The organism is Candidatus Niyogibacteria bacterium CG10_big_fil_rev_8_21_14_0_10_46_36, assembly GCA_002772995.1.
Classification (GTDB): domain Bacteria; phylum Patescibacteriota; class Minisyncoccia; order 1-14-0-10-42-19; family 1-14-0-10-42-19; genus 1-14-0-10-46-36.
Genome location: PFCO01000003.1, coordinates 74,253 through 129,148 on the forward strand (window position 1 = coordinate 74,253; position 54,896 = coordinate 129,148).

Here is a 54,896-nt window from a genome sequence, read left to right on the forward strand (position 1 = left end):
GTTCGGCAACAGACAGTGTATTAGTAAATGTAGAGTCACAGATATTGCCGACGGTTGTTATTTCCGCCGCGCCATCCTCTATCATGGAGGGGAATAGCTCGGTGCTTACCTGGTCATCCAATAATGCAACTTCATGTTCAGCAACAAACGGATGGAGCGGTTCTAAATCACTCTCCGGAAGCCAAACGGTGTTTCCTACAAACACAACGACGTACACTATCACCTGTTCAAACAACGCAGGACAGGCATCTGACAGCGTAACGGTATTCGTAACCGAACCACAATCATTGCCGACGGTATCTATTTCAGCAAATCCAAACCAGGTAGCTGAAGGAAACCCAAGCGTACTTACCTGGACATCGTCTAATGCAACGACTTGTAACGCATCAGGCGCGTCAGGCTGGAACGGCTCACGAAACACTTTCGGAAGCCAAGTTGTCTCACTTTTTCACACAACGACGTACACTATCACCTGTTCAAACAACGCAGGACAGGCATCTGACAGCGTAACGGTAACGGTCACTTCAGTGGGTCCGACCGCCGACATTAAGGCAAATGGCAACGATTCATCAATTACTATTTCCGAGAATAGCTCAGCAACGATCAATTGGACATCTTCAAACGCTGCAAGCTGCTCTGTATCTCCAAACGGGTGGTTTGGCACTTCAGGCTCACAATCAACAGGCAACCTTTCAAACCAGCAAACATACACGCTCACTTGTACGGGAGTAACTGGCGGCGTAGCAACAGACAGTGTAACAGTAAATGTGCAGAGAAATCTTCCTACGGTTTCTATTTCAGCAAACCCGGGGGTTATCAACCAAGGAAACAGCTCGGTGCTTACCTGGTCATCCAATAATGCAACCTCATGTTCAGCAACAAACGGATGGAGCGGTTCTAAATCACTCTCCGGAAGCCAAACGGTGTTTCCTACAAACACAACGACGTACACTATCACCTGTTACAATAATTCCGGTCAAGTATCCGATAGCGTGATTGTATCAGTGCAGACTATAACGCCCACCGTAGACATTACTGCAGCCCCTATAACTATCAATCGTGGAGAAAGCACAGTTCTTGTATGGAGTTCGGCAAATGCAGATTACTGCAGTGCATCAAACGGATGGTCAGGGAGCAAATCAAAATCCGGCTCAGAGCTTGTATCGCCATCGTTTGAAACAACGTACACCGTTACTTGCACAAAAGACGGGAAGTCAGCGACTGATTCAGTAACCGTATTCGTGGATAATACACAGCCCCCGATTACCGGCACCTTCAATGTAGCGTGTTCCGTAAGCAGCCCAACAATAACCATAGGGAACACTGTAACATTTGTTGCAGGGTACGCGGGAGGCGTTGCGCCGGTAACATTCCAATGGACCGGTGATGTAACCGGATTCACCCAAAGCAGAAGCGTAACATTTGGAACGACCGGAACAAAATTTGCAACAGTTACCGCAACTGACGGACAAGGACGCAGCAATACTGCAAATTGTTCCGTGCAGGTAGTCCCGGTAACCGTTGTAAGCACTCCACCGACACAGCCTCCGACTGTTATTACTACGACAACCAATACACAGCCAACATCATGTTGCTGCTGCGGAGGTGTACCTACACAGATCCAATATGACTCGAGCGGCAACCCGATAAACATCGCGACAGCCGGACAAAACCGCACCCTCCTTGCATCACTATTCACTACCCAAACCGGAGAGCCATCCACATTCCTCTATCTGCTTCTCTTCCTTTTGCTCGTTCTCGTAATTATCGCGATTATCCGCTATCTCCTTACCGACATAAGAACTAAGGAGCGTTATGGATACGGCTACGCGGAACAGCCGATGTATTATCCATATCCGCAGCCGCAGGAAAGAGGGCGCAGCTATCAAGGAGCAAAGCGCCAAGAACAGCGGCACAGCACCTATGAAGAGCAATTTGAGCCAAGCAATACGACTACAGCATACAACCCAGATGAACGGTTTGAACCAAAGCGTAGCCGCTCTCAGTACGACGAAAACGAACGATTTGAACCGAAACGAAGCAATTACAGCAACGCCCGAAATTCGTACGACTCTCGTTCATAAGCAACAAAAAACAACCCCGTCCGACGCGGGGTTGTTTTTTTACTTATACGTTAGCGCATTCTTCTGTCCAGCACTTCCCTGAATTTCTTTATATCGTCTTCGGACAAATTCAGTTTGTGTCTGTTTTTTTCTATGTGTTTTAGTGTCTGTTCCGCCTCGCGCTGAGTTATCTTCCCCTCATCTTTATCCCCCAAAAAAGCGGACTCCAGGATATTCCGTTTCTGTTGATCCAGTCCCTTGCTATATAAATCCTTGCCGACATGTTCTTCAAATTCTTTGCTGCTTATTCTTTTCATACATGTTTCGGACGATTAATGATAATACTCCCATCATTATACCAATATGAAAAACCAATAGTAAAACCTCCCGAATAGGGAGGTTTTGTGTTTACATCAATTTTGAGGCAAGCTCTGCAAGACGCGACCGCTCGCCTTTTTGTAGGGCGACATGGCCAAAAATATCCTGCCCCTGCCATCGTGCAACGGTATACGCAAGGCCGTTTGAAATAGGATCAAGATGCGGGTCGTCTATCTGGCTCACATCTCCGGCAAGAACAACTTTTGTGCCCTCTCCCATTCTGGTAATAACCGTTTTTACTTCTTGCGGCGTGAGGTTCTGCACATCGTCAATAATAACGAATTTACGATTAAAGCTCCGTCCGCGCAAGAATGTGATGGGAGAAATTTCTATCCGCTCGCTTTTCAAAAGCATACTCAACCCCGCATTGGAGATGTCCTTGTCCTTGCTTCCGTTTTTCTTGAATACTGCCGACAGCTCTTTATCAGAACGCAATATCAAAGAAAGATTATCAAAGATAGGCTGTTTCCATGGTTCAAATTTTTCATCAACTGTCCCCGGTAACGCCCCGAGCGATCTCCCAATTTCAATGTTTGGACGAAAAACCAATATCTGATCGTACAGGTCTCCTTTTACCTGTATAGCGCCCGCGAGTAAACTGATTAGGGTTTTGCCCGTGCCGGCATCGCCCGCTAATGTCACCAGATGCACTTCCGGCGCTGTAAGGAGGTGGTAGGCAAAAGCCTGTTCCTCATTGATGGGATGGATTGATGCAAATTCTCTGCGCTTATCTTTCGGAGGAATTTGGGGCTTATCTACTCTATGAAACTTGCCATTCAAAAACCGCGCAAGCGCAAACCGCTCCGTATCGCGCAGCATAAAGCGACAGCATTCATTTGGGTAATATTCGCTTCCATACAACTCCTTCCATTCGTCAACAACTATATTAAAATCCCTTAATAGCTTATCGAGAAACGCCCCATCTTCTATCTGAACTTCTTTCGGATGCTTATACAGATCGGCAATAGAAGAAATAATCTTGTCACTTTTATAGTCTTCGGCGGCAATACCGCATGCCCTTGCCTTAATGCGCAAATTTGTATCTTTGCTCACCAATATGACCGTATCGCCGGCATGCTCCTCCTGGACATACTTTGCGCACAAAATAATACGCAAATCATTGTTGCTCTCCATGCTTTTTGCGGCTTCTGCCTCTTTGGATGTACGGAACTCAATCCGCAATCTCCGGTCATGTTCCATCTTTTCTAGAAGCTTAGACGCTTTTCGCGAGTTAACTCCTCGGTATCCTTGCTCGTGCTTGAACCGGTCCAATTCGTCAACCACCCATGTAGGAATAACAATATCATGCCCATGCTCACTAAAATGTTCCAAGGCCTTGTGATCGTGAATCAACACGCTCGTGTCCAGCACAAATCTCTTATTCTGCTTCTGCTCCACGGCTAAGAGCCTCCTTTTAATGAACGAAATATACCCTTATTGTGCATGATTCTTTCAAAAAAACAAGCAATAAAAAAACCGCACCACGTACGCGGAACGGTTTCTTGTTTTTTTATTGGTGTTTCAGTTCTCGTGCAATGACTTTCTTTTGCATTTCCGAACTGCCCTCATAAATAGTCGTGCTGAATGTCTCAAATACGCGTAAAAATATCCGTATATCCTTTGTCACCGCCATGCCGCCAAGATATCTGGCTGCACGCGTCGCAACAGCATACGCAGACTCCGTTGCCTGCAATTTTGCCGCAGATGCGATTGGCGTGATCGCTATATTTCCCTCATCGCGTATTGTAGACGCACTAAGAACAGTAAACCATGCCGAAAGGAGTGACGCGTGCCATTCAGCAAAATGAAATTGAACGGATTGGTTATCCCATATAGACTTGCCGAACTGACGCCTATCTTTGGTGTATACGAGCGCTTCATCAAATATTCTTCCCGCAATGCCTAGCGCCTGAGCTCCGATATTTATCCGTCCGCCATCAAGCGTGGCCATTGCTATCTTAAATCCCTTATTCTCCTCACCCAAAAGAGCGCTTTCGGGCAGAACAACATTATCGCACACTATCTCGCAAAAATCAGAACATGCAAGAATGTGTTTCTCTATTTTGTTGACCGTAACGCCCACTATATCAGCAAAGCCAGGCGTATGGCTCTCAATAATGAATGCTGAGATATCATGCCTCCCAGAGCCGGTGCGCGCAAATAAAACACCCACGGAAGCATTGTACGCATTCGTAATGAAAATCTTAGAACCGTTCAGCACCCATCCGCGTTTTTGTTTGGTTGCACGCATCCTGAGCGATGCCGCATCCGAGCCTGCCTCAGCTTCCGTCAAACCAAAACATCCGAGCTTTTCTCCGCTTGCAAGAAGAGGCAAAATATTCTTTTTTTGAATCTCATTCCCCGCATACATAATAGGAAACGCAGCAAGAGAACTGTTTGCGGTCCAGATCAGATGGAGCCCTCCGGATACATAGGCAATCTTGCGCGCGATAAGCGACGCTATCTTGCTGTTGAAGCCGCTCCCACCGTATGCTTCAGGTATCGTGACGCCAAAAAGCCCGATCTTCGCCATGATAGATACAAGCGCATGAGGAAACTCTGCGCGCTCTTCAAAGCCAGCGATAACAGGCATGGCCTCATCCCGTAAAAAAGCATCTACAGTATCAGAAATATTTTTTGCTTCGGAGTCAAACATGACGTGGTCATACCATTCCATCAACACATACCTCCATATGTAAATTGTCAAAATCAACTCACAGTACCACAAATATACAAAAAAGAAAAGCGCTCCACTTTACGGGAGCGCCTTAGATAACACACAAAGGAAACATTAATATTTAAAAATCTGACTTACTGAAAACAAGATAAGCGCTACTATCATACCTGCTATCGCGCAGCGAATAACCGTTCCGTCTTCCATCTTATATATCGGCCGTATTATTTTTTTAAGCACAATGTTCCTCCTTTTTTTCTTAACATTGTAGGGCAATTTTTCTATTGACGCAAACCGTATCCTTTTCGGAAAAGATAATATACAAGCACCGTAAGACCCGCCATAAGTCCAATAATAATAACAGCTCCAATAATAGCGTGGGACTCCCGAACGCCTATCATGGAATAACGGATGCCATCGATAAAATAGAAGAACGGATTAAACCGCACGACATGCTGCATAAGTGGTGGCAGCATAGAAATGGAGTTAAATACACCCCCTAAAAAACTCAGGGGCATAATGACAAATATATTCAGAATGTTGAGGTGTTCAAAATTATCGGCCCACAATGCAACTATAAGTCCCACCAAAGAAAATACGACAGAAACAGCTAATACATAAAAAATAAAAAGCCCTGCATGAGATATGTTTGCCGCATGAAAGAATATAGCAATAATAAATATGCCAAGCCCCACGATAACCCCCCGGAATATACCGCTTACTACATACCCGATAATCATTTCGGCATGCGAAAAAGGAGCTGCAAGTATCTCTTCAATGCTTCGGGTAAAACGCTGGATATAGAGCGTAAATGCAGTCTGTGAAAATGCGGAAGAGATAACATTCATCATTAAAATACCCGGCAACACAAACTCAATATAGGATATGCCCCCTATTACACTGATGCGCTGCCCGACAATAAAGCCGAAAATAAAAATATACAAAAGCGCGGATATCCACGGTGTCAAAAAAGCCTGCATCGCAACGCGAAAAAACCGGTCAGTCTCGCGCCGTATCAGCATATACACACCCATCCAATTTACCTTCATACTACTTTGCATGATTGCCTGTTATTTCAAAATATTTTTCTTCTAATGTCTTGCCTCCGTCAAGAAAATCCTCCTTGTCTCCCAGCGCAACCATTTTCCCGCCGTAAATAATGCCTATGCGGCTGCATAGCTTTTCCACCTCCTCCAGATAATGCGATGTCAGTAAAATAGTTTTTCCGGCCCGATTAAGATCGCGCAGATATCGCCAAATATCGTGCCGCAATTCTACATCCACTCCTGCGGTGGGCTCATCTAAAATAATCAACTTTGGGTCGTGCACCAGTGCGCGACCCATCATCACTCGGCGCTTCAGCCCCCCTGAAAGCATCCGAAATTGTTTTTCTGCGTGTTCCTGAAGCTCAAATGTGTGGATGATGTGCGTAACCCGTTTTTTACGCTCATCTCCCCTCATTCCGTAATAGCCCGCCATGTAATCAAAAACATCTTTTACCTTCATAAAAAGGTCTATGGTAAATTCTTGCGGAGAAAGGCCTATCTGCAAACGCGCATCACGATATTGTTTTTTTACATCAAATCCGAATACTGCGATATCGCCCTCAGAAAAATTACTCACCCCGGTAATACACTGGATAGTCGTTGTTTTGCCTGCGCCATTCGGACCTAAAAAACCGAAAAACTCGCCTTCTTTTATAGAAAACGAAACGTCGTCCACCGCAAGCGTTTTGCCATACCCCTTGCGTAAATGATTTATAGATAATGCATCTTGTGTCATGGGTTTTTCTTTTCGTATATCCGCTTCCACCAATAGTGCCCCTGCCACCAGCCGAATACGATGCCGGCTACAAATAGAACGCCAGCGCCGATATGGTGTATCAAGAACCAAATCTCCCAGGAAAATCCCAGGCTAAAGCGCGGGAAGTCCCGAAGAAGAAGCGAGATGTACCACATCTCAACTCCCGCGTGTATCAGCAACTGAAGGAGACATCCGAGAACAACAAAAGATACAACATACAAGACCCGTTTTATTTGCATTCCTTGTATCATAGATAATTAAAAACGGCTCGCATAGAGCCGCTTTTAAACAAGAATCAACTACGCCTGCGCTTGCGGGGCATTTCCCTTCCCCATGCAATGCCTGCAATCTTTCTTGTGGGTGACAAGAAGATATACCGCTGCAAGACCGACTAATATGTAAATAATTTTTGAAATAATTACATCAGACCCCCCGAAGATAGTCCCTATCTCCCAATCGAAAATTGCAAACACGAGCCAGTTAAGTCCCCCCACAACAAGAAGGATGAATGAGATTTTATGCAACATGCTATTCGAAATATTGTCCCCGACCTTTTCTTATACTGCTGAATAAAAAATTAATTAATGGCGAGCATTTCTACCGTAAAAATAAGCGTGGAGTTAGGCGGTATCGCACCCGGGATGCCCCGCTCGCCGTATGCCAGCTCCGGCGGTATAACAAGTTTCCGCACCTCACCCACTTTCATACCTTCAACGCCCGCATCCCAGCCGGGGATAACTTCTCTCGCACCTAAAATAAACTTGAACGGCGTCCCTCTGTCTACGCTTGAATCAAACTTTGTGTCGTTTTCAAGCCAGCCGGTGTAGTGTACCGTTACCACATCGCCTTTCTCCGCACCAATTCCGGTGCCCTCTTTAATAATTGCAAATTGCATAGAAACTTCACGAGCTCCGTCTTCAGCAGATGTGTCGGGAGTCGTTTGTTGATTATTACTGGTATCTGTTACCCCGTTGGACGAATCGGGATTGTCTGCCTGCTGTGGCCCGCGCAACATGTACCATCCAAATGCAACGACGCACGCCGCAACAAGCACCGCAATAAAAATTTTCATAGTGTATTATATTCGTCGAATGATAAGATACAAGCCGAGCACAATGAACAATCCCGGCCAAAAAGAGACGCTAAACGATATCCATCCCATCTCCCGGGCAAGAAAAAAGAGCCCGAGCAAGAGAAAGAATATCCCCCACGAAAGACTGCCGCCCCGGCAACACCAACCGCTGCAGACTTCTCCGTCGTTATGTCGGTGATGAAATATCATAGTCATATGATAATGCGAGAGCGCACTTTCTGGCAAGGATAGACATTAAACAACTGGCCATGTGATATTACATACAACATCACACAAAAACTCTGTTCAAGAGTGATTTTTTATTGTATACTAAAAACCATATCTGTTCTTTGCAAAGGAGATTCTAATGAGAATCGGAGACAATATAACATTCGAAAAAAAAGCGGAATTTAGCCGGGAGCTCACGCAAAACGTAGAAGACTATTTCAAAAGAACGGGAGAGAAAAAGAGGGATCATCCGCTCATGTTCCTGAAAGCGGCATTCATGCTTGCATGGTTCGGAGGCGCGTATTATTTACTCGTTTTTACGACACATACATGGATAGAAGCAATTCTATATACCCTTCTTCTTTCGTTTGCGGCCATAGGAATAGGATTCAATGTCCAGCATGACGCAAACCACGGAGCGCTCTCAAGCCGAAAATGGGTTAATTATATCTTTGGCTATACACTTGATATTATCGGCGGCAGCTCATTCTTTTGGAGAAAGAGCCACAATATAGCCCATCATACATATACCAACATTCAGGGAGAAGATGACGATATTGATTTTGGCATACTTGCCCGCATGGCTCCGGATCAGCCACGACGTCGGATGCATGCGTACCAGCATATCTATCTCTGGTTTTTATATGGATTGATATTTTTTAGATGGCATTTTGACTTTAAGGCATTTAAAAGAAGTTTGTTGCCGTCTTCAAACGGAACGCACATCAATCTTATGGACCGAGTTATGTTTTGGGCAGGCAAGATAATATTTTGGAATCTTGCGTTCATTATTCCAATGCTGTATCACTCATGGTGGACTGTGCTCGCCTGCTATGCGTTCGGCATATTCAGTATAGGATTTGTAGCGGCAATTATTTTTTCGCTCGCACACTCTATGAATGAAACGGAGCACCCGCTTCCTAACCCCGAAACACTGCGCATACCAAGCGAATGGATGGTCCACCAGCTCAAAACAACAGTTAATTTCTCGCCCAACAATCCGTTTTTAACATTTTATCTCGGAGGATTAAACTACCAGGTAGAGCATCATCTGTTCCATCGGATAAGCCACATTCATTACCCGCGTATCGCGCCCATCGTAGAAAAGACATGCAAAAAATTCGGTATTCGCTACCGCGTGAATAAAACATTCTGGAGCGCAATACACTCTCATTACCTATTCTTAAAACGAATGGGACAATCTCGGCATATGACATCGCATTAATGAACACATACCCGCATATTTATGCGGGTTTTCTATTGTGTACAAAAGCCTGGGATGATGTATAATGGGCTAATTGCTGGACTTAACGAGTATGCCGGCACATACGACCTACTCTACAAGTTTGCTTACAGGTCATAATTATTAATCAAATCATACATTACAGTGGCTTACGAAGACGACAAGCGCCCTATGGAGCGCAAAATGTATCAAGGCAACTGGAAATGTTCAAACTGCGGAGGCGACATCAAGGAGCTCCCGTTTGAACCGGACCCTGCGCGCATGGACAAACTCCAGTGCAGAGACTGCTACCGGCAGAACCGTCCACCACGACGCCGATACTAAACAGACAAAAAAACCCGCGTAACGCGGGTTTTTTTGTTTCTTCCAAAATACTTGCAAGGCATAAAGTCATATTGCATAATATGAACCATGCCAAAAAAACAAGCGGTACGAAAATCAAAATACTCCCTTTCTGTAAAACGAAGCAAGACGGGTCTCGGTCTTTTTACTAATGATTACATCAAGCGAGGGTCTTTTATTATTGAATACTTCGGTCCCATTATTACCAATGAGGAAGCGGATAAAAATAACGGCAGATATCTTTTTGAGTTAAATTCGCGCTGGACAGTGGATGGCATATCGCGTAAAAATATCGCACGATACATCAATCACTCCTGCCGGCCGAATTGCGAAGCGGATGTTGTGCGGAGACATATTTTTATCTACGCAAAGCGGAACATTAAGCCTGGAGAGGAGCTTTCGTATGACTATGGAAGAAGTTATTTTAATGATTATATAAAACCCTATGGGTGTAAGTGCCCCAAATGCCTAGAAAAAAAGGCGCCGTATTCCCGTCACCACCATATCAAGACCCACCGCTCCTATAAAAAATCCGCTTAACCGAAGCAATATCCCCATAACCTTATCAAACGCAACTTTTAATTTCTTGGAAAACAGCTCCCTCAGCATCATGAGAACGAAAATACAGATGTAATTAATGAACAATATCAAAAAAAGCACGGAGAAGCCCTCCATTGCGTTAAATTCAGACCCTATCAGTATGCTTACGGAAATCGTGCCTGCTCCCACAAAAAATGGGAGCGCTATTTCTGAGGCAAGGTCATCAAGGCTCTCTTTCATGCCTAATAGCGCCAACCGCCCCTGCACCACAAACAAAAACGCTTGCGCAAAGATAATAATTCCTCCAAATATTCTGAAGGATTCAAAATGTATCCTAAAAATATCCTCAAATAAGAATGTGCCGGTAAGTGAAAATATATAAAATATCAAAAATGAGATAAGCGACGCTTTCGCGAGCACAATTAAGAAATCTTTCCGCGAGAGCGCGGACATGACCGGCTGTAAATACAAAAAAAGCGCGAACGGATTGAGAAGCGCAAGAAAAGCAAGAATATAGGCACTGGAAGACGAAAACATGGAAGGTATTATAAATCTCGGAGATACCCCCAATTGTGGAGCTTATCGCTATCCTCAAACCACCTATCCGCAATGTCTTTACGGTAATACATATTCGGCATCATGATATTTTTTATCCGGTTATACGCCTGCACCTTTGCCTGCTTCATGGTTTGACCAATACCAACCACTATCAGAACAACCCCCGATGTTCCGGTGATAACCCATTCCCCATTCACCTCTTTTACATCTTCTATATGAATGCCATCGCGCTGCGGTTTTTTAAAAAAGATAACCGCGTCTTTTGAATTTATTTCGAATGTTTTGATATCCCGATAGAATGGAAACGGCGGAACAACCAGACGAACGCCTACCTGAAAGCCGCTCCGGGTACGGAGTTTTACTTGTTCGCCCGCGGCAAGCTGATATAAAAATTCTCCAATCGGATTGAGGATGCCTTCTTGCTGGATGCTTATCGTGGGATACCCGAAGCGTGCCGTAAACTCCAGCGGGTAAATGCCATTCGCATTCACGATACAATTAAGGTCCATGTAGCCGACATATCCCTCTTCGGCAAGCCTGCTTTCCATTTTTTTAAGCGTACTGTTGAATATCTTGTTTGGAGCGCTCCAAAACATGCTTGTTCCCATCTCTCCTGTTGAGGGCCCTATATCTCCAGGAAAAAGTTTTTTGTGCTCAAAATTGACATTAATGGGATATATAAATTCTTTACCGTTAAAAAAGGCGCCCACCCCAACCTCAACGCCAACCACCCGCTTTTGCAGCAAAAACAGTTTTATTTTTTTGGACAACGATTTTTTATACGCCTCAAGAAGCTGGACGACATCCCGCCCGTCATCTTCTTCACCGACAAACAGAAGCTGTTTGATATTTTGTGCATCCAAACTTGATTTGATGACATAGCGTCCTGGGTTTGTTTTTACATAATTGACTGCTTCGTCAAAGGAAGAAAAGCTTTGGTAGGGCAAAATAGGAACGCCTGCTTTTTTGAGTTCTTCCTGTCCGAATGAACGATCATCTTCAAGCATGTCGGTATAGGCCGTACCCCCAACCACCAGCTTGCCGTCTTTCCGGAGCTTTTGAGCCTTTTTACCCATCCCCAGCACATCATCAAAGACAACAACATCTGCCCATTCTACATCCTTCTGCCAGTCGTCCGTTTTTGGAATAAATCCATCACCAATATCCTGGTCGGGAGTAGACTCAATATAATAGCGGGCATCATGCCCCTCCCTGATTACCTGCCAGGCAATATCAGTGATAAGGCCATCTATGGATACGAAAAGGAATTTTTTCTTGACAATACCATTCATATATGTATCGTACACCGTCTGGGAAAAATAAAATATGTGAATAACCGGATAAACACAAAAAAACCGCCGGTTCGTGGCCGGCGGTATCATTATTAATGCAATTGTGCGCTTGGTGAGTGTCTATTCCCCTCAATAACATCATAGATACTCATCCCGGCATCAAGCATTTCTTCGTATAGGTCAAAGAATTTCTTAAGCAACCAGAGCGCAATGCCGATGGGAACCGTGACAGCATATTCCCCCTTCTTTCTTTTTTCTTTGCATTTCTCTATAAGCTCGGGGATGCCCTCTTTGTCGCTCCCCACCATGCCCACCAAAAAATCAACGACGTTAACTAGCATGCTGTATGATTCCACTCCCTCGTCTGCGTCCATGGCAGCAGTTTGGTACATCGCATCTAACATCATCACATCTATCAGAACTTCTGAGCGGCTGCTCATAGGTGCCTCCTCTATATTAATATGCTCATGTGGAATATGGTAGCATTTTTTTACTCTTTTGTCAATAAATAAAACGGCGCATAAAAGCGCCGTCTTTGTATTAGAGTATAAATTCTCCTTTTCTTATGACCTGCACAGCTCTGTCGGAATGGGTAATTGCAAAAACATCTGTGTGTTCGTCGGATATCATAATGTCCTGATGTATAAGGCTCGCATTTAATCCCGCCGCTTTCAGTTCTTCTGGAGCCATGCTATCGTATCCCGTAAAACAAAAAGCAAATCCGTTTCCTAGGGCTATGTGGCACGCCGCCTGCTCATCAAAAAGCGTTTCTTTGAATACAATTCCGCTTTGAAAAACCGGGGAATCAATCCCCACAATGGCGAGTTCGTTGATTCTTCGCGCGCCCTTGTCCGTATCAATAAGCGACTGGAAAATGGAATCCCCCTTTGTGGCAGAAAAAGATACAAGGACGCCGTTTTTGAATACCATCTCAAGCCCCTCTACCAGCTGATTATTCACCATAACGGGTTTGGTTGCCCGCACATATCCGTTTGCCTTCTTGCGGTCCGGCGATGTGAATATTTCTTCACTCGGAATATTTGGCTGAAATGTAGCGTTTCGTTTGCTGATTTGAGCGCCTCCGGTGAATATTGATAAAGGCGAAAGTCCTATTTCCAGATCGGTTCCCGGTCCCTGATAATGAAACCGGTCTATCTTCATTTCGTTCAGTATATTCACGCGGCGCTTCAGTTCCGCATCCAGCTTCCACAGACGATTAACGCCGTCAGAGTGTGAAGCGCGGGTAATGGAAAAAATATCATCCCAAAGCCGCATTTCTGCTTCTTCTGAAGACATATGAGGATATATCTGTTTTGCCCATTGCGGCGTTGCTGCGGCAACAATGCACCAATGCATCGCCGCTTCTCCGATACCTTTCTCATGCAAGCTATGCCTTGATTGTTTTACTTGCCTTTGCATCATGCTAATATGGCCCGCGTCAGCTCCATAAAACAATTCTGGAAATTCGCTCCCCCTGATAGAAAGCATTGCCCCCCGTCTCTGCACGAGCTCATCATAGCGGGCTTTTATGTATGGCGGTAGAAACGCTATATCATTTTCGGAAGAATGCCGCAAGCGCACATCCGTAATGACGGGATCCGACTCCATATACGCCGAAAAAGAAACATCAACATACCGCGCTCCTTTCTTATACGCTTTTTTTGCCACAAGTGCGGCAAAATTTCTATGTATCGGCTCCGTCATAATGAAAAGCAACTGCCCCTTTTGAATATTCAACCCATATGAAACAGTGATGTCCGCATAGTTTTCTAGCTTTTCTTGAAATGTCAACGTGGCCTCCTGGGTATATTTTTTTTAAAAAGTACTTTGGGAATATAACATATTTTTAGGCGCGTGTCCACCTCTTATTATGAGCGATATTCTTATTACTCCTTACACATAAAAACAACATAACATAAAACGCTAGCCATAAGGCTAGCGTTTTATTGAGACATGTTCTCGCATCAGCTTTTTATCATTCGCAACACAAAAAGCACCCGGATGGGTGCTTTTTGTGTTTATTATACTCGGTTTACTTTTGTAGCGCTCGGGCCTTTTGGGCCGTCGGTCACTTCAAACGTAACTTTATCGCCTTCTTTGAGTTCGTTGAACTGCACGTTTTGCAGCTCGCTTGAGTGGAAGAAAAGATCCTTTTCTTCGCCCTCGCGCGCGATGAACCCAAATCCTCGATCAGTTAAACGAGTGATTGTTCCTTCGTTCATTATCGTAAGAATAACTCTTGTAAAATATTAAATCTAGGACACTTAAAACAAACTTCGACATAATTCTCTTTCAGCTCCGGATTTAATTACTGCCATTCTAGCATGGTTCTAATTTCGTGTCAATAAGGCACGTAAGCAAGTGAGCGTATAGGGGCACCATGGCCCCTACCCATGATATAATCCTTGTATATATGTCCCGTAGCTCAAATATAATCATTCCAGTTCTCATAAGCATCATTGCGGCAGGTGCGATTGGGTATGGCGGATACCGGTATCACTCGCTTGCCGAAGAACGCGACATGCTAACCTCCACCCTCGCCGACACACATACTGACCTTGCCTCAACTACCAACGCCCTGCATCAACTAGAACAAGAGCGCGCCAGCCTGCAAGAACAGCTAGACGCTGAACAGGCACGCGTAGGCGCGCTGGCTTCTCAAGTAGAGACGGTAACAAATACAGTGGGCGTTTTGGAAAAATTAAACACCATTGATCCGGAACTCTTAAAAAAGTATTCGCGCGTGTATTTTTTAAACGAAAACTATATGCCACGCGAGCTTGCAGCAATAACCGAATCGTACCTATACGAACCCCATGTAACAAAATATATTCTTTCGGATATTGAATCATTTCTCATAGCGCTTATGAATGCCGCAAACAATGCCGGCTTGAATCTTAAAATAATATCGGCATACCGTTCATTTGGAGAACAGGCGGAGCTGAAGTATTCATACGCCGTGACATATGGCACGGGCGCCAACCAATTCTCGGCAGACCAGGGATATTCCGAGCACCAAATAGGTACGGCAATAGATTTTACGACCGGAACCACTGGCGCAAACTTTAACGCGTTTGAAGACACGCAGGCATATGCCTGGCTCAAAGATAACGCGCACACATACGGCTTTGTTCTCTCCTACCCCGAAGAGAATGCCTATTATCATTTTGAGCCGTGGCACTGGCGGTTTGTGGGACGCGAACTTGCAGAAAAACTGCACAACGAAAACAAATATTTCTACGATCTTGACCAGCGCCTGATAGATACTTATCTTATTTCATTTTTTAATTGAACCTGGTATAATACAACCCTATGAAAAAATTCATATTATTATACAAAGGTCCTGCTACCGACATGAAAGACATGTCGGAAGAAAGCTCAAAAGCTGTCATGGCAAAATGGGGTGATTGGATGGGCAAGGTTGGGAGCGCAATGGTTGATGTGGGTCAACCGATGGTAAAACAAGGCGTATCTGTTGTAGACGACGGGTCCACAGGAACTCCCGCGGAGCTTAATGGCTACACCATTATCCAAGCCGAAGACATGAATGACGCACAAGCGCTTGTTGACGGCCACCCGTTCTTAAGCGACAAGACGGGCAAGTTCAGTGTCGATATATACGAGCTGATGCCGGTTCCCGAAATGTAAGGCCTTTTTTCTCACAAACAAAAAACACCCACACGGGTGTTTTTTGTTTGCTATGCCCCTAAAAATGTCAGAAGTTTATAAACAAGGAACGCGGGCCATGCCAGTGCCTTAAGCACCCCGACTATCCCCGCCCCGAAACTAACAGCTTGCTGTATGTAATATACAGCAGCACCAATCAGGCCGAGACAATATATAAAGCCTGCTGAATCTGAGCGTTTCATAGAGTTATTGTATTATAAATTCAAACTTGAGTTAATGAGAATCAGGCACTTTCTTCTTACTCTTCACCGCGCCCGCGACACCAACAATAAACACTAAAAATCCAAGCACCTGCCCTCCGGGGCTATCATCAATCCCGCCGTATACGATTAAAAATGCACCGAACACTAATGCGAGTATAGAGAATAGCAAGCTGCGTTTCTTCATAATAAAAATCAAATGCTCCGCAGGCAGGATTCGAACCTGCGACCAACGCGTTAACAGCGCGCTGCTCTACCACTGAGCTACTGCGGAATATTCATTTAATCTAGCATCTTTCTGTCCCTCCTTCAATAGAAAATCCCCGGTAATACGGGGATGTTTGTTTATTCTGGTTTTTCTGAAAAATCGGGCATAAGACCGCATATCTTCATGGCGCGTATAAGCCGGTTAAGGCCGATGCCGCCGCCGCATCGCATAAAAAAGTTGAACGAAAGGAATTCTTCCAGTTCCTGGCGGGTTGCCTGTTTCCCAAAACGCCGCTCAAGTTCAGACGCGTACAAGCCGTCTTTAATGCTGTTAAAACGCCTCCGCATATCATCACTATCCGTAGAGCGCTCCGCGGATCCTATTGCTTCCATGCCGCACAAGATAACATCTATTTTTCTTGCAGTGTTGGTACTCCATTTCCGCTTCATATTCCAAAACGGACTTGTAAATTCGGGGAAATCCGTAAGAAAACAGACCTCGCCGAATAAATCCCGGAGCTTTTCTTCATGACGGCTTTCTATTTCGTGCCCTTCGTGCAAACGAAGGATAGTCGCAGCGTCGCTATACTCTATCGCGGGGTATTCTTCCTTATGCCTATATGCATCATGTTTAGGAAATCCTAAAAACTCGAGCAGGTCTTTGAGCATGCTATGCAATACTTCCATATCGCCATGCGTCTCAAATTCAAACATCTGGAACACAAGATCGTGCCTCCCCGCTTCTCTCCGTTGGGGCGGCTCATCCCGATAACTTGTCGTTATACAGCAGCACCCCGTCATAGTCGGGTCTGCAAGAAGTTCGTACTCAAGCCACATCTGCCCGGTTTGGGGTAACGGTAAGATGCGCGCGCCGAAATCATATTTCATGACATTGAACACATCTTCGCATGCGGCAAGTATAGATTGCCTTTGCTGCGTCGGCACAAGCACAAACCCTAATTCATCACAGAAAAACCCGAGAAGCTTCTTAATGACATAATCGTATTCGTACTTGTTCATGAAGCTTACTTCTGACTTTTCACGAATACGCTTTGCGACAGCTTTATTATGCGCCAGCTCTTCCTGGGTCATACAGCTCATTACACCCCCCTTTTGTATTTTTTAAAAATCTATACCACGCCCTACTATACTACAGCTCCCTCTTTTTTCAACAGTGCACGCTTTTTTTGTTCACCACGGTTGTACCCGCCGGTATCTCCGTCGGAGCGTATAACTCGATGACATGGAATGGCAGGGTCACCATTCTTGTGCAGGATATTTCCTACCGCGCGATACGCGCGGGGACTCCCCGCAAGACGCGCTACTTCCTTATATGTCCGCACCTCTCCTTTGGGAATGCGCGCAACTGCTTTGTACACTCGTTCTGAAAATGACTGCATATTTACCATAAAAGAATAATGAGCGAAGCCGCAATAACAACTCCCTGGATACTAAAACCTATCATCTTTGAGGGTTCGTGCGGCGTGTGTACCCATTTATGAAACCGATGAATAAGCGCAATGGGCCACTTCGGGAAAAACCAAAAGACAAGCTGTAAAAAGTCGGGCAACGCTGCGCCTATGACGGTAAGCACGAACGGAAGAATGCCCGAAACGGTAAGCGGCGGCTGCATAATATAAAACAGCGCTCCTGCGCCCACCAGGCCATCTATAAGTAGTTTTGTTATATCCCACCAAACATGGTCATACCGAACTCCAAGCACCCGCGCTTGCTTCCCTTCGCCGTTACGGATAACTGAATCAAGCCGGTAATCCCGATGCGGAATTGCGTCCAGTATAAAATGGCTTGCAATTGCGACAACAAACAATACAAGCGGGTTGCTCCCCGCGAGCGGCCGCGTCATTGCGGCAGCTCCTAGTATATGGGTAGTTAAAATCATATGCACTCCGTCTTTTTACTCTATAGTATTGTGTGGGGATTAGGCAAAAGAAAAAGACCGCGCTAGTGCGGTCTTTTTTATTGTTATCGGTACATGATGTCCGTATATTCTTTAAGCATCCGGTCTGCAGTCCAATGCTTTTCCATTTCTTGTTTTGCGGCAAGCGCCTTGTTATACCAGCGGAACTGATTGCCATAGAATAACGGCATGATCTTTTTATCAAAACACGTGTAGAGTTCGTGCGCATCAAACGCATCTTGGTCGGAATCTTGAACGCCGTTGGAGCCAAACAAAAACGCATTTTCGGGATCTGCTTCAAGCATCCAGCCGTCAGGCGTAGAACAATTAACAGCGCCGACCATTGCGGCAGACATGCCCGAAGTACCGCATGCCTCATAGGGAGCACGGGGGGTATTCAACCATACATCCGCGCCCGCTTTAAGCGTTCTATTCATCTCCATATCAAACCCAGGAAGGATAACGAGATTTGCAAACGACTTGCTCATAGCATAAATGCTGTTCCATTCATCAACCATCGCTTTGTCGTCGGGGTGCGGCTTGCCCGCATATACGAGCTGCATCCTTCCTAAAGCAATTGCTGAGCGCAGCCAATCAATATTGTAAAAGATAAGCTTCGGCCGCTTGTATTCTGCAAACCGCCTTGCCCACACGACAATCATGTGTTCCCGGTGAAGCGTTTTCCCCGATATACCCTCTACCAGATCAATAAGCGTTTTTCTGTGCTGGCGTTTTGCCTGCATAAGCTCATGGGGGGTCCGTGCATTGTGAAAATCAGCATATTGCCAAAAATCCTGAGAAGCACCGTTTGTTATTGAGATAATCGGCTTTTGGGGAGGACTCTTCACAAATCGTCCCACAAGCATCCGCGCTTTTTTTAGATGTTTTTTGGATACCGCATTCGTATGTCCCGCGAGATACACGCCCGCGCCAGTCATGGAGAATTCCTCTTCATCTCCGCCAACCTCTACCAGCATATCCCGGTCATACCCGCTCAGATACGCAACCCTGTCTATAGGATAACGGGGATTACCGGCATCAACCGGCGTATGCGTAGTAAAGCGAACCATATCTCGGACAGACGCAAGCGCTCCCCGCCTACCTTCCCGCAGAAATTTTTGGAAGTAGTCTACTGCCGCAAACGAGCAGTGCGATTCATTGATATGCAGCGTCTGCACTTCTAATTGTAAGTGCTCAATGAGCGCTACCGTTGCCTTGCCTATCAGGAGCGACTGGGATATTTTTCTGTCCAAGTTTGCGCCGCGCGAAAAACTTCCTCCGTATAAATGAAGTGTATTTAAACGGGATAAGTCATCGTTTTCAGGAATATCAGCATCAAAGAAATATATCTCCGAAAAACCAAATTTTCCGCGACGAAGCCGATGCACTTGCACAAATACCGGAGAACCACAAATCTCTATCCGCAACCGAATACCGGTGTTCTCAAGCATGTGCGGATAATGCCGGGGTGTATACGAAACCGTCATACCAAGCTCCAGATCCAATCCCTGATCGTAATATCCTTCACGCGGAAGAATGGTGAACCCGACAAGCGGAATGCCTCTTTTGTACGCAGCATTCAAAACTGCCCCGCTAAATACCCCGAGACCCCCGGCAACCGTATGCAATTCTGGACACACGAACACCTCCGGCGTCACGAAAGCGATTATCTTGTTGTGTTTACTCATGCATATCTCCTAAACTCGTGTTGTTTTCAAATAACATAACACAACGATTATAGTACAAAATAAGCAAAGAGTGAACCGAGCCGTTTTCTGCCGGCACACTCCCCTTGCCAGAGCCCCACAAACATATACAATGGAGTGAAAGCAGCTTAACAAAGGAGGCTTATATGAAGATTGACCTGTTTCGTAAAATGGGATTTTTTGGGGGATGTTGGTTTTCGTTTATGATATTTGTGGGCGCTATCTTCTTCGGCTCTCAATGGGCAATCACCGCGACAAACCCGGATTATGTATTTTCTTCATTCTGGCAGTGGGACATCATAGGGATAATGCTTCTTGTAACCTGCGCGGTGAGTATCTTTGTCACAAAAAAAACAACCGCCCTCAAAGAGACATTCAAAAGCATTTGGAATTTCGGCCCGGCATGGGTATTTCTGATGTTCATCTTTAACTTTATGCTGTTCACCTGGAAGCAAATAACCCTGCACATGAACCCCGACTATTCATTTACAAAATTTTGGCAGTGGGACATCGTGGGAATTGCCGCGATAGCCACTTGTATCGTCAGCATATACCTTATTTGGTTTAAAGGCCGCCATGCAAAAAAGTGACCTCGTCGTAGGATTCTCTACGGGATGTTTATTCAAAACACACAACATCCTTGAAGCTCTGCCGGTTATCAGAGAAACCGGATGCAATGCGGTAGAACTAAATCTCTTACGAACACATGATTTTTTTCACTTTATTGAGAAGATAACGCCAGAAGATATTGCGTCTTTCTCGTATGTCAGCATGCACGCACCAAAGTTTGATTGCGGAAAAACAGAAGAAACCGAACTGATATTCCGCGCCATAGAGTTATTCCATGCACAGCGCCCGCTTGACCTTATCGCGTTCCATCCAAATCATGTGACTGATTTCTCTGTATTTAACACTGCCGCATTCCCGCTTGCATTCGAAAATCTTGATTACCGGGAAGAAAGCGGCATATACCGAACCGTGGATGGCATGCGGATATTGTTTGAAAAATTCCCTGCCACACCGATGGTATTCGATCTAAACCATGTCTACACCCTAGACGCCTCAATGAAGCTCGCGAAAACATTCTACCTTACGCTTGGAAAACGCATACGGCAAATCCATCTGAGCGGGTGCCGTGATTATTATCACTATCCTCTCTTCAAGACGAAGCAAGATAGCATAATACGCGCTATCCAAGACAAAACAACGCCTATCATTATAGAAAGCGTACTTGAAGCAAAAGAGCTCGCAAAAGAGCTCTCGTATATACAAAAAAGATTATAACGACAAAAGACCCGTACGGGGTCTTTTTTATTTCACGCAGGAATCTTTACAATCCTCCCGAAGTGGCATCATATACCGACAAGAAAGACGGTATTGCAAAAATGAGCCCGATAAGCGGGAGCGCAATAACTACGATAGAAACAATCACAGCTATCAAAAAATATTTTCTCGTTTTTTCTACCGAGACATAGATAGCATGTATCTTCTGCTCAAGCGCATCAAGACGCTTTTGGATGTCCTCTTCCATGCTAGTTCCAAAGAATCCCCGCCCGATAAAGCATCACGCCTATCCACACCACAAGGATGAAATAATATGTCGTCCATCCTTTCGAAAGCGGAAAAGACCGCGAGAACACCCGGAAGTGTTTTTGGTACCACTTCGTTCCTGTGCCAAACCATGAAGCAAGATTTGCCCCAATGCTGTCGATAAGAAGAATATAAAAAATGACAACTTCTACGGTATCCATATACCAATAGTGTATCACATTTATAAAATAATGATGTTTTCCCAATTCTCGATATAAAAACAACCCCGCTAGAAGCGGGGTTGTTTTTATACTGGGGTGACCGATGGGGCTTGAACCCACAACCACCAGGTCCACAACCTGGTGCTCTACCAATTGAGCTACGGTCACCATCTAAATACAGTGTACTCAAATTTCCTAAATATTCAAGAAAAAGAATGCCCCGTGCACGAACACGGGGCCTAATCATTATAATGGTTTAAAATCCGCATAAAAATGACGGAGTCCGGGTGCTTCTTCGGTGCTAAACCCGCGCATGCTATCTTTCTTACGTAGCAAACGTTCAAATACACATGCAATATAATCAAACGCTATTCGTTTGTATTTACGGCGCGGTATCGCAAGGCGCACCCATTCATATTGCGCAGCGTCCCCAAACATAACCGACCCTATCTCACAACTCCGTATACCGCCTTCAAAATAAAGCGCAACCTCCAAAGCTTTCCCTGGAAATTGCTCTTTCGAGATATGGGGCAACATTGCCGCCGCATCAACATAGACCGCATGTCCACCGGGAGGACAAAGCACCGGCACGCCTATCTTTTTCAGTTTCGCATGAAGATATGCGGTATCTGCTACGCGTTTTCTCAGATATGACGGCTTCACAACCTCTTTGAGACCTCGAGCAACTGTTTCCATCGTAGCGCCCGTCATACCGGCATAATGCCTAAACCCGTATGTCCGCAAAAGAAAGCCCATCGTAATATTGGACAACTCTTCAAAGAGATCATCGTGGTCCGTAACAATAAATCCGCCTCCGTTTGCAAGTCCATCCTTCTTTGCGCTCATATACGCGATATCTGCGTACCCGAACAGTAATCGCACCACATCTTTATAGGAAAAACCCGGCATCTCTTCCCGTTGTACGAAATAGGCATTTTCAACAATACGGCACGCATCAATAATAAGCAATTTATTGTACTGCTCCGCAAGAATTTTTGTTCTTAAAACATTTTGGAACGAAACAGGCTGCCCGCCACCGGTATTGTTGGTGAGCGTAAGCAGAATTGCCTTTGCCTGTTTGCCTTTTTCGGACCCGAGATACTCTTCCAGTTTCTGCAGATCGATATCTCCCTTGAACGGTGTATTGCTTTCGATATCAAGTGATTTTGGCGTCGGGATATTGATGCATCGCGCGCCCGCATGTTCAAAGTTCGCGCGAGTCGTATCAAAAAATCCATTTGAAAGTAAAATATCATTTTCCCGCACCCTTCCTGTTTCTTTGAGAAAATGCGCGATGAGGGATTCCGCCCCTCTCCCCTGATGAACAGGAAGCACATGCGAAAACCCACTAAACTCTTTTGCTGCCCGTTCAAGCTTTTCATAGCTTGCCGCGTACGCATACGCCTCATCGGCACGATTCTGTAGTTCCATCTGTTGATGAGAGAGCTCCCCTGTCCCAGAATCAGTCAACAAATCAACTGTTACCATGCGCGAAGGAATATTGAATAGATTATAGCGCGCCTGTTTCAAAATACGACCCCGTTTTTTCCTTGGCATGAATACGGTCTTTTTATGGGGATTTTTCTCAAATGACTTATTCCAATATTTCGTTATCTTCATTCCAAGCCTCGTTTTCAAAAAGCATGTTACTTGCCCAGCATAATACCAAAAAACAGCTGAGATGTCAAAATAAACGGCTCACACCAGGGTGTGAGCCGTTTATGAAAACAAAAAGCCACCTCCGGAGAGGTGGCTCGTTTTTCTTACAGATCGCTTAATGCATCTGCAAAATCGTCTTTTATATCTTCTATATCCTCAATTCCAATCGTAAGCCGGATAAGCGTGGGCGAAAGACCAAATTCTTGCATTTCTTCCTCGGTGCACGCAACATGCACCATCCCCGCATCAAACTCACCGCGCGTATTGGTAAAGCCGAGCGAAACAGAAATGTCGAATGTTCTACTCTCTGCAGCAAGGGTGTCAAGGAATTTTTTTGCATCTTCCGGCGTATGCATATCTATAGATATCATCCCGCCATATCCCGTGTTGTTATCCATATGGGTACGCGCGAGGTCGCGATGGACGAACGTATCCAGGCCGGGATAGTGCACCCTCTTTATCTTTGGCTGGTCCACAAGCCATCTCGCAAGTATAAACGCATTCAGGCCTTGTTTTTTGAGCCGTATATCAAATGTTTTGCACGACCGAAAAACAAGCGAAGCAACGTCAGGGCTCATACATGCGCCGTACCTGTGATACTGCTCAATAAAAAGGTTGATATGTTTTTCTTCTCCGATAATTGCTCCCGCAATGACGTCGCCGTGCCCGGAGATAAATTTTGTAACCGAATGTATGACGAGATGGGCGCCGTGCTCAAGCGGACGGAAATAATACGGTGAGCCGAAAGAATTATCTACCACAAAAAGAATGTTTGTGCCCGCGATAAGCTTTCCTATCCCGATAACATCTGCCATGGCAAGCGTCGGGTTGGCGAGAAACTCAACAAAGACAACCTTCGTCTTGCGCGTTATTGCTTTTTTGACTTCTGCGACAGAAGAAGCGTCGACGAATTTCACCTTCATGCCCCACAAAGGAATATCCTTTTCGAACACTTCAATCGTAGTCATGTAGAGCGGTTTTGAGACTAGTATCTCATCTCCCCTCTTTAAAAATCCGGAGGCAACCAAGCCTGCGAACATCTGCAAAATTGCCGCCATGCCGGATGCGAATGTCAGACAGTTCTTATATGAGTACGCTTCGGGTTCTTTTATGTATCTGAACTCCAGATGCGCAAGCTCTTCCTCAAGAGCCCGCACAGTGGGATTCCCATGCGCCCAACGGCTGTAAACAAAATTGTCATTCTCTCCTGTCATTGATTTTCTGGCACTGTCCACACTATTGAAAGTAAACGCTGCGTCGCGCACTATAGGCGCCGACTTTTTGTTTTTCATCTCTAGCACTCCTACACTGCTATGGTAGTTTTTCAAAGTATAAATCGTGGCTATTGTACCACTATAGTCGCAAAAAATCAAGCAAACAAAAAAGACGGATCAATGTCCGTCTTTTCTAATTTTTATGGGAAAATGCCTTGGTCAAGATAGCACTGCCCTATCTTAGTGATCGCCAAAAAGTATGCCGCCGTACGCAAATCTATTGTGTCGGAGTATTCTTTCTGTATGACGCGCATCTGTTCAAATGCGGGGATCATCGTTCCTTCAAGGCCGGAAATAACGAGGTCTTCTTCCGTTGAAAGCCGAGTGACATGTTCTATTCTATTCGGGTCTATTTTTGTATGCGTCTGCTCTTCAACGACAGCCAAAATATTCTGAAGCCGCGCCTTATCAAAACGCCTGTCTATCTGTCCGAATCCGATATGATTACGGTTCTTAAGCCACTCAAAATATGACACGATAACGCCGCCGGCGTTCAGAAAAATATCTGGAACAATCATTGCTCCTTTGCTGAATAATATATCATTTGCGTAAGAACTGGTCGGTCCGTTTGCCGCCTCCCCCACAATCTTTGCTCGTATCTTGTCCGCATTGAGATGCGTTATCTGGTTTTCAAGCGCTGCGGGAATTAGTATGTCGCAATCAAGCTCAAGGATATCCGAGATGCGCCGTACATTTTTCGTTCCAGGGAATCCCTTCAGTGTGCCGTGTTCTATGCGGAAGAGCATTGCATCATCAAGCGGAATACCTTTTGCCGAATGAATCGCGCCATCAATCTCGCCCAGCCCAATAATAATCGCGCCGTTTGCTTCTAAAAACTTTGCTGTATGATACCCGACATTCCCGAGCCCCTGAACAATCACTCGCTTGCCCTCAAGCCCGCAGGAAAGCCCGAGACGGCCCATAATATCCGGCTGGCTGCACACCTCGCGAAGACCGATAAACACGCCCCTGCCGGTCGCGGACACGCGCTCGCGAAGCCCTCCGATAGATATCGGCTTCCCCGTAACGCACGCTGAAGGATTCGGGTCATCATCCGAAGCAAACTGCTTGTAGGTATCGAATATCCATGCCATTTCTTGCGAACCGGTCCCATAGTCAGGCGCGGGGACGTCTTTTTCGGAATGAAACACTTTGTGGATATGCGTAAACGTATATGTATAGCGGCGTATGATTCGTTCTATTTCTGACGGAGAAAAATCTTTTTTGCTTCGTATGCGTATCGTCCCTTTTGCTCCGCCAAATGGCACATCGGCGAGTGCGCACTTGTATGTCATGAGCGCAGCAAGCGCGACTACTTCATTCTCATCCTGAGCGTCTTCTATCCACCGAAAATTAATACCCCCCTTGGTAGGAAGCTTGTGATAACTATGCCGCGCACGATACGCATCTATGTTCATAATGCTGCCGTCATCTCGTTTAACGGGCATACTCTCGTGGATAAAGCTGTTACATCGCTTAATCTGCCGCAAAAGACCCGGCTGATCTTTTTCAAATCTGGTCAGCTCAGCTGCCTTATCAAAGTAGCGGTTTACTTCTTCAAAAAACTTGTAATCGGACATTTGGGGCGTCCTCCCTTTTTATTAAAGAAAAAAGCGGTCTAAAAACCGCTTTCAGTATACTGCCGGTCCGAAAAATCTACAAGAGAGCGTCTATTTTTGCCGCCTCGATAAAATCATTCTCCGAGAGTCCACCTGTGGCGTGTGTTGAGAGCTCTATCCGTACCTTATTCCACCCATGCAGAAGAATATCCGGGTGGTGCCCTTCCAATTCGGCAATGTCGGCAACCTCATTCACAAAAGCCATGGCCTCCTTAAAGTCCCTATGCTTAAATTCTCTGGCTATTTTCTTACCCCCAAGCACCTCCCAATCAGGGATTTCTTTGCGCAGAGCCGCGATACGGCTCTTTTCTAAGGGAGACATTCCCGCTTCGCATGGAATGCATTTTTTCTGAATCAAATCGCTCATATATGTATGGTACACAACCATACAAAGAAATAAAAATCTTGCCTTGTCAAATAAATGATATAATAGAAGTAGATAGGGAAACAAAATTTACAAACACCCGAAAACTGTTGGGAAATAAGGCTTATATCGCAAGCTATGCGCTTCTGCGATATTCCTGACAGCACACAGCACAAAACGAATTCCGAACTTTGACAACCCCTCTTTCGCTTGAAAGAGGGGTTTCTGTCAATAAACTGTGAATAAGTTATGGGTAATACGTTGAAAATGCATGGAAAAATCTGTTCGCTTCCGCATGCCTACCTTAAAAACCATTGAAAAATAATAATTTTTCATTAGGTTATGCCAGGGGCTTGTTTACAGGAAGCTCTTGGCATGGCTTGGTGGACACATATATTATTTGCACAAAGAGAGAAGGATTCCTCTTCAAGAAGAAAAGGGGGGTTCTTCAATACTGGCTACTCGAAATTCAAAAAATATATCAAAAAGAAGTCTATCGACATTCTCTATATCCTTTTTTCCATATTCACATATCTCTACCTTGCGGTTTCAGTATTTACATTCTTTTTCCACACATTTGTCCCCGACTCTCTCCCATTTGCGATTGAGGCATTGTCCGATCCGTATCTCGGAGCGCTCGGTATCTATATCGTCATCCATGGCATTGAGAAAAAGCGCAGAAAAACAAAATCAAAGGGACAATTGTTTGTCCCCCTCTGGACGCTCTTCTTCATTATTGCGTCTGTCTTTCTATATTTTGTTCCGGATCAGACACTTGATACCTTATACAAAACAGTAGTAACGAACGCATTTGCAGCAATTATACTCCGCGTTGGCATGCTGCTTCGTTACCTATAGCAACTAGAGTACTAGGCCTGCCTCGCGGGCGCCTTCTGCGATCGCCTTTGTGCGGCCCTGATATTTATAGTGAGAACGGTCAAATACCGCGCGCCGTATGCCTTTTTTGACTGCCGCTTCTCCGAGCTTCTTACCGAGCTCATGAGCAGTTTGTGTTTTTGTCGTTTTTGCAGCTTTCTTTGCTCCTTTTTTTGCATCTCCTACTCCCATGATGGTCATTCCAGAGACGTCATCAATCAGCTGTGCGTAGGTGTGCTTGTTTGAATGGAACACCGAAAGGCGCGGGCGCACGCGTGTACCATGAATACGCGCACGAACTCGCCTCTTTCTGCGTACAATGCCTTCTTTTTTCTTTTGTAATTCTTTTGCGGTCTTCATATGAGTTTATTACGCCCCTGTTGTTGCTGCCTTTTTGCCTGCTTTCCGTCTGATCACTTCGCCCTCATACCGAATCCCCTTGCCCTTGTACGGCTCGGGCTTTCTGAACGAACGTATCTCTGCGGCTACCTCTCCTACTTTTTCTTTATCAATACCGGTAACAATAATGGCATTTTTTTCTACCTGAAACTGAATTCCTTCTTTCGGCTTTACTTCCACGGGATGCGAGAATCCTAAGCTAAGAACAAGGTTTGTTCCCTGCAATTGCGCACGATACCCGACTCCTTCTATTTCGAGCTTCTTCGAAAAACCTTCGGTAACCCCGTGAATCATATTTTTGATATGTGAAGCGTATGTCCCCCACAATGCCGCTGATTCAAGGTTTTCTTTCCGGAGCTTTAATACCACTTCGGAGTCCTTTATTTCTACCTCAATGAGCCGCTCCTTTATAGGACGGGCAAGCTCTCCTTTCGGTCCCTTTACGCGAACAGTTCCGTGTTCAAGCGACACAGAAACGCCTGCAGGGATTGGAATTGGTTGTTTTCCTATACGGCTCATAATATTTCTTACCAAATGCGTGCGATTATCTCTCCGCCAACTTTTTCTTTTTCGGCATCCTTCGCCGAAAGCAACCCTTTTGATGTAGACACGATAACCATACCTCGTGAAGAACGGAACGATTTTAATTCCTGCCATCCTCCATATATCCGCTGCGACTGTTTTGAAATCATTTTAATTCCGTGAATAACCGGCGCATCCTGCTCATACCGCAAACCAACCTCTATCGTTCGCTTGTTCTTCTTTCCCCGGCGAGCTGATTCCGTCAAATATTTTTTGTCCTGGAGCAATTTAATAATCTCCATCTTAAATTTAGAATACGGAACAGACACACTCTCGTGGCGGGCGCGTGATGCATTGGCTATTCGTGTGAACATGTTTGCTATCGGATTCATATTACCAAGATGATTTTTTAACTCCGGGAAGCATGCCTTCATTAGCAAGCTCACGGAAACAAATACGGCACAAATCAAAGTCTCTCATATAGCCATGCTTGCGTCCACACCGAAAACACCGCCGTACAACACGCGACTTGAACTTTGGCTTCTTTTTTGATCGTGCGATTACTGATTCTTTGGCCATATGTCTGCTTACTTTGTTTCCTGCTCCTTGCGGAATGGAAATCCTAAGTGGGTGAATAATGCCTGTGCTTCTTCCTTTGACTGGGCGCTCGTTACAATAGTTATCTCAAATCCAAAAATGAGCTTTGTGTCCTCTCCTACCATCTCTGGGAATACAATATGTTCCGGAATGCCTATTGTCAAATTACCTGACTGGTCTATCGCGGAGTCTTTCAGTCCGCGGAAGTCACGCGTACGCGGAAGCGCAATCGCAATAATCCGCTCTAGGAAGTCATACATGCGCCGTCCACGGAGAGTTGCTGCATACCCGATGGTCTGGCCTTGGCGGGTCTTGAACGTTGCAATAGACTGTTTCGCCGCACGCGGAGACAATGCCTGACCCACAATCAATTGCAAATCGCGGACGATTTGTTTCTGTTCCTCTTCATTCCGCCGCCCAACGCCCACATTTACGACAACCTTAATAAGCTGCGGGATCGCCATAGGGTTTGTATATCCGAATTCCTTCTCAAAAAACGGTATGACCTCTTTTTTATATTGTTTTTGCAATACTGTTTCCATGATGCATTAAATAAGATTTTTGCATTTTTTACATGACCGAACCTTTTTCTTATCTTGGCCTACTTGATATCCTATCCGGGTTGGTTTGCCGCATGAGCCACACACCACAAGAACATTGGATGCGTGAATCGGCATCGCAAGACTTACCTTTTCTCCTTTCTGTCCTTGCCGGCGTGGCCGCCTGTGGCGTGTCTGCATATTTATATTCTCAACAATAATACGCTCGTCCTTCGGGAATGTGCCTGCCACCTTTCCAGTCTTTCCTTTATCTTTTCCGGAAAGCACCTTTACCGTGTCTCCTTTTTTAATTTTTAGCTTTGCGGTCGTCATGATGATTACATTACTTCTTGCGCAAGACCGATAATCTTTGTGTACTTTTCGCGCAATTCCCGCGGAATCGGCCCAAAAATGCGTCCGCCACGCGGTTCGCCTTTAGCGTCAATAACCACAACCGCATTGTCATCAAATCGTATGTATGAACCGTCCTTGCGCCGAAATGCTTCGCGCTGACGCACAACAACGGCACGCACTATTTCCTTTTTCTTCAACATTTTACGGGGTTCTGCGAGTTTTACCGATCCTACAATAACATCGCCTATCCGCGCGTAACGCTTGCGCGTTCCGCCCAACACCTTAAAGCACTGGATGAGTTTTGCTCCAGTATTATCAGCTACTTGTAACATTGTTCGGGGCTGAATCATATATAAAAATTATATCTTACCCACCACAAGCCAGCGCTTCTCCTTTGATAACGGGCGTGATTCCTGAATAATAACGGCGTCGCCAACCTGATATTGGTTTGTTTCATCATGCGCTTTGTAGCGCTTGCTTCGTTTGATGAACTTCTTAAACACTGGATGCTTTACATAATTATGCACCTCAACGACAGCCGTTTTCTGGCCCTTGTGTGACACTATCTTCCCTTGTAATTTTTTCTTTGTAATTGTTGCGTTATCCATGATGTTTTGTATTCAAATGGGTAAGTATGCGCGCAATCGTCCGCTTCATCTCGCGTCCCTGCTTGTTGTTCTTCGCCTTCCCCTGTCCTACCTGAAAACGAAAATCGCGCAAGCCGCCCCGGTTATCTTTGAGCATTTGCATTAATTCTTCCGTATTTCTGTTTTGTATATCTTTCATCTTCATATTAATCGCGGAATACTACTTTTGTGCGCATCGGAAGCTTTGCTCCCGCGCGCCGCAATGCGGTACGCGCATCCTGCTCCGATATGCCGTCGACTTCAAACAAAATGCGGCCTCTTCCTACCTCTGCTACATATTTTGACGGATCTCCCTTGCCTTTTCCCATGCCAACTTCCGGCGGTTTTTGGGTGATGGGCTTGTCTGGGAAAATACGGATCCACAACTTTCCTCCTTTCTGCACAAACCGAGTGATTGCTTTTCGCGCAGCTTCAATCTGGCGTGAATCAACTTCTGCGGCGTCCTCTGCCTGCAATCCGACGCTGCCAAAAGCAATCGTCGTTCCTCGCGACGCGACTCTGTTCTCATTCCCCCGGAGACGCTGCCATTTTCTATATTTTACTTTTTTCGGAAATAACATATGCGTTTATTATTCTTTTTTGACGGCATCTTTCGCAAACTTTTCTCCACGGTAAATCCATACCTTGATACCAATATCACCATACGGCAAATGCGCGCGCTCGCGTGCAAAATCAATGTCCGCACGAAGCGTCTGAAGCGGCACACGCCCTCTCATCAGCCATTCAACACGCGACATTTCAGCACCGCCGAGTCGTCCCGATAATTTTACCTTAATACCCTCAACATCCCTGTTCGTAATAACTTTATCAAGCGTTTTTTTCATAACGCGGCGGAATGGCAAACGCCGTTCCAGGTCTTCCGCTATCATCTGCGACACTATTGCGGAGTTACTCTCCGGTGAACGGAGCTCTTCAATAGAAATCTTTACCTCCTGCGGGATTGTAAGCTTGGTGCGCTGCATATGCCGGATGATGTCCTTGCGGAGCGTATCAATGCCCTCCCCCTTCTTTCCGATAAGCATACCGGGGCGGGATGTGCTGATGATAAAATGCAGTAATGTTGGAGAACGCTCAATGCCGATATCCGCAACATATGAGCCGCGGAGGCGCTTGGTAAGCCATTCACGCATCAATACATCGCCTTTCAAAAAACGATGATATTCTTTTTTATCAAACCAGCGCGACTTCCAATCGCGAATGATGCCTAACCGAAATGAATATGGATGAACGTTGTGACTCATATATTATGCTTTTGCTTTTTTCTTTTCTTCCTTCGCCTTTGTTTCTTTCTTTACTGCTGCCGGTTTTGCTATTTTTTTAGGCTCTTTCTTGGGAGCTGCCGCCTGTTTTCCTGCGCGTGCTGTCTTTTTTTCTGCCGGCGCCCCTGCTGTTTTCTGAGCATGCCCCTTCTTTTCGTCCAATACTACAGTGATATGGCTTGTCTTTTTACGGATGAGCGTTGCCCGGCCCATGGCTCGCGGGGAATACCGCTTGAGCACCGGGCCTTCGTCTACCCATATCTTTGCTACGTATAAATCCGCGCTCTCCATCTGAAAATTATTCTTTGCGTTCGCTTCCGCCGACTGCAGCAATTTTTTCATCGGTAACGATGCCCGCTTTGGGAGAAAGGAAAGAATCCGTATTGCTTCTTTTACGTTCTTTGTTCGTATGGAATCTGCAACAAGCCGCACTTTGCGGGGCGCTATCCGAAGATGCTTCAATTGTGCTTTTACTGCGGACATAATCATTTATTATGATGCTTTCTTTGCCTGTAATTCTGCTGTCTTAGCGCGCATTTCGGCTTCTTTCTGTATCTTTCCTCCGTGTCTTACGAACTTACGCGTAGGCGCGAATTCTCCAAGCCGATGTCCGACCATCTCTTCGGCAACTTTTACCGGAATAAAATCTCTTCCATTGTGCACTCCGAATGTAAACCCAACCATCTCTGGCGCAATTTGGGAATCGCGCGACCATGTTTTAATAACCGCATCGCCCCCCGGCTTCAATACGCTTATCTTTTTCAATAATTTTGGATCTACATACGGACCTTTTTTTGCTGAACGTGTCATATTATCGTTTCCTTTTCTTGCGCCCTTGCACAATTAATGTGTTGGAATATTTCGTTTTTCTTCGTGTTTTTACGCCGCGCACTCCCTTGCCCCACTTGTTCTTCGGACGGCGGGTGCCGCGGAGCGCCCGTCCTTCTCCTCCACCGTACGGGTGATCAACCGGATTCATAGCGGAACCGCGCACAGTCGGACGTATACCCATCCACCGGCTGCGGCCTGCTTTCCCATACACGACAAAGCTATGCTCAATATTTGAAACCTGCCCCACACTCGCCCAGCACGCGCTTAATATCTTACGAACAGTCCCTGAGGGGAGTTTTATTAATGTATATCCCGAGTCATGCGCCATGACTTCTGCGGTGTTCCCCGCAGAGCGCACCAGCCGTGCGCCGCCCTTAGGATAAGTTTCGATATTATACACCGAAGTACCCACCGGTATCAAGTCGAGCGGTAACCGGGCGCCAAGTACCGGCTCCTGCTTTCTGCCGGTCAGCATAGCGTCTCCTTTCCGCATTCCTTCAGGCACTACATGATAACGATGCTCACCGTCCGCATATATGACATGTGCTATAAATCCCGTGCGGTTCGGATCATATTCTATGCTTAACACGCGAGCCGGTATATCTATTTTGTCGTACCTAAAATCAACTTCCCGCCATAAGCGCTTAGAACCGCCGCCCTTGTGGCGGGTTGTTATCTTTCCGTTTGCACGGCCCTTCGCACGCTTCCGCCCTGAAACAAGTTTTTTATACGGGCGAGACTCGGTTAATACCTCACGATACGAGATCGTGGTCATTTTCCGCCGCGATGGAGTTGTCGGTTTATATGATTTCATATGATTACACAAATTCTATTTTTTCACCCGCTTTCAAGGCAACCATTGCTTTTCTGTATCCTGACTTTGTCCCAGTAACGCCGCGGAGCACTCGGCGTTTCGGCCGTACCCACGACACATTTACCGATGCAACATGAACCCGGTATAGTTCCTCCACTGCTTTGCGGACTTCATTTTTTGTAGCGTCATCTTTCACCCGAAATGTGTAAACGCCCTCCTCAGCTAAGCGTGCCGATTTTTCCGTTACTGAAGGATGTACCAAAACACGCGCAGCGCGATCTGATGCGTATGTTGTTGTTTTTTCTTTCTCCGGCGCGCCATCCTTCTTTGTTTCGGACGTTGTTTCTGTCTGCTGCTGGATTTTTTCTTTTGTCCGCTCGCGATAGCGCACCTCTCGCCCTTCTTCCTTCCGTCCTTTTTTCTTTTTGAAGATATCGAATAATGCCATGGTGTTACGAAACTTTCTTTTCTAATACGGAAATGCTTTCCTTCGGCAGCACGACAAACTGCGAACCCAAAAGCTCAGAGACATTTACATTGCGCGCCTCCATAACAGTAATACCCTCAATGTTCCGGAGCGCCCGGATAGTTCCGGTGTCGCTTACGGGAATAAGGATAAGCGCCTTACTTGCCCCCAATCTTTCAAATCCTTCAATACTTGAAAGCATCTTCAATACGGATGCCGCATCTTTTGTTTTTGCCGAAGCAAAAACAAACTCATCAAGCACTAAAACGGTATTTTCGCGGAGCTTTTGGGAAAGCGTCGAAAACACTGCTTTGTGCTTCATTTTTTTGTTTATTTTTTTGGTGTAATCCTTTTCTGTGCGGGGACCGTGCGTAACACCTCCTCCAACCCATATCGGAGAACGTGTTGAGCCGTGCCGCGCTCGTCCGGTACCTTTTTGACGCCATGGCTTTTTCCCTCCTCCGCGCACTTCACCGCGATCCTTTGTGTGCGCCGTTCCTCTGCGTTTATTTGCACGCTCAGACTCAGCAACCTGCCAGACAAGTGCAGGACTCCACGCAACATCAAAAAGCGCACTTGGCATTTCAAGCGTTCCCGCCTTCTCTCCTTTTTGGTTATATACGGTTGCTTTCATATATTATTACTTCTTTACCGAAGCCTCTTTCCCTTTTATCTCAAGAAGCGTCCCCCATGCCCCGGGCAATGCTCCCTTGAGCGCAATGATATTATTTTTTGCATCTACCTTGACCACCCGTACGCTTTTAAGCGTGACGCGGTCGCTGCCCATGCGTCCTGCCATGCGCAGACCCTTGATAACGCGCTGAACGCCTCCTGTTCCGATAGAGCCCGGCTCGCGTTCCGAATGCTTCTGTCCGTGTGACCGGGGTCCGCCATGGAATCCATGCCGTTTTACCACCCCTTGAAATCCTTTTCCCTTAGAAATACCACTTACTTCTACTTTTTCTCCTTCTGTAAACACTGAGACATCTATTGTGTCCCCCGGTTTCATTTCTTCTTCAGTATGAACTTCCCTCATCCAACGGAGATTCTCTTTGCCAGCATGCTTTTTGAGATGTCCCGCCTGAGGCTTCTTCATCTTATTCTTGCTCTTCTGCCCAAAACCAACCTGCAAGGCGCTGTAACCGTCCTTTTCATTGGTCTTTGTTTGGGTGACAACAATGGGTCCAGCTTGCACCAAAGTCACGGGAATTGCATTTCCCTCCTCATCAAATATCTGCGACATTTCTAATTTTTGGCCTAAAATAAACTTCATATATGTTCTATACATTGAAAAAATCCCGGCATAACGGGATCTTTTCAAGCATCATACCCGAATAATGCACTTTGGCTATGTTACATCATTTTTACTTCTATATCAACGCCTGCTGGCAAGTTCAGGTTAGTCAGCGCATCAATGATGCGAGGCGTCGGATTAAGGATGTCTATCAGCCGTTTATGGATTCTCATTTCAAATTGCTCGCGTGCATTCTTGTGCACGAATGTTGAGCGGTTTACGGTGTATTTACGTATCTCAACCGGAAGTGGTACGGGGCCCGTAAGCTCCGCGCCGTATCGGCGCGCGGTTTCTACAATCTGCTTTACTGACGTATCAAGAATTTTATGATCGTATGCGCGAACGCGAATGCGCAGCTTCTGAGGCAACGCTTCTTCAGCTGCTTTTTTTTTCTTCGGTGCTGCCGGTTTTGCTGCCACCTTCTTCGGTGCGCTCTTTTTGGAAGCGCTTTTCTTTTTTGCTTTTGATTGAGTCGCTGTCATGCGCTCGCTTATTTAATGATCTTTGTTACAACTCCCGCGCCTACAGTCTTGCCTCCTTCACGGATAGCAAACCGCTGCTTTTCTTCCAATGCGACAGGTGCGATTAATTTTCCGGCGAATGTAACGGTGTCGCCCGGCATAACCATTTCGGTTCCCGACGGCAAGGTTACCTCTCCCGTAACATCAGTGGTGCGGATGTAAAACTGAGGCTTGTACCCGGTAAAGAACGGGGTGTGCCGTCCGCCTTCTTCCTTGCTCAAGATATATACCTCAGCTTCAAATTCAGTGTGGGGTGTTACAGATCCTGGCTTTGACAACACCTGCCCTCGTTCGATATCTTCTTTTTTGGTGCCACGGAGCAAAATACCCGCGTTGTCCCCCGCCATACCTTCGTCCAATGACTTGTTGAACATCTCAATACCGGTAACAGTAGTCTTTGTGGTGTCTTTAATGCCGACAAGTTCTATTTCTTCTCCCACCTTTACCTTCCCCCGCTCAATACGGCCCGTTACCACGGTACCGCGCCCTTCAATGGAGAATACGTCTTCGATAGGCATCAAAAACGGCTTTTCTACATCACGCTGCGGTTCCGGAATAAATTCATCAAGCTGCTTGGCAAGTTCCAAAACAGGCTTTGCCCACTCGTCATCTTTTGAGGTAGCCTCAAGAGCCTTAAGTCCCGAGCCACGGATAATTGGGGTTGTATCTCCCGGATATTCATATTTCGTAAGAAGTTCGCGAACCTCCGCTTCAACGAGGTCAATGAGTTCTTTATCATCAACCATATCAACTTTGTTTAAGAATACGATAATCGCAGGAACACCCACCTGACGCGCAAGAAGAATGTGCTCCCGAGTCTGGGGCATGGGGCCGTCTGCGGCTGATACCACAAGCACCGCGCCATCCATTTGGGCGGCTCCCGTAATCATGTTCTTGATATAGTCAGCGTGTCCCGGCGCATCAATGTGCGCATAGTGGCGCTTTTCTGTCTCGTATTCCGAGTGGTGAAGCGCAATGGTGATACCGCGCTGCCGTTCTTCCGGCGCTTTGTCGATATCTGCAACCTTTTCCATTTTCACCTTGTTTCCGGCAAGGCCCAAAACATGCAGGATTGCTGCAGTTAAGGTAGTCTTTCCATGGTCAACGTGACCAATGGTCCCGACATTCAAGTGCGGTTTTGATCGCTCAAATTTTTCTGCCATAATGTCTTATGTGAAAATATATAATAAAAAAATAAAAAAACCTTTTTATAAGGATATAGAGACCATAGTAACGGAGACTTAAAAATAAGTCAAGCGCCGAGACTCCCTAAAAATTACCCTCCGACATTTCCCGCCGCCGCCCTTTTGTATAAGAAAAACCGCGCGTTTGCGCGGTTTTTTGCTTTTTTGTGCTTCACTTTTCAGCTGCTTTCCCTTTTGCCTCATCTTCCGATATTTCTTCTATAGATACACCCTTTCTGTTAAACCTCTGGTTAAATCCATGCCTGGAAAAACACGACATCCCAAATACCGTAACCATAAGCGTTTCGGCTTCCATAAATGAAAGCTCAAGATGTTTTTTACTGCCATTAAAACTGAATGTCACGCGGTACTGCGGCTTTTCCGTTCTCTTGCCCATAGAATACTCATACGAGCCTTGCTGTGTTGCTTTCATAATGCCACTCCTTTGAAAAATTCGGTATACAGAAGAACGCCCATCCATCTGTCCAAGAGCATCGCTTCTCCATTTTCTACAGGCCGGTAATATTCGTCCTCGTTAATAACCCAGCCGTCTTTCCCGCGCTCAACGAGCATATCTTCCGTAAACCGTTTTGCATCTTCCAGTGTTTTTATTTCTAAGCATGCAATAGCTATCGTTCATTGCCCTCCTTTTTTAATTTTTATCAAAAATAGCGCTTTTCGCGCTATTTGTCAAAACTATATCGGGAGATTTTCCAAATCCTTTTCTATTTCAAAATCTTCCTCAAGAAGCTCTTTTGAATAAAGCCCCTCCTCCGACATCCTCTCTTCTGTTTTTTCTTCTTCATTCATATTTATTCCTCCTTGCCCATTCCCCGTGCCTCCTGAATTTGACGCGCAACATTTGCGGGCACCTGCTGGTAATGGCTGAATTCCATGGTATATGTTCCGCGTCCCTGGGTCATGGAGCGAAGGTTGGTTACATAGCCGAACATTTCTGACAACGGAACTTTTGCTTCTACCACCTTTAAGTTATAGCGGTCGGCCATGCTCTCAATGGTTCCGCGCTTTGATGACAAGTCCCCGGTAACATCGCCCAAAAATTCATCGGGTGCTATAACCTCAACTTTCATAATAGGTTCCAAAAGTACCGGCTTGGCGCGGCGCGCCGCTTCCTGAAACGCCATGGAGCCCGCAATCTTAAAAGCGACTTCGGATGAGTCCACATCGTGATACGAACCGTCATAGAGCGCCGCTTTAATGTCTACCATAGGGTAGCCGGCAACAACTCCACGGGAAAGCGCTTCTTTGATTCCCTTTTCAACTGCGGGGATAAATTCATTCGGGATAATACCTCCCTTAATTTCGTTTACGAATTCAAACCCAGTTGCCGCTTCCATCGGTTCAAGACGGATACGGACATGGCCGTATTGCCCGCGGCCTCCCGACTGCTTAATGTATTTTCCTTCCGCTTCCGATTTTGCGGTGATTGTTTCGCGGAATGCCACCTGAGGCTTTCCAATATTTGCTTCCACCTTAAACTCGCGGCGCATCCGGTCTACAAGTACTTCTAAGTGAAGTTCGCCCATGCCGGAAATAATGACATCAAGGGTTTCTGCATCGGTTTGCACGCGGAATGTCGGATCCTCCTCACTCAAGCGCTTAAGCGCAAGGCCCATTTTTTCTTGGTCCGCTTTTGTCTTCGGCTCAATGCGGACAGACACCATTGGTTCGGGGAATTCTATCTTTTCAAGCACAATAAGATTGTCCGGATCGCAAAGCGTGTCCCCCGTTTTTGTGTTCTTAAGCCCTACAATAGCGCCGATATCTCCCGCATACATTTCTTTTACTTCTTCGCGGGAATTTGAATGTATCCGGAGCACGCGCCCGATGCGCTCTTTTGTATCTCCCGTGGTGTTGTGCACATACGAACCCGTTTCAAGTTTGCCGGAATAGATACGGAAAAATGTAAGCTGTCCTACATACGGATCAGTCTGGAGCTTAAATGCAAGTGCTGCAAACGGCTCTGCGTCGTCTGGCTTACGCGTTAATGTTTTCTCTTCGTCTCCGGGGTCAAATCCTTCTACCGGAGGCAAGTCAGTGGGAGAAGGCAAATAATCAACAACACCATCAAGCATGAGCTGAACGCCCTTGTTCTTGAGTGCCGAGCCGCAAAATACAGGGACGATGATATTTGCAAGTGTTGCTTTTCGGAGCGCCGGACGGAGTTCTGCTTCGGTGATTTCTTTTCCATCTAAATATTTTTCAGTAAGCGCATCGTCGGTTTCTGCTATCTTTTCAACCATCTTTGTACGCCACGAATCTGCTTCTGCCTTCATATCCTCTGGAATGTCTTCTACCCGGATTTGTTCGCCATGATCTCCGTCAAAATGAATTGCCTTCATCCGCATAAGATCAATAACGCCCTTATGGTCTTGCTCAAGGCCGATAGGGATATTTACCGGAACAGCATTTGGGGTTAATCGTTCAATGATTGAACCGAGGGACTTTTGAAATGACGCGCCGGTGCGGTCAAGTTTGTTGATGAAACACATGCGCGGTACCTCAAACTTGTCTGCCTGGCGCCATACGGTTTCTGACTGTGGCTCTACTCCCGCAACGCCGTCAAACACCACTACTGCACCATCCAGCACCCGGAGCGAGCGCTGCACCTCAACCGTAAAATCAATGTGACCCGGAGTATCAATAATGTTTATTTTATATTCGTTTTCTTTTCGCTTCTCGGCCTCGCCCGCGCCAAGTCCCAAGTATGTCGGAACCCAAAATGCCGTAGTCGCCGCAGATGTAATGGTAATGCCGCGTTCACGCTCCTGTTCCATCCAGTCCATGATCGCTTCTCCTTCGTGCACCTCCCCTATTTTGTGCGAGATGCCCGTATAAAAAAGCACCCGTTCGCTTACGGTTGTCTTTCCGGCATCAATGTGAGCAATGATACCGATATCTCGAATCTTTTCTAACGGGTATTGTCTCGCCATACCAATGTATTACCACGCAAAGTGAGCAAACGCCTTGTTTGATTCTGCCATCTTGTGAGTATCTTCTTTTTTCTTGAATGCAGCGCCTTCTTTTTTAGAGGCCCCGATTATTTCTTCAGCTAAGATATACGCCATAGGCCGCCCCTTGGACGAGCGTGCCGCCTGCAAAAGCCACCGGATAGCAAGCGTCCGGCGCCGTTCCGGACGGACTTCGCGGGGCACCTGATAGTTTGCGCCTCCCACGCGCCGGGACCGCACCTCCATCACAGGAGAAATATTCTCCATTGCTTCTTCAAACAATTTCAACGGATCCTCTACCTTCTTTTCCTTTTCCATGATCTCGAACATATCGTATACTACTTTGCGTGCGGTAGACTTTTTACCGTCCCACATGAGAGAATTAATAAATTTCTCTACGAGCGTTGAGTCGTATTTCGGATCTGTTTTTATTTCGTGTTTTTTTCGGAGCGGTCGTCGCATAATTATTCAGATTTGATTTTCGGACGCTTTGCGCCATACTTGGAACGGCTTTGTTTTCGTCCATCTACTCCCGACGCATCAAGTACACCGCGGACGATGTGATACCGAACACCCGGCAAGTCCTTTACCCGGCCTCCGCGAATAAGCACGATTGAGTGCTCCTGCAGATTATGGCCCTCGCCCGGGATGTATGCGGTTACTTCCATGTTATTAGTGAGACGGACACGCGCAACTTTCCGGAGTGCTGAGTTCGGCTTTTTCGGAGTAACAGTCTTCACCTGGAGACACACGCCTCGTTTGAAGGGTGACGAAAAATAGGTCGGCTTGTTCTTGAGTACATTAAATCCGTGCTGCAAAGCAACCGCCTTTGATTTTTTGCGGAGCTGTTTGCGTCCCTTTTTAACTAATTGGTTAATAGTCGGCATATATTACAGATAAATAAAAAGATACCAGATTACTAAAATTTGGTCAAATAGGAGGAGGCGTTGCTATTTTCCGTTTTTTGCCACAGGCGCGCTGCCGGATGCGACAGGCAACCGAATGATTACCGTCGTCCCTTTTCCTTCCGTAGACTCATAGGCGACATTTCCGCCGTGCATACGCACTATTTCGCGCGCGGTAAACACGCCAAGTCCCGTCCCTTGGGCTGCATGCTGTTTTGCATTTTTAGCGCGAAAAAATTTCGCACCAATATGCAAAAGCTCATTTTTTGAAATACCAATGCCGGTATCGCGCACCCTAATAACAACGCCACTCCCCTCTGTGCGAGCCTTCGCTTCTATAGACCCTTGCGGCTTGTTATATACAACCGCGTTTTCAACGATGTTCTCAAGCACGCGGCTTACCGCCTCAGCATCAATGAGGCATTCGGGCATGCCGGACGCAACCTCTTTTGAAAATTGCATTCCGCGCTTCGTTGCAAGCGGTTCCAAACGCCGAAAAAGTTCTTCAAGAAACGGACTCATGGATACCCGCTCCTTATGGAGCACTGTGCTCTTCTTTTCTATGCGTGTTACATCTAAAAGAGAACGGACAAAACGGACAAGCTGTTCGTTGCGCTCAATAAGATTTTCGAACATGTGCTTTTGTTCATCAGTGAACGAGCCGTAATTCCCTTCCAAAAATTCCGCAAGCGTCCACTTTACTAGTGTCAGCGGGGTACGGATGTGATGCGCCGCAATAGACAAAAATTCCGTCTTTGCTTTCTCGCTTCTTTTCGTCCGCATATACGCAACCCCGAGAACAATCACAAGAATGGCTGCGCCGCCTCCTACAGTAATGAATATTGAGAGAGGCACGAACATACTTAAAAGAAACTACTTGCCGGAATGCCTGTTATTAATGAAAAAAGCGCAACAATGACGGGAGAAATAAGCTGCCAAAAGAACAGAATAAAAACAAGAACAAGAAAAAATCCGTACTGTTCCAAAAACCGCTGAATGTGCATCCATCGATACGGCAACGCTGAAAACAAGATCTTTGAACCATCAAGCGGCGGGATAGGAACCAGGTTAAATACCGCGAGAATGATATTGATGAACACTATATAGAAGAGCACCTGCACAAACGCTGCAGGCAGCGCCAGTATCCCCGCCATGCGGATGACAACACCGAAAAATACGGCGATAATGATGTTTGATAGCGGGCCTGCCACCGCAACGATTGCCGGACCCCATTTTTGATTTGAAAGATTATAGGGATTGAACGGAACTGGTTTTGCCCACGCAATAATAAATCCGCCAAAAAACGCCAGCACAAAAGGAACCAGTATGGAACCAATCGGGTCAATGTGCGGAATAGGATTAAGCGTTAAACGACCTTGGTGCTTTGCTGTGGGATCACCTAACATGAGTGCTGCGTATCCATGGGAAAATTCATGGATAATAGCCGACATAATGACAATTGCAATAATGAATATGATATCGATAGACATATGATTATGTTTATGGTAGCATAAAACATACCTAATTTCGACATACGCTTATGAAAACATGTCCTATATGCGACAAGGGTTCAAAGATGGGCGGCAAGCGGAACCTTCTTCGCGGAAAATACAACCCAACAAAGCATGTGCGCAAATATCCGAATCTTCAATGGGCACGGTTTCCTAATGGACAGCGGGCAAAAATATGCACCACATGCATCAAGGGCAACCGCCACCTGAAACAAAAAACAAAGTAATTCCTTACTTTGTTTTTTGTTCTGCGGAAAACGGCTAACACAGAAGTGTTAGCCGTTTATTTATGCGAGCACAATAGTTGCAAGCCCTAAAAAAGCGAGAAAACCAAGTACATCGGTTGCCGTAGTAATGAATATAGTTGCCGAAGACGCAGGGTCCTTGCCAAAATGTTTCATAACAAGCGGCACCAATGTTCCAAAAAAAGCGGCGACCAAGAGGTTAATAATCATGGCGGATGCAAGGATAAGCGCTATCTTAATATCTCTGTTTACAAACAACACAACGCCTGCCACAAGAACACCGTTGATAAGCCCGTTTACAAATCCGCTCAGAAGCTCGTTCCGCAATGTCCGCCAGATATGCGCAAGGTCAATTTGCCGAAGCGATATACCGCGGACAAGAACGGCAAGGGTTTGAGTTGCCGCATTTCCCCCCATGCCGGCAACAATTGGCATATACACCGCAAGCAAGACATAACGCGAAACCGTATCTTCAAAAAATCCGACGGTAAATGCCGCAAGAAACGCTGTCGCCAGGTTAACGATGAGCCATTTATACCGGTACCGTATCTTTCTCGGCGCAGAATCAAACACGCCCTCTTCGTCAGACACACCCGCAAAATCATACAACGATTTTGATTCCTGCTCATGCATCAGCCGCAGCACATCGTCAGAATAGATAATGCCCAGCACCGCATTTTTTTCTCCGAACACGACGAGCTTGTTGTGCGGATGGAGGCGGAATTTTTTGAGCACATCCTCATGGCTTGCAGAATAATGAATGGTTTCTATGTTGCGTACATGCTTATACACTTTTTCACTCGGGCGGGAAAATCCGAGTTCATGCCCCGGCAAATATCCTGCCATGTTCCCCTCACGAGACACAATGATGGCAGGCAGGCGCCCAGTGCGCTTTTCGTGTACCTTAAAACGCTTTGCAACATGTGCGACAGTGTCATCTGCATCCACAATAATGTAATCCAAATTCATAAGACCGCCTGCGGTTTCCGGGTCAAATTGCAAAAGCACAGACAAACTATTTTTCATCTGTTCGGTCATCTCGCGAAGCAATGTTTCTTGTTTTCGCTTTGAAAACACCTGGAGTATGTCGGTCGCCTCATCCGGGTCTAGTCGTTCCAGCAACGAAACAATTTCTTGCTTATCAAGCTGGTTTAAAATGTCATATTGCACATGCTTCCCAAGACGCAGAAGAACCTCGCTTTGTATTTCGGATTGTATATCACGGAACATGTCTACGCGCTTGTCATGTCCATACGCTATCTTTTGTGCGATCTGCTGAATCGTTGGCATACATTCATTCTACAAGCATTTCCTGAAACAAAAAACTTCCACCGTTATCGATGGAAGCAATACATATTCTTTATGCAAGAAGAAGCGACGCTTTGTAGATATAAAAACGCACTAACCGCGAATCAAGCTCATTCTCTTCGTTGCGCAGTCTTCCTTGCGCATCAATATTTATGTCGGGGAAATCCGTAAGAAGCGGCTCTAGAAGATCTAATGAATGAGGTCCAAGACCGCCGGCAACGCCAAGACCGATATCGTCCATCTTGTCTCTTATAGCAAGAAGGATGTGCCGGGCGCGCTCTGCGTCAAACGGCTTGCCGCGGCCTCCGCTCGAATCAAGCAGTATAGCGTCAACCACGCCCCGATACTCAGTAAGGATGCTGGATACCATAAACGGCGTGCCCGCTGATTCAACAGCGTGCCGTCCAATTTGAAGGACAATGTAGCATTCGCCGGATACTTTTTCTTTGTATGTCCTTAATTGATCGATGCTGGGCCATGTCATATTAAGCTGGAATCCGTGAATATGCTCTCCTCCAAGCCTATGAATAGCAAGCATGTCATCTGCTATTGAGTGTTCTTGCCCTTCTTCTGTGCTGAAGTGAACCAAATTAAGCGCTCGAGCATCGTCTATAAAAATATTTTTGATGTCCTGCGGGTCTGGTGTTTGCTTTGCCCATATCGGCTTCATGGGTATGCCCCGCAATGATTTCCATGTGGCGAGTACGCCAACCATAAGCTTTCGGTTATTGCCCTTATATGCCTCAAGTGCGGCAGAAACTTCTTCTCGCTTTGAAAAGCCGGTAACGCCTATGTAACTCATTGTGAGTCCCCCATTTTTAAAGGTCTTGAGTGTATTGTATGAAAACAATCTTATCAATGCAGTATAAAAAAGCAAGCACTTTTTGTTGGGATGCCGGGAATCGAACCCGGTCTATATCTCTTTGTATTCTTTCGTCGGGCCGCCGAGAATCGAACTCGGTCTACATGCACCCCATGCATGCGTACTGCCGGTATACTACGGCCCGACGAAAGAATACAAAGAGCCAGGGATTATTTTTATTTATACCACAACAAGCAAAGGATATAATCCCGTAAAATGTAAAAATCTTTACATTTTACCCCCATGCATGCGTACTGCCGGTATACTACATCCCGAAGTGTCTCTACTGTAGCATAATAAAAACGGCTCTTCTAGAAGAGCCGTTTTGTTTTTATTTTTTCTTTTCCGTAAAACGGATGCCTTGTGCAAGCTCCATAACACCCGAGTAGTTCGTAGCTCCGCCGCTTTCACGCACATAATTACGCCACGCATCCCCTCCGGCCTCTCTCCCCCATCCGGTATCATAATTACCGCCAAACGGAGTAGTTGATTCAGCGCCGCTCGTTCCACAATTAATGTTTAGTATCCCCGCACGAGAACCTTCCGGTCCCCGGAAATGATACATTGCGCTTATTTTTTCAGTAAAAAGCGCAGCCGCTAACTGTTGCGGCGCTTCATTAGCAAGAGATATACCTTCTTCAAGGCTGTCTATCTCTGTTATATACAATATCGGACCGAATGTTTCCTCAAGAGCTATGGGGAGATTTTTTCCTTTTGGCATGCGCACAACAGTAGGCGCTACAAAACATCCCCGTTCGTGCATACGTTCGCCGCGAATAAGTATTTCTCCTCCCTGCTTTTCTGCGATTGCCGTTGCCTCCAGGAATTTCTTAACTGCCGATTTGTTTATAAGAGGGCCCGCAAGGGTTTTTTTGTTCAACGGATTTCCAAAATGAGCCCCTCCGCAAAGATCAAGAAACATGCCTATAAACAAGGAGTATCTGTCTTTGTGGACATAGATACGCCGTGTTGTCGTGCATCGCTGCGCGGTCGTTCCGATAAATCCGAAAAATGCAGCCTGTGCGGCAAGATCAATATCTGCATCATCAAGAACAATCATGGGATTATTCCCGCCAAGCTCAAGCAACGAACGCCCAAGCCGCGCCCCCACAATCTCCCCCACTCTCCTACCAACGCGCGTAGAGCCAGTAAAACTTATGAGGTCGATGTTTTTGTCGGCAATCATCCTTTCGCCAATAATAATATTGTCTCCGATAACGAGCGCAAGCACACCCTCGTGTCCATATTTTTTAAGAACACGATTGCATATGCGCTGTATTGCTATCGCGCAAAGCGGCGTTTCGAGTGAAGGCTTCCACACAACAACATTGCCCGTTACGAGCGCTATAAGCGCATTCCACCCCCATACCGCTACCGGAAAATTAAATGCGGTGATGACTCCGATAACGCCGAGGGGATTATACCACTCTCCAAGCGCATGCCGCGCGCGCTCGCTATAAAATGAATGTCCATTCTTGCCGCGTGAAATACCTGACGCCACCTTTTCAAGATCTATGATTTCTTGGACTTCACCCTCGCCTTCGCGCCGTATCTTTCCCATTTCAAGTGCAATAAGACTGCCGAGATCTTTTTTGTGCCGGATAATGCTGCGCACAATTTCCCGCACAATAAGCCCGCGCTTTGGCGCAGGCACCATGCGCCATGTGAGAAATGCATCCTTTGCTTTTTCGATGACAGCGTTGTAGTCACTGCTCCCCGCCATTGTTACCTGCGCAATCATTTCGCCCGTTGAAGGGTTTATGGAATCAAGCAACGCGCCATCTGTGTGCTCCCGCGCGGAGCCCGCCCATGCGCCGGGATTTATATTCTTAATCCCGAGACGCTCAAGAAATGCATATGTTCCCTTCTGTATGTGTTTTTCTGTCTTGCCCATACAGAGCCTCCTTGCTTATATATATTTTCAAACCGCAACCAGTCTATCATATAATATGGGATAAATCTACAAAAAATCCGCCATATATAATATGGCGGATGTAATTTTTATTTCTTGTATACGAGCTGATATGCCTCAATAAGCGACTGAGCAAGCGCGTTACCGCATGTCGCTATCTCCTCTTTTGTGACAATAAGCGGAGGCATAAAGCGTATTGTCGGATTTATGTTCGGATTCCCGGCGGAAAGCGTAATAATACCGTTCTCACGCAGACGCGCAAGCGTTGCATCGCGTAATGCCACATCAGCAACATAGCCGTCCGCTTTTTTATTAAATACCTGGAACTCAATGCCGTAATGCAGTCCGATTCCCTTAAGTGCAATATTGTGTACGGGATATACAACGCCGGGCTCCGCAAACGCATAGAAACGGTCCATCGCCCCCTCAAGCGCATTTTTCAAGTGTCCACCCATATCACGCGCCCGCTCAATAAGATGATATTTCTCAAATATCATCATCGTTACGATAGCATTAAACACCGCGTGCGGATTCCACTGAAATGTACTTGAGTCCCATCCAACAGCCAATCGTTCATCCCACCCCCGTAACGCTGGATTTTTTGCATTAAAGAGCGCTGCGCCTATCGGATCACCGCCTCCCATTGCTTTTGAGACAGTGATGATATCCGGAACGATGTTGAAATTCTCATAGCTCAACCATGCGCCGGTACGCCCGAATCCTTCCTGCACATCATCACACACAAGAATGACGCCGTTATCCTGCAGATGCTTTAACAATTGTATTGTATATTCATTAACAGGATTTACTCCGCCTTCTCCTTGTATGAGTTCGAAAATAATAAACGCATAATCCCTCAGGGGAATATAATTCAACTCCCGCATAACAAGCGCTAATGTGTATTCGTCCCGCACAAACGACAGATGTTCCATGGTATGACCGCCAATACTAAATCCTTGGCGCTGTATCGGCTTGGCATAGGTACATCCGAGCGCGCCCCCCTGCCGTCCCTGGAACGCCCCCTTGAAAGCGAACGCGAATTTTTTTTCGGGATACAGCTTGTCTATAAACTTTATCGCGGAATTATTCGTAGTCGCGCCTGATATCTGCTGGATAAAACGCGTATCATCCCCAAACGCTATTTCTTTCAATCGCTCTGCAAGCGCCGGCTGTGATATCTCTACCTTCTTCCCATCTATTGAAACAACGTACTGGAAATGAAAATCGGTAGCTATGAGATACCATGGCACTGATTCCTTCTCTATAGTTTCTAGTAATGATTTGTAGGCAGCAAGCCAAAACGGGTGATTGTGTCCGATGTTAGAAACGCCCGCCTGCGAACAAAAATCAAGATACTCTTTCCCGCGTTCATCGCGGAGCAAGCATCCCGTGGCACCCGTAATAATCAGATTGTCGTTATAATCAATTGTGGTCGGAGTAAAACAGCCCCAATAACGATCAGTAAATTTTTTTACCGCTGTCTTCATTGCATTTCACCTCTCTTTTTAATGTTCTGAGTACACCCGAGTGTACCACAAAAACGAGCTCAAAAAAATCGCGTTTTTTACTACGCGATTTTTGAAAAAAGAAATCAACTTTTTATATCATTTTTTTGAATTCTTCTACCATCGGCACCTGTTCCGGCTCAACTTCATACGCAAGCGCAGTATTGAGTGCTGCGAAATCCGCTACAAGCAGGGACGAGAAGGCTTTCTCCCAGTTGTTTTTTCCCTCTATTATTATTTCATCAACGCCAAATCCGCGCTTTTCATATAATTGTCTGCACACATCCATGCGTTTTTGTATCCGCGGATCATCATTCAAATCTTTTAAAAAAATAAAATGGAACGGTTCATTGAGAGGTGCGGTTTTGCCCGTATTTTCAAAACCGGTCATTTCGTTGTGATTCAACTCCGGAAATGTGTTGCAAAATGCCGGTATCTTTCCCGTCTCATTAAACTTTATTTTCCAATTATATGCTATTGCCGCATGCGTACGGGATGAATAAATAACAGGCACTTTTCCTCGAAGCGCACGAGCCAAGCGCCTTCCTTCTTTTTCTGCTTTTTTTGTATCAAGACGCTCGTGAAGCGCTTCGGTCTGGGTGAGTTCTTCGTCCATACCAAGAAGCTTCATGAGGGCGCGCACATGGAACCCGAGAGCCATTCGCGGCTGTATGTCGATGTGCGGCAACTGGACAAACGCTACCCCCTTCTCTTTTGCACGCAGAAGAAGCTTTCCTCCTGTCGTGATAACCGCCAGAAGCGCTCCCCGCTTTTCTGTAACATCAAACGCATCAAGCACCTCCTCGGTGTTTCCCGAATATGAATTACAAATCACAATGCTTTCACGAAGGATGTCGTCGGATATAGCAGGCAGCCCGTAATCCGTGTGCACCATGATATGTTTTTCGGGGCATATCGATGCCATAATGTCAGCGGCCAAATGAGACCCACCCATGCCGACCGCTATCGCATGCTTTACATAGCCTAATGAGGCTTCGTTTTCTACAACGGGAGCATACGAAAATTGCTCCGGAAATCCGTCTATTGCTTCTTTTATTCCCATATCACTTCATTGTATCACTTTGAAAAAATGAAAAAAATAGCGTATTATGGATGTGGCTTACATTCAAAAACAAAAGAGAGGTGGCTCTCATGAAAAGATATGCCTACACCCCAAAACAAGTTATTCTGGTAGACCCGGTATACTTCCGGGTGCGTAAAGAAAACATACACGACAACCGCATGATACAGCCGGACGAAAAGAGACTCCGCACACAAGCAACAGCGATATACAACATGTACGCAAATCTGGGAACTCGGGTGTTGTTCGTCCCTCCTCATAAGTATCTTGAAAGCCTTATTTATCCGGCAAACAGCTTTTTTGGACATCCCGATCCACAAAAAAAAGAAATCATTCTTTCAAATATGCTCCTAGATACGCGAACCCACGAACCGGAAGAAATAAAACAATGGTTTCCCATTGCGGGCTACAATATCTACATCATACCGCGGATACTCCACAAATCACCGGACGAACAAGTAGAGATGACCTTTGAGGGATTTGGCGACCTGCTCCCTGGGAGAGATATGTGGTTTGCGGGCATTGGAGAACGCACCACACAAGAAGCAGTGGAATATGTTTCAAAACAATTTGGACTTGAGGAAAAAAAACCAATCGCCTATCTCCGCCTGGTGAATCCCTATTTCTATCACTTGGATACCTGCTTACTGTCGCTTCGATACACAAACCACTTGATATATTACCCAGGTGCATTTGATAAGCGCACGATAGGATTTTTACGAACCCTTGAGTGCGAGCGCTATGAGGTAAGCGAACATCTCGCAAAAGATTATCTTATCTGTAACAGCGTTCCATTTGGCAAGATTGTTATCCTGAATGCGCCTTTCGGAGGAATTTCAGAAAAATCTATGCTGAGAAGCGCTCAGGGCATCCTCCTCTCAAAAACGGACAGGCGTTTCAGGGAAATAAAAGAACGCTCACACGAATATGCGGATTTTATCGAATATCTATGGAGTGTGGGGTACGGAACAATACCTGCATACACCTCAGAGGTCCGCAAAGATGGTGCCGGCATTTTCTGTCTCTCAAATTTTGTACACCTCTAAAAACAAAAATCCCCTTTCGTAAGGGGATTTTATTATGTCCGCTCAGTAGGAATCGAACCTACAACCGTCTCCTTAAGAGGGAGCTGCTCTGCCTGATTGAGCTATGAGCGGGAATACTATGTGTGCCGGTCGGCAAGCACGAATGCTCCAAACGAGTATGGTTTCACCGCGGCCTCAAAGCCGTACCCCTTCACCATTCCGACAACCGTATCTATCAATTCTCGCGTAGGACCATTCTCTCCAACATCAAGATGGACTGTCAATTGATTGTTCCAAAAAAACTCTTCTCCCAATTTATCCTTTAACGCGCTCCGCAGCTCTTGGGTAAATGCGATAGAACGCATTGTTTCTTTAAATATTCTGTTCTGCAGAGTGCCGCATTTTTCGGGCAAGGAACGAGACCAGAAATATCGGCCGCCGTTTCCTATCCGCAAAATGCCGACCGCAGTAACAAAACAAACTTCTTTTTCTGCACGGGAATCACTGCCGACTACGATATGATAATGCGCATCAGGTTTATGGTAAATGTACGCAATCAGTTCATCTACCAACTGCTCAAAGTTGAAGTTGCCTGCGTGGTTATGGAACTGAAGATTCGTCATATACTTCTATTATAAAAGAGTGCTCTGCACATCGGAATGAAGCTGATAATCGTTATTGGTGCGCTTCGCGCGGAGAATCCTGTCAATCTTAAATACGCGATTTCCTCTGCGGAGATGGCAATATCCCTCAACGGTTGCCGCGTCTAACGCGTAGATATCAACCAGGCGGGTATTTCGCGAATCGCCTCCATCCTGGGGATTTTTTGTAACATAATCTATCTCGACGCTCTTGCGCGACTCTAACGCGCTCTTCAATACCTGGAACACATCCCCCTGAAAATCCTCCCCCCATCGGACCGGAATGGATATCTCCCCCATAGCATCCCGCGAGACAAATTTAATATGACCGTGCTCTTTACCGTATTGGTATAACTCTTTGGTTACTTTTACGTCTTGGACACAATAATCTTTTACTTCCTGGATGCGCCCCTCCCGGAACCATTGCAGCGCCTGCAATCCGTCGGCGCTCTTGGAAATATTCAGAGTTGTGCGCGCCAAATTATCAAGCGACACGCGAAAGCCGACCCCCTGTACGACATCATCCATCATATCAAGCATGGGAATCTCCTTGAGATTTATTGATGTATACGGCTGTAAAACCGGAATATCAAATCCTTTGATGTTAAACCCGACCAAAAGATCCGTGGCTTTTATCATCTCCTCAAATTTCGGCAACTCATGCTCCTCAAACACATGATACGAGCCGTCATGGGATGTGTATGCAGCAAGAACAGAAATGCCAAGCTTATGAACAAAATCGCGGCCACCCACTTCCGCGAATTCCTTTTTTGTTTCTATATCAAAAACAACAGTATTTTCCATAATATAAAAATGATTATAGCACAAAAATAGAAATAAAAAAGGCCTTGTGGGCCTTCCTGTACTGCTCCCTCGAGCGGCTTAGAACGGAACATCAATCGCAAAGATGCCCGCACCCATGATGAAAAGTGCAAGTGAAATTACGAGAAGCGTAAGCTCAAACTCCCAGCCGTTTGCAAATCCCTTTTTGCGCGCGACCAACGCAATCGCAAAAAACATATTGATTGCCATCAAAAGCGCTATCAGCTGGACAAACAGCCCCACAATAAGAAATATTCCTCCGAAAAACTCAAGCGCACCGATGAAAATCACCCAAGCTGCAGCGGGGCGAAGCCCCAAACTTTGGAAAAAATCTTTTGTGCCTTGAAAGTTTTTGAATAATTTAGGATACCCGTGAACAATAAAGATAACACCCAAAAGAACCCGCAATAAGAACGGGACAACAAACCAAAAATCAAATAGTTGGGGAAATACGCTTGGCATATACCTCTATATTATACATGTCTTTTGAGCCACGCAACAATACTCCCCTCAAGTTCGGGATACGCCCTGAACATATGAATGCCATGCTCTGTACCCGCAAATATATCTATCTTTTTTTCTTTACACGACACAGCTTCGTATAATTCTTGCGCCATAACAGACGCGGAAATGCCGTTCCTACGGATATCCTCTTTTGCTGCGATAAAATATACGCTCTGGTGTTCTCGTATGTGCCGCGCCGCAGGAAGCGTCTCAACGCCACTATAATTAAGGCCCGCCGACATAACGACTCCCCCGCGCACACCCCCAATCTCACCGAGTAGCTGAAGCGCAATATTACCTCCTATAGACGCGCCAATCACGAAAAGCGGATTACATCCTTCCTTCTGGAGAAATAAAAAACCTGCCCGCGCATCTTGAATGCTTTGCTTGGTTTCCTCTTCAGAAAATGACCGGTATCCGTCAGGCCCCTCGCTAGATTCTCCGTGTCCCCGAAAATCTATCGCAAGCACGCCGAATCCTTCCGCCTGGAGCTTCTTTGCAAACGCATCCCATGATTCTTTTGTTTCAGGAAGCATATGCAAAAGCAAAACGCCGGGACTTCCCGTTTCCCCCCAATACTGCGTGCCGGCAAGAGTAAAGCTGTCTTCTGTTTTTATCTGTATACTTTTTTGCATGGATATAGAAATAATGATACCATCATCGTAGCGTTTTTTAAAAAGGAGAAACGAATGGCAGAAGAAAAAGAGATGCCTATCGTAGCGTTTGATATGCCAAACGGAAATACTTATATCGGAGCATACGACAAATCAACTGGAGTGCTCCATAATTACATTATTGTACGAACAGTAACCACTCAAGAAGCAGAACATACGATTGAGGCAGAATACGCGCGCGAGTACAAACGATACACGGAAAAACAACCAAGGCTTGTTTCTAAGCAAAGAGACATACATACATCAATGGCAGTCAGCAAAACAGAACTATCATTATGAATAGACACAAAAGCCTCACTATGGGGCTTTTTATTTTTTTGGGCGGTAATATTTTTTTCCTTTTAGTTCTTTTGGGAGGTGCTCCTGATCTACTTTTGCATCTTTAAAATCGTGGGCATACGCATATCCTTTGCCATGCCCTAATTCCTTCATGAGATTCGTTGTGGCATTACGCAGATGCTTGGGCACCGGAAGTGCACCTTTCTCCTTTGTATCGCGCCAAGCCTCCATAAGCCCCGTGTACGATGCATTGTCCTTTTTTGCTAATGCCAAATATGTCACGCCTTGCGCGAGATTAATCGCCGCTTCGGGCATACCTATAAACGCAACCGCATCGGCAACGGCGACCGCAACAGCAATCGCTGTCGGCTGAGCATTCCCTATATCTTCAGAGGCAAAAATGACCATGCGTCGCGCGATAAACCGCGGGTCTTCTCCTCCTTCAAGCATGCGTGTCATCCAGTACAACGCTGCGTGCGGATCAGAATCACGCATTGATTTAATAAACGCGGATATGAGATTGTAATGTTCTTCTCCCTTTTTGTCGTACCGGAGCGTTTTTTTCTGAAGCGCTTCTTCTACCAAAGCGCCCGAGAGCATGACGGCATTTTTCTTTCCGCGAGACATTGCGTGCTTTACCGTAAACTCAAGTGCATTGAGCGCAATCCGCGCATCTCCGTCCGAAAAATGCACGAGCTTCTGCATGCCCTCCTTAGAAAGCGAAACTTTTTTCTGCCCAAGGCCTCGCTCTTTATCCGCAAGCGCGTTCCGGATTATTTTTTCTACATCCTCAAGTGAAAGCGGGTCGAGAACTAATACAAGCGAACGGGACAAAAGCGGACGAACAAGCGCGAATGAAGGATTTTCGGTAGTTGCTCCTATCAAAACAACGGTCCCCCGCTCAACATGAGGCAGAAATGCATCTTGCTGCGTACGGTTAAAGCGATGTATCTCGTCTACAAATAATATGGTTCGGGTACCATGGTGCTTAAGACGGTCTTCAGCTTCGCGTATGATGTTTCGTAATTCCGGAATCCCCGACACTGCCGCAGAAAACGGATGGAAAAACGCCTTTGATTTTTCGGCAATAATATGCGCGAGCGTGGTCTTGCCGGACCCGGGAGGCCCCCACAAAATAAGCGATTGCAATTGGTCGCTTTCAACGGCTTCACGGAGCGGCATCCCCTTGCCCACCACTTTTTCGTGCCCCACAAATCCGGAAAAATCATCCGGCCGCATACGTTCGGCAAGCGGCATAGTACGCGCAAATGCGTCATCAAACAAATCTTTCATACGAAAAACACCTCTACTATAGCAAAGAAAAAGAAAAACGGCATGTAGCGCCGCGTGCTATTTTTCCTTCAAGAGATACCGATGGAGTATATTGTATTCTGCTCCACCAAATCCAAGAATAGATTGCATAAGCACCACAGAGGAGAGTGTGCCAAAAAACTTCACACCTTCATCAAGCTGCTGGATAGGGAACGAGGAGAATTCTTCGGGATGGAAGCGCGCAAGCGTTACATGAAGCCGGAATGGTTCCCGGCTTGGATAGAAATCAACATTCGCATGCTTTAATATCCGTTCAATCTCTTCTTTTAACTCCTGCATAGCAGGCGGCGTAGGCCCTTCTGCCCAAATAAGCGTTGGCATACGGGTGGTCGGACCAAACCGTATACGGGTAAGCTCTATCTCAAATGAAATAACATTGCTGATAGTCGGCAAAAGAAGCCCCTTTAAAAAATCTACCTGGCTTTCTTCAATAGACC

73 protein-coding genes, 4 tRNA genes and 1 pseudogene (2 of these 78 cut by a window edge) are annotated in these 54,896 nt (G+C 46.0%); 11 read left to right on the forward strand and 67 right to left on the reverse strand.

What is annotated here, in order from left to right; genetic code table 11:
* The 3 genes and pseudogenes from COU47_01390 to COU47_01400 form a co-directional block, all read right to left on the reverse strand.
* A pseudogene (locus COU47_01390) lies at positions 1-421 on the reverse strand (hypothetical protein) (it extends 500 nt beyond the left edge of the window).
* Positions 422-448: 27 nt separating this feature from the next.
* Entirely contained in the window at positions 449-952 is a 504-nt protein-coding gene (locus COU47_01395; GenBank protein ID PIR69721.1) for a hypothetical protein, read from the reverse strand.
* 150 nt (positions 953-1,102) lie between these two features.
* The gene (locus COU47_01400) at positions 1,103-1,654 is read right to left on the reverse strand and encodes a hypothetical protein (protein ID PIR69722.1); all 552 of its coding nucleotides are present in this window, start codon (positions 1,652-1,654) and stop codon (positions 1,103-1,105) included.
* A 94-nt stretch (positions 1,655-1,748) separates the two neighbouring features.
* On the opposite strand from COU47_01400, the gene COU47_01405 reads away from it, so the two are divergent.
* Positions 1,749-2,084, forward strand: coding sequence for a hypothetical protein (locus COU47_01405; protein PIR69723.1), 336 nt, complete (start codon positions 1,749-1,751; stop codon positions 2,082-2,084).
* A 50-nt stretch (positions 2,085-2,134) separates the two neighbouring features.
* Here the strand turns inward: COU47_01405 and COU47_01410 are convergent, their stop codons facing one another.
* From COU47_01410 to COU47_01445, 8 genes are all read right to left on the reverse strand, one after another.
* Positions 2,135-2,380, reverse strand: a complete 246-nt coding sequence (locus COU47_01410; protein PIR69724.1) for a hypothetical protein — start codon at positions 2,378-2,380, stop codon at positions 2,135-2,137.
* A 91-nt stretch (positions 2,381-2,471) separates the two neighbouring features.
* The gene (locus tag COU47_01415) at positions 2,472-3,839 is read right to left on the reverse strand and encodes a phosphate starvation-inducible protein PhoH (GenBank protein ID PIR69725.1); all 1,368 of its coding nucleotides are present in this window, start codon (positions 3,837-3,839) and stop codon (positions 2,472-2,474) included.
* Positions 3,840-3,951: 112 nt separating this feature from the next.
* Positions 3,952-5,118, reverse strand: coding sequence for an acyl-CoA dehydrogenase (locus COU47_01420; protein ID PIR69726.1), 1,167 nt, complete (start codon positions 5,116-5,118; stop codon positions 3,952-3,954).
* A 278-nt stretch (positions 5,119-5,396) separates the two neighbouring features.
* Positions 5,397-6,176 (reverse strand): hypothetical protein, encoded by a 780-nt coding sequence (locus COU47_01425; protein ID PIR69727.1) that lies wholly within the window; start codon positions 6,174-6,176, stop codon positions 5,397-5,399.
* Positions 6,166-6,897 (reverse strand): ABC transporter ATP-binding protein, encoded by a 732-nt coding sequence (locus tag COU47_01430; GenBank protein ID PIR69728.1) that lies wholly within the window; start codon positions 6,895-6,897, stop codon positions 6,166-6,168. The genes COU47_01425 and COU47_01430 overlap by 11 nt, the downstream gene beginning before the upstream one ends.
* Positions 6,894-7,157, reverse strand: coding sequence for a hypothetical protein (locus COU47_01435; protein PIR69729.1), 264 nt, complete (start codon positions 7,155-7,157; stop codon positions 6,894-6,896). Before COU47_01435 ends, COU47_01430 begins: the two co-directional genes overlap by 4 nt.
* Positions 7,158-7,217: 60 nt before the next feature.
* The gene (locus COU47_01440) at positions 7,218-7,445 is read right to left on the reverse strand and encodes a DUF378 domain-containing protein (GenBank protein ID PIR69730.1); all 228 of its coding nucleotides are present in this window, start codon (positions 7,443-7,445) and stop codon (positions 7,218-7,220) included.
* Between the two features lie 50 nt (positions 7,446-7,495).
* Positions 7,496-7,990, reverse strand: coding sequence for a peptidylprolyl isomerase (locus tag COU47_01445; protein PIR69731.1), 495 nt, complete (start codon positions 7,988-7,990; stop codon positions 7,496-7,498).
* Positions 7,991-8,357: 367 nt separating this feature from the next.
* On the opposite strand from COU47_01445, the gene COU47_01450 reads away from it, so the two are divergent.
* Together COU47_01450 and COU47_01455 are read left to right on the forward strand one after the other, a co-directional pair.
* Complete coding sequence (locus tag COU47_01450) at positions 8,358-9,443, forward strand: acyl-CoA desaturase (protein PIR69732.1); 1,086 nt, start codon at positions 8,358-8,360, stop codon at positions 9,441-9,443.
* A 429-nt stretch (positions 9,444-9,872) separates the two neighbouring features.
* A complete protein-coding gene (locus COU47_01455; GenBank protein ID PIR69733.1) occupies positions 9,873-10,343 on the forward strand; it encodes an SET domain-containing protein-lysine N-methyltransferase in 471 nt (156 codons plus the stop codon).
* Here the strand turns inward: COU47_01455 and COU47_01460 are convergent.
* The 5 genes from COU47_01460 to COU47_01480 form a co-directional block, all read right to left on the reverse strand.
* On the reverse strand, positions 10,272-10,880 hold the full coding sequence (locus COU47_01460) for a MarC family protein (protein PIR69734.1): 609 nt from the start codon (positions 10,878-10,880) through the stop codon (positions 10,272-10,274). The two genes, COU47_01455 and COU47_01460, sit on opposite strands and share 72 nt — an antisense overlap.
* Before the next feature lie 8 nt (positions 10,881-10,888).
* Entirely contained in the window at positions 10,889-12,184 is a 1,296-nt protein-coding gene (locus COU47_01465) for a phosphoribosylamine--glycine ligase (protein ID PIR69800.1), read from the reverse strand.
* 101 nt (positions 12,185-12,285) lie between these two features.
* On the reverse strand, positions 12,286-12,633 hold the full coding sequence (locus COU47_01470; GenBank protein PIR69735.1) for a hypothetical protein: 348 nt from the start codon (positions 12,631-12,633) through the stop codon (positions 12,286-12,288).
* Between the two features lie 100 nt (positions 12,634-12,733).
* Positions 12,734-13,984 carry a hypothetical protein gene (locus COU47_01475; protein PIR69736.1) on the reverse strand — a complete coding sequence of 417 codons (1,251 nt, stop codon included), beginning with the start codon at positions 13,982-13,984 and terminating at the stop codon, positions 12,734-12,736.
* 230 nt (positions 13,985-14,214) lie between these two features.
* Positions 14,215-14,415, reverse strand: coding sequence for a cold-shock protein (locus COU47_01480; GenBank protein ID PIR69737.1), 201 nt, complete (start codon positions 14,413-14,415; stop codon positions 14,215-14,217).
* Positions 14,416-14,573: 158 nt separating this feature from the next.
* On the opposite strand from COU47_01480, the gene COU47_01485 reads away from it, so the two are divergent.
* The gene (locus COU47_01485) at positions 14,574-15,485 is read left to right on the forward strand and encodes a hypothetical protein (protein ID PIR69738.1); all 912 of its coding nucleotides are present in this window, start codon (positions 14,574-14,576) and stop codon (positions 15,483-15,485) included.
* A gap of 20 nt (positions 15,486-15,505) precedes the next feature.
* Positions 15,506-15,841 carry a hypothetical protein gene (locus COU47_01490; GenBank protein PIR69739.1) on the forward strand — a complete coding sequence of 112 codons (336 nt, stop codon included), beginning with the start codon at positions 15,506-15,508 and terminating at the stop codon, positions 15,839-15,841.
* 252 nt (positions 15,842-16,093) lie between these two features.
* On the opposite strand, the gene COU47_01495 is transcribed toward COU47_01490, so the two are convergent.
* From COU47_01495 to COU47_01520, 6 genes are all read right to left on the reverse strand, one after another.
* Entirely contained in the window at positions 16,094-16,279 is a 186-nt protein-coding gene (locus COU47_01495; protein ID PIR69740.1) for a hypothetical protein, read from the reverse strand.
* Between the two features lie 3 nt (positions 16,280-16,282).
* A tRNA-Asn gene (locus tag COU47_01500) sits at positions 16,283-16,354 on the reverse strand.
* 71 nt (positions 16,355-16,425) lie between these two features.
* Positions 16,426-17,307 (reverse strand): transposase, encoded by an 882-nt coding sequence (locus tag COU47_01505; GenBank protein PIR69801.1) that lies wholly within the window; start codon positions 17,305-17,307, stop codon positions 16,426-16,428.
* Between the two features lie 125 nt (positions 17,308-17,432).
* Positions 17,433-17,696: a 6-O-methylguanine DNA methyltransferase gene (locus tag COU47_01510; GenBank protein ID PIR69741.1), complete on the reverse strand. Its 264-nt coding sequence runs from the start codon at positions 17,694-17,696 to the stop codon at positions 17,433-17,435.
* A complete protein-coding gene (locus tag COU47_01515) occupies positions 17,690-18,151 on the reverse strand; it encodes a hypothetical protein (protein ID PIR69742.1) in 462 nt (153 codons plus the stop codon). Before COU47_01515 ends, COU47_01510 begins: the two co-directional genes overlap by 7 nt.
* Positions 18,152-18,270: 119 nt before the next feature.
* A complete protein-coding gene (locus COU47_01520) occupies positions 18,271-19,893 on the reverse strand; it encodes a hypothetical protein (GenBank protein ID PIR69743.1) in 1,623 nt (540 codons plus the stop codon).
* A 164-nt stretch (positions 19,894-20,057) separates the two neighbouring features.
* Between COU47_01520 and COU47_01525 the strand changes: the two genes are divergently transcribed.
* Positions 20,058-20,501: a hypothetical protein gene (locus tag COU47_01525; protein PIR69744.1), complete on the forward strand. Its 444-nt coding sequence runs from the start codon at positions 20,058-20,060 to the stop codon at positions 20,499-20,501.
* Positions 20,488-21,195, forward strand: a complete 708-nt coding sequence (locus COU47_01530; GenBank protein PIR69745.1) for a hypothetical protein — start codon at positions 20,488-20,490, stop codon at positions 21,193-21,195. The genes COU47_01525 and COU47_01530 overlap by 14 nt, the downstream gene beginning before the upstream one ends.
* A 46-nt stretch (positions 21,196-21,241) precedes the next feature.
* Here COU47_01530 and COU47_01535 read toward each other — a convergent pair whose 3' ends face one another.
* The 7 genes from COU47_01535 to COU47_01565 all read right to left on the reverse strand — a co-directional run bounded on the left by COU47_01535 (position 21,242) and on the right by COU47_01565 (position 26,581).
* Positions 21,242-21,442: a hypothetical protein gene (locus COU47_01535; protein ID PIR69746.1), complete on the reverse strand. Its 201-nt coding sequence runs from the start codon at positions 21,440-21,442 to the stop codon at positions 21,242-21,244.
* Between the two features lies 1 nt (position 21,443).
* Positions 21,444-21,788 carry a hypothetical protein gene (locus COU47_01540; protein PIR69747.1) on the reverse strand — a complete coding sequence of 115 codons (345 nt, stop codon included), beginning with the start codon at positions 21,786-21,788 and terminating at the stop codon, positions 21,444-21,446.
* A tRNA-His gene (locus COU47_01545) sits at positions 21,755-21,830 on the reverse strand. The genes COU47_01540 and COU47_01545 overlap by 34 nt, the downstream gene beginning before the upstream one ends.
* Positions 21,831-21,908: 78 nt before the next feature.
* Positions 21,909-23,282 (reverse strand): tyrosine phenol-lyase, encoded by a 1,374-nt coding sequence (locus tag COU47_01550; protein ID PIR69748.1) that lies wholly within the window; start codon positions 23,280-23,282, stop codon positions 21,909-21,911.
* A 143-nt stretch (positions 23,283-23,425) separates the two neighbouring features.
* A complete protein-coding gene (locus COU47_01555; protein ID PIR69749.1) occupies positions 23,426-24,613 on the reverse strand; it encodes a hypothetical protein in 1,188 nt (395 codons plus the stop codon).
* 122 nt (positions 24,614-24,735) lie between these two features.
* The gene (locus COU47_01560; GenBank protein PIR69750.1) at positions 24,736-26,175 is read right to left on the reverse strand and encodes a glutamate dehydrogenase; all 1,440 of its coding nucleotides are present in this window, start codon (positions 26,173-26,175) and stop codon (positions 24,736-24,738) included.
* A 76-nt stretch (positions 26,176-26,251) separates the two neighbouring features.
* Positions 26,252-26,581: a hypothetical protein gene (locus tag COU47_01565; protein PIR69802.1), complete on the reverse strand. Its 330-nt coding sequence runs from the start codon at positions 26,579-26,581 to the stop codon at positions 26,252-26,254.
* Between the two features lie 372 nt (positions 26,582-26,953).
* On the opposite strand from COU47_01565, the gene COU47_01570 reads away from it, so the two are divergent.
* A complete protein-coding gene (locus tag COU47_01570; protein PIR69751.1) occupies positions 26,954-27,436 on the forward strand; it encodes a hypothetical protein in 483 nt (160 codons plus the stop codon).
* A 3-nt stretch (positions 27,437-27,439) separates the two neighbouring features.
* On the opposite strand, the gene COU47_01575 is transcribed toward COU47_01570, so the two are convergent.
* The 25 genes from COU47_01575 to COU47_01695 all read right to left on the reverse strand — a co-directional run bounded on the left by COU47_01575 (position 27,440) and on the right by COU47_01695 (position 42,248).
* Positions 27,440-27,814, reverse strand: a complete 375-nt coding sequence (locus COU47_01575) for a 50S ribosomal protein L18 (protein ID PIR69752.1) — start codon at positions 27,812-27,814, stop codon at positions 27,440-27,442.
* Between the two features lie 9 nt (positions 27,815-27,823).
* Positions 27,824-28,372: a 50S ribosomal protein L6 gene (locus COU47_01580; GenBank protein PIR69753.1), complete on the reverse strand. Its 549-nt coding sequence runs from the start codon at positions 28,370-28,372 to the stop codon at positions 27,824-27,826.
* A gap of 8 nt (positions 28,373-28,380) precedes the next feature.
* Positions 28,381-28,809 (reverse strand): 30S ribosomal protein S8, encoded by a 429-nt coding sequence (locus COU47_01585; GenBank protein PIR69754.1) that lies wholly within the window; start codon positions 28,807-28,809, stop codon positions 28,381-28,383.
* Positions 28,769-28,954, reverse strand: coding sequence for a type Z 30S ribosomal protein S14 (locus tag COU47_01590; protein PIR69755.1), 186 nt, complete (start codon positions 28,952-28,954; stop codon positions 28,769-28,771). Before COU47_01590 ends, COU47_01585 begins: the two co-directional genes overlap by 41 nt.
* Positions 28,955-28,962: 8 nt before the next feature.
* Complete coding sequence (locus tag COU47_01595) at positions 28,963-29,514, reverse strand: 50S ribosomal protein L5 (GenBank protein ID PIR69756.1); 552 nt, start codon at positions 29,512-29,514, stop codon at positions 28,963-28,965.
* Between the two features lie 6 nt (positions 29,515-29,520).
* Complete coding sequence (locus COU47_01600; GenBank protein PIR69757.1) at positions 29,521-29,844, reverse strand: 50S ribosomal protein L24; 324 nt, start codon at positions 29,842-29,844, stop codon at positions 29,521-29,523.
* Positions 29,845-29,849: 5 nt separating this feature from the next.
* Positions 29,850-30,215 carry a 50S ribosomal protein L14 gene (locus COU47_01605; protein PIR69758.1) on the reverse strand — a complete coding sequence of 122 codons (366 nt, stop codon included), beginning with the start codon at positions 30,213-30,215 and terminating at the stop codon, positions 29,850-29,852.
* Between the two features lie 9 nt (positions 30,216-30,224).
* Positions 30,225-30,458, reverse strand: a complete 234-nt coding sequence (locus COU47_01610; protein PIR69803.1) for a 30S ribosomal protein S17 — start codon at positions 30,456-30,458, stop codon at positions 30,225-30,227.
* A gap of 7 nt (positions 30,459-30,465) precedes the next feature.
* On the reverse strand, positions 30,466-30,657 hold the full coding sequence (rpmC, locus tag COU47_01615) for a 50S ribosomal protein L29 (GenBank protein PIR69759.1): 192 nt from the start codon (positions 30,655-30,657) through the stop codon (positions 30,466-30,468).
* Position 30,658: 1 nt separating this feature from the next.
* Complete coding sequence (locus tag COU47_01620) at positions 30,659-31,072, reverse strand: 50S ribosomal protein L16 (GenBank protein ID PIR69760.1); 414 nt, start codon at positions 31,070-31,072, stop codon at positions 30,659-30,661.
* Between the two features lie 9 nt (positions 31,073-31,081).
* On the reverse strand, positions 31,082-31,753 hold the full coding sequence (locus tag COU47_01625; GenBank protein ID PIR69761.1) for a 30S ribosomal protein S3: 672 nt from the start codon (positions 31,751-31,753) through the stop codon (positions 31,082-31,084).
* A gap of 3 nt (positions 31,754-31,756) precedes the next feature.
* Entirely contained in the window at positions 31,757-32,254 is a 498-nt protein-coding gene (locus COU47_01630) for a 50S ribosomal protein L22 (protein PIR69804.1), read from the reverse strand.
* 9 nt (positions 32,255-32,263) lie between these two features.
* Complete coding sequence (locus tag COU47_01635; GenBank protein ID PIR69762.1) at positions 32,264-32,581, reverse strand: 30S ribosomal protein S19; 318 nt, start codon at positions 32,579-32,581, stop codon at positions 32,264-32,266.
* Position 32,582: 1 nt separating this feature from the next.
* Positions 32,583-33,416: a 50S ribosomal protein L2 gene (locus tag COU47_01640; GenBank protein ID PIR69763.1), complete on the reverse strand. Its 834-nt coding sequence runs from the start codon at positions 33,414-33,416 to the stop codon at positions 32,583-32,585.
* A gap of 4 nt (positions 33,417-33,420) precedes the next feature.
* A complete protein-coding gene (locus COU47_01645) occupies positions 33,421-33,864 on the reverse strand; it encodes a 50S ribosomal protein L23 (protein PIR69764.1) in 444 nt (147 codons plus the stop codon).
* A 4-nt stretch (positions 33,865-33,868) separates the two neighbouring features.
* Complete coding sequence (locus COU47_01650) at positions 33,869-34,516, reverse strand: 50S ribosomal protein L4 (protein ID PIR69765.1); 648 nt, start codon at positions 34,514-34,516, stop codon at positions 33,869-33,871.
* Positions 34,517-34,522: 6 nt separating this feature from the next.
* Positions 34,523-35,155 carry a 50S ribosomal protein L3 gene (locus COU47_01655; protein PIR69805.1) on the reverse strand — a complete coding sequence of 211 codons (633 nt, stop codon included), beginning with the start codon at positions 35,153-35,155 and terminating at the stop codon, positions 34,523-34,525.
* Between the two features lie 80 nt (positions 35,156-35,235).
* On the reverse strand, positions 35,236-35,658 hold the full coding sequence (locus tag COU47_01660) for a 30S ribosomal protein S10 (protein PIR69766.1): 423 nt from the start codon (positions 35,656-35,658) through the stop codon (positions 35,236-35,238).
* An 8-nt stretch (positions 35,659-35,666) separates the two neighbouring features.
* Positions 35,667-36,863, reverse strand: coding sequence for an elongation factor Tu (gene tuf, locus COU47_01665; GenBank protein ID PIR69767.1), 1,197 nt, complete (start codon positions 36,861-36,863; stop codon positions 35,667-35,669).
* A 190-nt stretch (positions 36,864-37,053) separates the two neighbouring features.
* A complete protein-coding gene (locus COU47_01670; GenBank protein PIR69768.1) occupies positions 37,054-37,314 on the reverse strand; it encodes a hypothetical protein in 261 nt (86 codons plus the stop codon).
* A 379-nt stretch (positions 37,315-37,693) separates the two neighbouring features.
* Positions 37,694-39,835, reverse strand: coding sequence for an elongation factor G (gene fusA / locus COU47_01675; GenBank protein ID PIR69769.1), 2,142 nt, complete (start codon positions 39,833-39,835; stop codon positions 37,694-37,696).
* A gap of 9 nt (positions 39,836-39,844) precedes the next feature.
* The gene (locus tag COU47_01680) at positions 39,845-40,315 is read right to left on the reverse strand and encodes a 30S ribosomal protein S7 (GenBank protein ID PIR69770.1); all 471 of its coding nucleotides are present in this window, start codon (positions 40,313-40,315) and stop codon (positions 39,845-39,847) included.
* Between the two features lie 2 nt (positions 40,316-40,317).
* On the reverse strand, positions 40,318-40,740 hold the full coding sequence (locus tag COU47_01685; protein ID PIR69771.1) for a 30S ribosomal protein S12: 423 nt from the start codon (positions 40,738-40,740) through the stop codon (positions 40,318-40,320).
* Between the two features lie 63 nt (positions 40,741-40,803).
* Positions 40,804-41,619 carry a hypothetical protein gene (locus COU47_01690; GenBank protein PIR69772.1) on the reverse strand — a complete coding sequence of 272 codons (816 nt, stop codon included), beginning with the start codon at positions 41,617-41,619 and terminating at the stop codon, positions 40,804-40,806.
* Positions 41,620-41,621: 2 nt separating this feature from the next.
* Complete coding sequence (locus tag COU47_01695) at positions 41,622-42,248, reverse strand: site-2 protease family protein (protein PIR69773.1); 627 nt, start codon at positions 42,246-42,248, stop codon at positions 41,622-41,624.
* 50 nt (positions 42,249-42,298) lie between these two features.
* On the opposite strand from COU47_01695, the gene COU47_01700 reads away from it, so the two are divergent.
* Positions 42,299-42,496, forward strand: coding sequence for a hypothetical protein (locus COU47_01700; protein PIR69774.1), 198 nt, complete (start codon positions 42,299-42,301; stop codon positions 42,494-42,496).
* Between the two features lie 60 nt (positions 42,497-42,556).
* On the opposite strand, the gene COU47_01705 is transcribed toward COU47_01700, so the two are convergent.
* The 6 genes from COU47_01705 to COU47_01730 all read right to left on the reverse strand — a co-directional run bounded on the left by COU47_01705 (position 42,557) and on the right by COU47_01730 (position 49,164).
* A complete protein-coding gene (locus tag COU47_01705; GenBank protein PIR69775.1) occupies positions 42,557-43,804 on the reverse strand; it encodes a magnesium transporter in 1,248 nt (415 codons plus the stop codon).
* A 70-nt stretch (positions 43,805-43,874) separates the two neighbouring features.
* Entirely contained in the window at positions 43,875-44,624 is a 750-nt protein-coding gene (locus COU47_01710; GenBank protein ID PIR69776.1) for a hypothetical protein, read from the reverse strand.
* Between the two features lie 131 nt (positions 44,625-44,755).
* A tRNA-Pro gene (locus COU47_01715) sits at positions 44,756-44,829 on the reverse strand.
* A 186-nt stretch (positions 44,830-45,015) separates the two neighbouring features.
* Positions 45,016-46,578 (reverse strand): aldehyde dehydrogenase family protein, encoded by a 1,563-nt coding sequence (locus COU47_01720; protein PIR69777.1) that lies wholly within the window; start codon positions 46,576-46,578, stop codon positions 45,016-45,018.
* Positions 46,579-46,685: 107 nt separating this feature from the next.
* A complete protein-coding gene (locus COU47_01725; GenBank protein ID PIR69778.1) occupies positions 46,686-48,083 on the reverse strand; it encodes a hypothetical protein in 1,398 nt (465 codons plus the stop codon).
* Between the two features lie 112 nt (positions 48,084-48,195).
* Positions 48,196-49,164 carry a hypothetical protein gene (locus tag COU47_01730; GenBank protein ID PIR69779.1) on the reverse strand — a complete coding sequence of 323 codons (969 nt, stop codon included), beginning with the start codon at positions 49,162-49,164 and terminating at the stop codon, positions 48,196-48,198.
* Positions 49,165-49,214: 50 nt separating this feature from the next.
* Between COU47_01730 and COU47_01735 the strand changes: the two genes are divergently transcribed.
* Positions 49,215-50,228 carry a hypothetical protein gene (locus COU47_01735; protein PIR69780.1) on the forward strand — a complete coding sequence of 338 codons (1,014 nt, stop codon included), beginning with the start codon at positions 49,215-49,217 and terminating at the stop codon, positions 50,226-50,228.
* A gap of 37 nt (positions 50,229-50,265) precedes the next feature.
* On the opposite strand, the gene COU47_01740 is transcribed toward COU47_01735, so the two are convergent.
* The 5 genes from COU47_01740 to COU47_01760 all read right to left on the reverse strand — a co-directional run bounded on the left by COU47_01740 (position 50,266) and on the right by COU47_01760 (position 52,809).
* Positions 50,266-50,339: transfer RNA gene (locus COU47_01740), tRNA-Lys, on the reverse strand.
* Positions 50,340-50,344: 5 nt separating this feature from the next.
* Complete coding sequence (locus COU47_01745; protein ID PIR69781.1) at positions 50,345-50,830, reverse strand: hypothetical protein; 486 nt, start codon at positions 50,828-50,830, stop codon at positions 50,345-50,347.
* Positions 50,831-50,839: 9 nt separating this feature from the next.
* Positions 50,840-51,676: a hypothetical protein gene (locus tag COU47_01750; protein ID PIR69782.1), complete on the reverse strand. Its 837-nt coding sequence runs from the start codon at positions 51,674-51,676 to the stop codon at positions 50,840-50,842.
* Between the two features lie 54 nt (positions 51,677-51,730).
* Entirely contained in the window at positions 51,731-52,132 is a 402-nt protein-coding gene (locus COU47_01755) for an oxidoreductase (protein PIR69783.1), read from the reverse strand.
* An 11-nt stretch (positions 52,133-52,143) separates the two neighbouring features.
* Complete coding sequence (locus COU47_01760) at positions 52,144-52,809, reverse strand: hypothetical protein (GenBank protein PIR69784.1); 666 nt, start codon at positions 52,807-52,809, stop codon at positions 52,144-52,146.
* Positions 52,810-52,863: 54 nt separating this feature from the next.
* Between COU47_01760 and COU47_01765 the strand changes: the two genes are divergently transcribed.
* Positions 52,864-53,127 carry a hypothetical protein gene (locus tag COU47_01765; protein PIR69785.1) on the forward strand — a complete coding sequence of 88 codons (264 nt, stop codon included), beginning with the start codon at positions 52,864-52,866 and terminating at the stop codon, positions 53,125-53,127.
* Positions 53,128-53,157: 30 nt separating this feature from the next.
* Here COU47_01765 and COU47_01770 read toward each other — a convergent pair whose 3' ends face one another.
* Positions 53,158-54,420 carry an AAA family ATPase gene (locus COU47_01770; protein PIR69786.1) on the reverse strand — a complete coding sequence of 421 codons (1,263 nt, stop codon included), beginning with the start codon at positions 54,418-54,420 and terminating at the stop codon, positions 53,158-53,160.
* Between the two features lie 57 nt (positions 54,421-54,477).
* On the reverse strand, positions 54,478-54,896 hold the 3' portion of the coding sequence (locus COU47_01775; GenBank protein PIR69787.1) for an RNA 2',3'-cyclic phosphodiesterase. Its footprint extends 148 nt past the window's final position; the window shows 419 of its 567 coding nt (coding positions 149-567); the start codon falls outside the window, past its right edge — the gene reads right to left on this strand; the stop codon is at positions 54,478-54,480.

Bases quoted from the DNA above. Each gene is read 5' to 3' on its own strand.
- COU47_01400 (PIR69722.1), bottom strand. From the start codon at position 1,654: ATGTTTATCGGGTTGCCGCTCGAGTCATATTGGATCTGTGTAGGTACA.
- COU47_01410 (PIR69724.1), bottom strand. From the start codon at position 2,380: ATGAAAAGAATAAGCAGCAAAGAATTTGAAGAACATGTCGGCAAGGAT.
- COU47_01420 (PIR69726.1), bottom strand. From the start codon at position 5,118: ATGGAATGGTATGACCACGTCATGTTTGACTCCGAAGCAAAAAATATT.
- COU47_01425 (PIR69727.1), bottom strand. From the start codon at position 6,176: ATGCAAAGTAGTATGAAGGTAAATTGGATGGGTGTGTATATGCTGATA.
- COU47_01430 (PIR69728.1), bottom strand. From the start codon at position 6,897: ATGACACAAGATGCATTATCTATAAATCATTTACGCAAGGGGTATGGC.
- COU47_01435 (PIR69729.1), bottom strand. From the start codon at position 7,157: ATGCAAATAAAACGGGTCTTGTATGTTGTATCTTTTGTTGTTCTCGGA.
- COU47_01440 (PIR69730.1), bottom strand. From the start codon at position 7,445: ATGTTGCATAAAATCTCATTCATCCTTCTTGTTGTGGGGGGACTTAAC.
- COU47_01445 (PIR69731.1), bottom strand. From the start codon at position 7,990: ATGAAAATTTTTATTGCGGTGCTTGTTGCGGCGTGCGTCGTTGCATTT.
- COU47_01450 (PIR69732.1), top strand. From the start codon at position 8,358: ATGAGAATCGGAGACAATATAACATTCGAAAAAAAAGCGGAATTTAGC.
- COU47_01455 (PIR69733.1), top strand. From the start codon at position 9,873: ATGCCAAAAAAACAAGCGGTACGAAAATCAAAATACTCCCTTTCTGTA.
- COU47_01460 (PIR69734.1), bottom strand. From the start codon at position 10,880: ATGTTTTCGTCTTCCAGTGCCTATATTCTTGCTTTTCTTGCGCTTCTC.
- COU47_01470 (PIR69735.1), bottom strand. From the start codon at position 12,633: ATGAGCAGCCGCTCAGAAGTTCTGATAGATGTGATGATGTTAGATGCG.
- COU47_01480 (PIR69737.1), bottom strand. From the start codon at position 14,415: ATGAACGAAGGAACAATCACTCGTTTAACTGATCGAGGATTTGGGTTC.
- COU47_01485 (PIR69738.1), top strand. From the start codon at position 14,574: ATGGCCCCTACCCATGATATAATCCTTGTATATATGTCCCGTAGCTCA.
- COU47_01490 (PIR69739.1), top strand. From the start codon at position 15,506: ATGAAAAAATTCATATTATTATACAAAGGTCCTGCTACCGACATGAAA.
- COU47_01505 (PIR69801.1), bottom strand. From the start codon at position 17,307: ATGAACAAGTACGAATACGATTATGTCATTAAGAAGCTTCTCGGGTTT.
- COU47_01510 (PIR69741.1), bottom strand. From the start codon at position 17,696: ATGGTAAATATGCAGTCATTTTCAGAACGAGTGTACAAAGCAGTTGCG.
- COU47_01515 (PIR69742.1), bottom strand. From the start codon at position 18,151: ATGACGCGGCCGCTCGCGGGGAGCAACCCGCTTGTATTGTTTGTTGTC.
- COU47_01520 (PIR69743.1), bottom strand. From the start codon at position 19,893: ATGAGTAAACACAACAAGATAATCGCTTTCGTGACGCCGGAGGTGTTC.
- COU47_01525 (PIR69744.1), top strand. From the start codon at position 20,058: ATGAAGATTGACCTGTTTCGTAAAATGGGATTTTTTGGGGGATGTTGG.
- COU47_01530 (PIR69745.1), top strand. From the start codon at position 20,488: ATGCAAAAAAGTGACCTCGTCGTAGGATTCTCTACGGGATGTTTATTC.
- COU47_01535 (PIR69746.1), bottom strand. From the start codon at position 21,442: ATGGAAGAGGACATCCAAAAGCGTCTTGATGCGCTTGAGCAGAAGATA.
- COU47_01550 (PIR69748.1), bottom strand. From the start codon at position 23,282: ATGAAGATAACGAAATATTGGAATAAGTCATTTGAGAAAAATCCCCAT.
- COU47_01555 (PIR69749.1), bottom strand. From the start codon at position 24,613: ATGAAAAACAAAAAGTCGGCGCCTATAGTGCGCGACGCAGCGTTTACT.
- COU47_01560 (PIR69750.1), bottom strand. From the start codon at position 26,175: ATGTCCGATTACAAGTTTTTTGAAGAAGTAAACCGCTACTTTGATAAG.
- COU47_01565 (PIR69802.1), bottom strand. From the start codon at position 26,581: ATGAGCGATTTGATTCAGAAAAAATGCATTCCATGCGAAGCGGGAATG.
- COU47_01570 (PIR69751.1), top strand. From the start codon at position 26,954: ATGGCTTGGTGGACACATATATTATTTGCACAAAGAGAGAAGGATTCC.
- COU47_01575 (PIR69752.1), bottom strand. From the start codon at position 27,814: ATGAAGACCGCAAAAGAATTACAAAAGAAAAAAGAAGGCATTGTACGC.
- COU47_01580 (PIR69753.1), bottom strand. From the start codon at position 28,372: ATGAGCCGTATAGGAAAACAACCAATTCCAATCCCTGCAGGCGTTTCT.
- COU47_01585 (PIR69754.1), bottom strand. From the start codon at position 28,809: ATGAAGGCATGCTTCCCGGAGTTAAAAAATCATCTTGGTAATATGAAT.
- COU47_01590 (PIR69755.1), bottom strand. From the start codon at position 28,954: ATGGCCAAAGAATCAGTAATCGCACGATCAAAAAAGAAGCCAAAGTTC.
- COU47_01595 (PIR69756.1), bottom strand. From the start codon at position 29,514: ATGGAAACAGTATTGCAAAAACAATATAAAAAAGAGGTCATACCGTTT.
- COU47_01600 (PIR69757.1), bottom strand. From the start codon at position 29,844: ATGACGACCGCAAAGCTAAAAATTAAAAAAGGAGACACGGTAAAGGTG.
- COU47_01605 (PIR69758.1), bottom strand. From the start codon at position 30,215: ATGATTCAGCCCCGAACAATGTTACAAGTAGCTGATAATACTGGAGCA.
- rpmC (PIR69759.1), bottom strand. From the start codon at position 30,657: ATGAAGATGAAAGATATACAAAACAGAAATACGGAAGAATTAATGCAA.
- COU47_01620 (PIR69760.1), bottom strand. From the start codon at position 31,072: ATGTTATTTCCGAAAAAAGTAAAATATAGAAAATGGCAGCGTCTCCGG.
- COU47_01625 (PIR69761.1), bottom strand. From the start codon at position 31,753: ATGAGTCACAACGTTCATCCATATTCATTTCGGTTAGGCATCATTCGC.
- COU47_01630 (PIR69804.1), bottom strand. From the start codon at position 32,254: ATGTCCGCAGTAAAAGCACAATTGAAGCATCTTCGGATAGCGCCCCGC.
- COU47_01635 (PIR69762.1), bottom strand. From the start codon at position 32,581: ATGACACGTTCAGCAAAAAAAGGTCCGTATGTAGATCCAAAATTATTG.
- COU47_01640 (PIR69763.1), bottom strand. From the start codon at position 33,416: ATGAAATCATATAAACCGACAACTCCATCGCGGCGGAAAATGACCACG.
- COU47_01645 (PIR69764.1), bottom strand. From the start codon at position 33,864: ATGGCATTATTCGATATCTTCAAAAAGAAAAAAGGACGGAAGGAAGAA.
- COU47_01650 (PIR69765.1), bottom strand. From the start codon at position 34,516: ATGAAAGCAACCGTATATAACCAAAAAGGAGAGAAGGCGGGAACGCTT.
- COU47_01655 (PIR69805.1), bottom strand. From the start codon at position 35,155: ATGAAGTTTATTTTAGGCCAAAAATTAGAAATGTCGCAGATATTTGAT.
- COU47_01660 (PIR69766.1), bottom strand. From the start codon at position 35,658: ATGACAGCGACTCAATCAAAAGCAAAAAAGAAAAGCGCTTCCAAAAAG.
- COU47_01670 (PIR69768.1), bottom strand. From the start codon at position 37,314: ATGAAAGCAACACAGCAAGGCTCGTATGAGTATTCTATGGGCAAGAGA.
- fusA (PIR69769.1), bottom strand. From the start codon at position 39,835: ATGGCGAGACAATACCCGTTAGAAAAGATTCGAGATATCGGTATCATT.
- COU47_01680 (PIR69770.1), bottom strand. From the start codon at position 40,315: ATGCGACGACCGCTCCGAAAAAAACACGAAATAAAAACAGATCCGAAA.
- COU47_01685 (PIR69771.1), bottom strand. From the start codon at position 40,740: ATGCCGACTATTAACCAATTAGTTAAAAAGGGACGCAAACAGCTCCGC.
- COU47_01690 (PIR69772.1), bottom strand. From the start codon at position 41,619: ATGTTCGTGCCTCTCTCAATATTCATTACTGTAGGAGGCGGCGCAGCC.
- COU47_01695 (PIR69773.1), bottom strand. From the start codon at position 42,248: ATGTCTATCGATATCATATTCATTATTGCAATTGTCATTATGTCGGCT.
- COU47_01700 (PIR69774.1), top strand. From the start codon at position 42,299: ATGAAAACATGTCCTATATGCGACAAGGGTTCAAAGATGGGCGGCAAG.
- COU47_01705 (PIR69775.1), bottom strand. From the start codon at position 43,804: ATGCCAACGATTCAGCAGATCGCACAAAAGATAGCGTATGGACATGAC.
- COU47_01710 (PIR69776.1), bottom strand. From the start codon at position 44,624: ATGAGTTACATAGGCGTTACCGGCTTTTCAAAGCGAGAAGAAGTTTCT.
- COU47_01720 (PIR69777.1), bottom strand. From the start codon at position 46,578: ATGGGCAAGACAGAAAAACACATACAGAAGGGAACATATGCATTTCTT.
- COU47_01725 (PIR69778.1), bottom strand. From the start codon at position 48,083: ATGAAGACAGCGGTAAAAAAATTTACTGATCGTTATTGGGGCTGTTTT.
- COU47_01730 (PIR69779.1), bottom strand. From the start codon at position 49,164: ATGGGAATAAAAGAAGCAATAGACGGATTTCCGGAGCAATTTTCGTAT.
- COU47_01735 (PIR69780.1), top strand. From the start codon at position 49,215: ATGTGGCTTACATTCAAAAACAAAAGAGAGGTGGCTCTCATGAAAAGA.
- COU47_01745 (PIR69781.1), bottom strand. From the start codon at position 50,830: ATGACGAATCTTCAGTTCCATAACCACGCAGGCAACTTCAACTTTGAG.
- COU47_01755 (PIR69783.1), bottom strand. From the start codon at position 52,132: ATGCCAAGCGTATTTCCCCAACTATTTGATTTTTGGTTTGTTGTCCCG.
- COU47_01760 (PIR69784.1), bottom strand. From the start codon at position 52,809: ATGCAAAAAAGTATACAGATAAAAACAGAAGACAGCTTTACTCTTGCC.
- COU47_01765 (PIR69785.1), top strand. From the start codon at position 52,864: ATGGCAGAAGAAAAAGAGATGCCTATCGTAGCGTTTGATATGCCAAAC.
- COU47_01770 (PIR69786.1), bottom strand. From the start codon at position 54,420: ATGAAAGATTTGTTTGATGACGCATTTGCGCGTACTATGCCGCTTGCC.